General features: G+C 44.7%; 51 protein-coding genes. 13 read left to right on the plus strand and 38 right to left on the minus strand.

Features of this window, described 5'->3' with window-relative positions; genetic code table 11:
- The coding region (locus tag ACI882_RS13695) for a hypothetical protein (RefSeq protein ID WP_411746120.1) at positions 1-257 on the plus strand (257 nt) is incomplete at its 5' end.
- 26 nt (positions 258-283) lie between these two features.
- Here the strand turns inward: ACI882_RS13695 and ACI882_RS13700 are convergent.
- The 4 genes from ACI882_RS13700 to ilvY are packed head-to-tail and all read right to left on the minus strand — an operon-like array spanning position 284 to position 3598.
- Entirely contained in the window at positions 284-892 is a 609-nt protein-coding gene (locus tag ACI882_RS13700) for a sulfite oxidase heme-binding subunit YedZ (RefSeq protein WP_411746514.1), read from the minus strand.
- Positions 892-1854: a protein-methionine-sulfoxide reductase catalytic subunit MsrP gene (gene msrP, locus ACI882_RS13705; RefSeq protein WP_411746122.1), complete on the minus strand. Its 963-nt coding sequence runs from the start codon at positions 1852-1854 to the stop codon at positions 892-894. The genes ACI882_RS13700 and msrP overlap by 1 nt, the downstream gene beginning before the upstream one ends.
- A 43-nt stretch (positions 1855-1897) precedes the next feature.
- The gene (locus ACI882_RS13710) at positions 1898-2698 is read right to left on the minus strand and encodes a CDP-alcohol phosphatidyltransferase family protein (protein ID WP_411746123.1); all 801 of its coding nucleotides are present in this window, start codon (positions 2696-2698) and stop codon (positions 1898-1900) included.
- Positions 2699-3598: an HTH-type transcriptional activator IlvY gene (gene ilvY / locus ACI882_RS13715; RefSeq protein WP_411746124.1), complete on the minus strand. Its 900-nt coding sequence runs from the start codon at positions 3596-3598 to the stop codon at positions 2699-2701. It abuts the gene before it with no gap.
- A gap of 334 nt (positions 3599-3932) precedes the next feature.
- Between ilvY and ACI882_RS13720 the strand changes: the two genes are divergently transcribed.
- Together ACI882_RS13720 and ilvC are read left to right on the plus strand one after the other, a co-directional pair.
- A complete protein-coding gene (locus tag ACI882_RS13720; RefSeq protein ID WP_411743090.1) occupies positions 3933-5477 on the plus strand; it encodes an ATP-binding protein in 1545 nt (514 codons plus the stop codon).
- 160 nt (positions 5478-5637) lie between these two features.
- Positions 5638-7119, plus strand: coding sequence for a ketol-acid reductoisomerase (gene ilvC, locus ACI882_RS13725; protein WP_411743091.1), 1482 nt, complete (start codon positions 5638-5640; stop codon positions 7117-7119).
- 82 nt (positions 7120-7201) lie between these two features.
- Here the strand turns inward: ilvC and ACI882_RS13730 are convergent, their stop codons facing one another.
- From ACI882_RS13730 to rluD, 7 genes are all read right to left on the minus strand, one after another.
- On the minus strand, positions 7202-7942 hold the full coding sequence (locus tag ACI882_RS13730) for a Crp/Fnr family transcriptional regulator (RefSeq protein ID WP_411743092.1): 741 nt from the start codon (positions 7940-7942) through the stop codon (positions 7202-7204).
- 4 nt (positions 7943-7946) lie between these two features.
- Entirely contained in the window at positions 7947-9167 is a 1221-nt protein-coding gene (locus tag ACI882_RS13735; protein WP_411743093.1) for an EAL and HDOD domain-containing protein, read from the minus strand.
- A gap of 297 nt (positions 9168-9464) precedes the next feature.
- Positions 9465-9956, minus strand: a complete 492-nt coding sequence (gene ilvN, locus ACI882_RS13740) for an acetolactate synthase small subunit (protein ID WP_411743094.1) — start codon at positions 9954-9956, stop codon at positions 9465-9467.
- On the minus strand, positions 9956-11698 hold the full coding sequence (locus tag ACI882_RS13745; RefSeq protein WP_411743095.1) for an acetolactate synthase 3 large subunit: 1743 nt from the start codon (positions 11696-11698) through the stop codon (positions 9956-9958). Before ACI882_RS13745 ends, ilvN begins: the two co-directional genes overlap by 1 nt.
- A 323-nt stretch (positions 11699-12021) precedes the next feature.
- Positions 12022-14592 carry an ATP-dependent chaperone ClpB gene (gene clpB / locus ACI882_RS13750; protein WP_411743096.1) on the minus strand — a complete coding sequence of 857 codons (2571 nt, stop codon included), beginning with the start codon at positions 14590-14592 and terminating at the stop codon, positions 12022-12024.
- A gap of 132 nt (positions 14593-14724) precedes the next feature.
- Positions 14725-15453 (minus strand): peptidoglycan editing factor PgeF, encoded by a 729-nt coding sequence (gene pgeF, locus ACI882_RS13755; RefSeq protein ID WP_411743097.1) that lies wholly within the window; start codon positions 15451-15453, stop codon positions 14725-14727.
- Positions 15454-15455: 2 nt separating this feature from the next.
- Entirely contained in the window at positions 15456-16448 is a 993-nt protein-coding gene (rluD, locus tag ACI882_RS13760; RefSeq protein WP_411743098.1) for a 23S rRNA pseudouridine(1911/1915/1917) synthase RluD, read from the minus strand.
- A 62-nt stretch (positions 16449-16510) separates the two neighbouring features.
- On the opposite strand from rluD, the gene ACI882_RS13765 reads away from it, so the two are divergent.
- Entirely contained in the window at positions 16511-17350 is an 840-nt protein-coding gene (locus ACI882_RS13765) for an outer membrane protein assembly factor BamD (protein ID WP_411743099.1), read from the plus strand.
- A 184-nt stretch (positions 17351-17534) separates the two neighbouring features.
- Here the strand turns inward: ACI882_RS13765 and ACI882_RS13770 are convergent, their stop codons facing one another.
- Both ACI882_RS13770 and ACI882_RS13775 read right to left on the minus strand, forming a co-directional pair.
- Positions 17535-18194 carry an HAD family hydrolase gene (locus ACI882_RS13770; RefSeq protein WP_411743100.1) on the minus strand — a complete coding sequence of 220 codons (660 nt, stop codon included), beginning with the start codon at positions 18192-18194 and terminating at the stop codon, positions 17535-17537.
- Between the two features lie 47 nt (positions 18195-18241).
- Positions 18242-19864, minus strand: coding sequence for an NAD+ synthase (locus ACI882_RS13775; protein ID WP_411743101.1), 1623 nt, complete (start codon positions 19862-19864; stop codon positions 18242-18244).
- A 136-nt stretch (positions 19865-20000) separates the two neighbouring features.
- On the opposite strand from ACI882_RS13775, the gene ACI882_RS13780 reads away from it, so the two are divergent.
- From ACI882_RS13780 to ACI882_RS13790, 3 genes are all read left to right on the plus strand, one after another.
- Positions 20001-21587, plus strand: coding sequence for a sensor histidine kinase (locus tag ACI882_RS13780; RefSeq protein ID WP_411743102.1), 1587 nt, complete (start codon positions 20001-20003; stop codon positions 21585-21587).
- Positions 21588-21598: 11 nt separating this feature from the next.
- Positions 21599-22966, plus strand: coding sequence for a sigma-54-dependent transcriptional regulator (locus ACI882_RS13785; RefSeq protein ID WP_411743103.1), 1368 nt, complete (start codon positions 21599-21601; stop codon positions 22964-22966).
- 101 nt (positions 22967-23067) lie between these two features.
- Complete coding sequence (locus ACI882_RS13790) at positions 23068-23628, plus strand: GspH/FimT family pseudopilin (RefSeq protein WP_411743104.1); 561 nt, start codon at positions 23068-23070, stop codon at positions 23626-23628.
- 19 nt (positions 23629-23647) lie between these two features.
- Here ACI882_RS13790 and ACI882_RS13795 read toward each other — a convergent pair whose 3' ends face one another.
- The 13 genes from ACI882_RS13795 to murJ form a co-directional block, all read right to left on the minus strand.
- On the minus strand, positions 23648-24142 hold the full coding sequence (locus tag ACI882_RS13795) for a type IV pilin protein (RefSeq protein ID WP_411743105.1): 495 nt from the start codon (positions 24140-24142) through the stop codon (positions 23648-23650).
- A 55-nt stretch (positions 24143-24197) separates the two neighbouring features.
- Positions 24198-24509, minus strand: a complete 312-nt coding sequence (locus ACI882_RS13800; protein WP_411743106.1) for a hypothetical protein — start codon at positions 24507-24509, stop codon at positions 24198-24200.
- Positions 24510-24537: 28 nt separating this feature from the next.
- Positions 24538-28167 carry a pilus assembly protein gene (locus ACI882_RS13805; protein WP_411743107.1) on the minus strand — a complete coding sequence of 1210 codons (3630 nt, stop codon included), beginning with the start codon at positions 28165-28167 and terminating at the stop codon, positions 24538-24540.
- Positions 28167-28754, minus strand: a complete 588-nt coding sequence (locus ACI882_RS13810; protein ID WP_411743108.1) for a PilX N-terminal domain-containing pilus assembly protein — start codon at positions 28752-28754, stop codon at positions 28167-28169. Before ACI882_RS13810 ends, ACI882_RS13805 begins: the two co-directional genes overlap by 1 nt.
- A gap of 1 nt (position 28755) precedes the next feature.
- Positions 28756-29724: a PilW family protein gene (locus ACI882_RS13815; protein WP_411743109.1), complete on the minus strand. Its 969-nt coding sequence runs from the start codon at positions 29722-29724 to the stop codon at positions 28756-28758.
- Complete coding sequence (gene pilV, locus ACI882_RS13820) at positions 29721-30236, minus strand: type IV pilus modification protein PilV (RefSeq protein WP_411743120.1); 516 nt, start codon at positions 30234-30236, stop codon at positions 29721-29723. Before pilV ends, ACI882_RS13815 begins: the two co-directional genes overlap by 4 nt.
- Complete coding sequence (locus ACI882_RS13825; RefSeq protein WP_411743110.1) at positions 30229-30792, minus strand: GspH/FimT family pseudopilin; 564 nt, start codon at positions 30790-30792, stop codon at positions 30229-30231. Before ACI882_RS13825 ends, pilV begins: the two co-directional genes overlap by 8 nt.
- A 147-nt stretch (positions 30793-30939) precedes the next feature.
- Positions 30940-31896: a 4-hydroxy-3-methylbut-2-enyl diphosphate reductase gene (ispH, locus tag ACI882_RS13830; protein ID WP_411743111.1), complete on the minus strand. Its 957-nt coding sequence runs from the start codon at positions 31894-31896 to the stop codon at positions 30940-30942.
- Entirely contained in the window at positions 31877-32320 is a 444-nt protein-coding gene (gene fkpB / locus ACI882_RS13835) for an FKBP-type peptidyl-prolyl cis-trans isomerase (RefSeq protein ID WP_411743112.1), read from the minus strand. The genes ispH and fkpB overlap by 20 nt, the downstream gene beginning before the upstream one ends.
- A 68-nt stretch (positions 32321-32388) precedes the next feature.
- Positions 32389-35208 (minus strand): isoleucine--tRNA ligase, encoded by a 2820-nt coding sequence (gene ileS, locus ACI882_RS13840; RefSeq protein ID WP_411743113.1) that lies wholly within the window; start codon positions 35206-35208, stop codon positions 32389-32391.
- Complete coding sequence (ribF, locus tag ACI882_RS13845; RefSeq protein ID WP_411743114.1) at positions 35201-36133, minus strand: bifunctional riboflavin kinase/FAD synthetase; 933 nt, start codon at positions 36131-36133, stop codon at positions 35201-35203. Before ribF ends, ileS begins: the two co-directional genes overlap by 8 nt.
- Positions 36134-36217: 84 nt before the next feature.
- Entirely contained in the window at positions 36218-36574 is a 357-nt protein-coding gene (locus tag ACI882_RS13850; RefSeq protein WP_411743115.1) for a hypothetical protein, read from the minus strand.
- Between the two features lie 22 nt (positions 36575-36596).
- Positions 36597-38144: a murein biosynthesis integral membrane protein MurJ gene (gene murJ, locus ACI882_RS13855; protein WP_411743116.1), complete on the minus strand. Its 1548-nt coding sequence runs from the start codon at positions 38142-38144 to the stop codon at positions 36597-36599.
- Between the two features lie 225 nt (positions 38145-38369).
- Between murJ and rpsT the strand changes: the two genes are divergently transcribed.
- Positions 38370-38639 carry a 30S ribosomal protein S20 gene (gene rpsT, locus ACI882_RS13860; protein WP_411743117.1) on the plus strand — a complete coding sequence of 90 codons (270 nt, stop codon included), beginning with the start codon at positions 38370-38372 and terminating at the stop codon, positions 38637-38639.
- 272 nt (positions 38640-38911) lie between these two features.
- Here the strand turns inward: rpsT and ACI882_RS13865 are convergent, their stop codons facing one another.
- Entirely contained in the window at positions 38912-39697 is a 786-nt protein-coding gene (locus ACI882_RS13865) for a hypothetical protein (RefSeq protein ID WP_411743118.1), read from the minus strand.
- 259 nt (positions 39698-39956) lie between these two features.
- On the opposite strand from ACI882_RS13865, the gene ACI882_RS13870 reads away from it, so the two are divergent.
- Positions 39957-41099, plus strand: a complete 1143-nt coding sequence (locus ACI882_RS13870) for an L-lactate dehydrogenase (RefSeq protein WP_411743119.1) — start codon at positions 39957-39959, stop codon at positions 41097-41099.
- Positions 41100-41497: 398 nt separating this feature from the next.
- Here the strand turns inward: ACI882_RS13870 and nusB are convergent, their stop codons facing one another.
- From nusB to nrdR, 5 genes are all read right to left on the minus strand, one after another.
- On the minus strand, positions 41498-41941 hold the full coding sequence (gene nusB, locus ACI882_RS13875) for a transcription antitermination factor NusB (RefSeq protein ID WP_411745029.1): 444 nt from the start codon (positions 41939-41941) through the stop codon (positions 41498-41500).
- The gene (gene ribE, locus ACI882_RS13880; RefSeq protein ID WP_411745030.1) at positions 41942-42430 is read right to left on the minus strand and encodes a 6,7-dimethyl-8-ribityllumazine synthase; all 489 of its coding nucleotides are present in this window, start codon (positions 42428-42430) and stop codon (positions 41942-41944) included.
- A gap of 47 nt (positions 42431-42477) precedes the next feature.
- Positions 42478-43593, minus strand: a complete 1116-nt coding sequence (ribBA, locus tag ACI882_RS13885; RefSeq protein WP_411745031.1) for a bifunctional 3,4-dihydroxy-2-butanone-4-phosphate synthase/GTP cyclohydrolase II — start codon at positions 43591-43593, stop codon at positions 42478-42480.
- 92 nt (positions 43594-43685) lie between these two features.
- On the minus strand, positions 43686-44780 hold the full coding sequence (ribD, locus tag ACI882_RS13890; protein ID WP_411745032.1) for a bifunctional diaminohydroxyphosphoribosylaminopyrimidine deaminase/5-amino-6-(5-phosphoribosylamino)uracil reductase RibD: 1095 nt from the start codon (positions 44778-44780) through the stop codon (positions 43686-43688).
- A complete protein-coding gene (gene nrdR / locus ACI882_RS13895; RefSeq protein WP_411745033.1) occupies positions 44781-45236 on the minus strand; it encodes a transcriptional regulator NrdR in 456 nt (151 codons plus the stop codon).
- Positions 45237-45804: 568 nt separating this feature from the next.
- On the opposite strand from nrdR, the gene ACI882_RS13900 reads away from it, so the two are divergent.
- The gene (locus tag ACI882_RS13900) at positions 45805-46689 is read left to right on the plus strand and encodes a hypothetical protein (protein ID WP_411745034.1); all 885 of its coding nucleotides are present in this window, start codon (positions 45805-45807) and stop codon (positions 46687-46689) included.
- 26 nt (positions 46690-46715) lie between these two features.
- Here the strand turns inward: ACI882_RS13900 and ACI882_RS13905 are convergent, their stop codons facing one another.
- Both ACI882_RS13905 and ACI882_RS13910 read right to left on the minus strand, forming a co-directional pair.
- A complete protein-coding gene (locus ACI882_RS13905; RefSeq protein ID WP_411745035.1) occupies positions 46716-49274 on the minus strand; it encodes an EAL domain-containing protein in 2559 nt (852 codons plus the stop codon).
- A gap of 149 nt (positions 49275-49423) precedes the next feature.
- Positions 49424-50806, minus strand: coding sequence for an L-serine ammonia-lyase (locus ACI882_RS13910; RefSeq protein ID WP_411745036.1), 1383 nt, complete (start codon positions 50804-50806; stop codon positions 49424-49426).
- 223 nt (positions 50807-51029) lie between these two features.
- On the opposite strand from ACI882_RS13910, the gene ACI882_RS13915 reads away from it, so the two are divergent.
- Positions 51030-52196 (plus strand): MFS transporter, encoded by a 1167-nt coding sequence (locus ACI882_RS13915; RefSeq protein ID WP_411745037.1) that lies wholly within the window; start codon positions 51030-51032, stop codon positions 52194-52196.
- Positions 52197-52205: 9 nt separating this feature from the next.
- Positions 52206-52424, plus strand: a complete 219-nt coding sequence (locus tag ACI882_RS13920; protein WP_411745038.1) for a VF530 family DNA-binding protein — start codon at positions 52206-52208, stop codon at positions 52422-52424.
- 180 nt (positions 52425-52604) lie between these two features.
- Here ACI882_RS13920 and ACI882_RS13925 read toward each other — a convergent pair whose 3' ends face one another.
- Complete coding sequence (locus tag ACI882_RS13925) at positions 52605-53363, minus strand: hypothetical protein (protein WP_411746898.1); 759 nt, start codon at positions 53361-53363, stop codon at positions 52605-52607.
- 847 nt (positions 53364-54210) lie between these two features.
- The gene (locus ACI882_RS13930) at positions 54211-55122 is read right to left on the minus strand and encodes a DMT family transporter (protein ID WP_411745958.1); all 912 of its coding nucleotides are present in this window, start codon (positions 55120-55122) and stop codon (positions 54211-54213) included.
- Between the two features lie 161 nt (positions 55123-55283).
- On the opposite strand from ACI882_RS13930, the gene ACI882_RS13935 reads away from it, so the two are divergent.
- Complete coding sequence (locus ACI882_RS13935; protein ID WP_411745957.1) at positions 55284-55985, plus strand: flagellar brake protein; 702 nt, start codon at positions 55284-55286, stop codon at positions 55983-55985.
- A gap of 33 nt (positions 55986-56018) precedes the next feature.
- Here ACI882_RS13935 and ACI882_RS13940 read toward each other — a convergent pair whose 3' ends face one another.
- Complete coding sequence (locus tag ACI882_RS13940) at positions 56019-56852, minus strand: Cof-type HAD-IIB family hydrolase (RefSeq protein ID WP_411745956.1); 834 nt, start codon at positions 56850-56852, stop codon at positions 56019-56021.
- 83 nt (positions 56853-56935) lie between these two features.
- Positions 56936-57610 (minus strand): ribulose-phosphate 3-epimerase, encoded by a 675-nt coding sequence (gene rpe / locus ACI882_RS13945; RefSeq protein WP_411745955.1) that lies wholly within the window; start codon positions 57608-57610, stop codon positions 56936-56938.
- Positions 57611-57671 lie beyond the last annotated feature (61 nt).

Raw genomic sequence — 57671 nt, forward strand, 5'->3', positions numbered from 1 at the left:
ACCAACACGCGTTGAATCCCTACCGCCTCAGCAGCAGGGAGGCGTATATTACGGTTTTCCGTAGGAAGGTCAAGGGGTTTTTGTTAAAAAACCCAGAACGGTGCCCGAAGGGCATCCGCGAGCTGTCAGCTGCAAGCTGCAAGCTGCAAGCTGCAAGTAAGGTCAAAGGAAGGGTCAAAAGACTTGAACGTGGCTGCCGGCTATTGTTTTTGAACTTACTGAACGCTGGGAGCTTGCAGCTGACAGCTCTCTTTTAGCTTTTGACCTTACTTGCAGCTTGTAGCTATAAACTTGAAGCTTTCTTTACCTTACCCAAAACCGCCCTCCTATATATCCGTTCACCTAACAACAGCGCTATACAAGCCCCATACAAGATGGCATCGAAAGCAGAGGCTCTGGATTGTAGCCAGAGGTGAATCCAAACCAGAAGGATGACGGCATAAGTACTCATGTGAACTTTAACCCAGTTTTTCTTGAGCTTTTTGACCATAAACTTTGGTGAGGTTACAGCCAGTACTAATAATAGTAGCCATGACAACATACCTAAATAGATGAAAGGTCTTTTTAATAGGTCATCTATAAAAGTGGTTAAATCTAATGATATCCAGCCAAGTAGATAAATGCATAAATGAAGCGATGCATAAAAGAACGAATATAAACCTAGCATTCTTCGATATGGATTTAGAATTCGTATACCTAGTCGCCTAAGTGGTGAGCACGCCAAGGTAATAAGCAGGAACCTAAGCGCCCACTCCCCTGCACTTTCGAGCAGTACTTCAACTGGGTCGATACCCAGTTTTCTTGGATTAAAGCTATATAAGTATGCGCTCACCAAAAAAGGAAGGGCGGAAAGCGTAAAAACAACCCACCACTTTAGTTTCTTTATTGTCATCAATAGAACAACTTTAAATCCATATCACTGTATAAAGACGCTACTTCGCCATAACCATTAAACATCGAGGTAGGAATTCTCTCAATATTGCCATTCCCGGCAATACGGCGCTCTGTCGCTTGACTCCAGCGAGGGTGAGATTTGTTCGGATTCACATTACTGTAAAAACCATACTCTTTCGGGTTGGAGATATTCCACGTGGTTTTTGGTTCCTTTTCTACAAATCGAATTTTTACGATAGATTTCGCAGACTTAAACCCATACTTCCATGGTACTAAGAGGCGTATAGGTGCCCCATTTTGTGGGGGTAAAGCTTCGCCATACATGCCAACCGCAAGAAAAGACAGTGGATGCATTGCTTCGTCTATTCTTAACCCTTCAACATAGGGCCAATCAATAAAAGAAAACCGATCTTTTTGGCCTCTCAGCTCTTCTTTTCGAACAACGGACTCAAAAACCACATACTTGGCTCGGCTATTTGGTTTAAAGCGTTTTAGTAACGTTCCAAGCTCTAAACCCGTCCAAGGAATCACCATCGACCAGGCTTCAACACAACGCAAACGTAAAATCCGCTCTTCTAACGCCTTTGAAGTCACTAAATCTTCAAGTGAAATAACGCCAGGCGCATCGCATTCACCTTCAACGGCTATTTCCCAAGGGTAAGGATTGAATTCTGAAGCATACTTGGCAGGGTCATCTTTACCCGTACCAAACTCATAAAAGTTATTATAACGGGTCGCGTCATATTGCTCAGTCAAGGTCTCGTCAGTAGACATACTGCGATAAACCGTATTTTGAACTTTTTTATTCAGCCAAGAAGGCGCCGCTGAGTTAGCAAACAATGCAGGCGCTGCGCTACTCAACATAGCGGCACCCGCTGTTTTAATGATCGTACGCCGATTCAAGAACAATGCCTTCGGCGTTACATCGTTTTCAGTATCTGGTAATAGTAGTTTAGCCATGAACATTTCCAATAAATTAGATAATCATCATAGCTTGGACTACTTACTTTTGTATAAGTTCCGCAGCTTTTCTCTTTTTAAGCCAACGAACTGCTTCCATCACTGGGCCGTGAAGTGCATAAACTACAGCAAAGCCAAGAAACACTCTTGGTGGATCTAGAGCAACTAATGCAAAAACAAGCACAATTGCCATTAACACAAAAAACGGGACTCGGCGTTGCCCACCTATATCTTTAAATGAATAGTAGCGTATGGGCGAAAGCATCATTGCACCGATTAGCGGCACTAATATGACCATTAACCATGCCACGTCTTGGCCACTTACACCGTAATCAGCTAAAGACCAAACGGTTGCCCAAATCACACCAGCGCCTGCAGGGCTCGCTAAACCCACAAAATATTTTTTATCGACCTTACTTATTTGCACATTGAACCGAGCCAAACGCAATGCCGCCCCAGCAACAAAGATAAATGCGGCTACCCAGCCAGGCTGGCCTAAATCACTTAAAGACCACTGGAAGACAAGCAAGGCTGGCGCCAAACCAAATGCCATCAGATCAGACATACTGTCATATTGGGCTCCGAATTCACTTTGGGTATGGGTCATTCGGGCGACTCTACCATCGGCACCATCAAGTAATTGTGCAATGAATATAGCGATACTTGCTTTAATAAAATCGCCATTGATCGAAGCGATAATAGAATAAAAACCCGCAAACAACGCACTGGTTGTTAGTAAGTTAGGGATTAAATAGACACCACGACGATGATTTGGTTCTGAAACAGCGCTCGTTTCGCCTAGGTTTGAATCTTCGGTGTTCGTTTCGTTATCTTGTACTGGCATTTAAGTGCTCTCTTTAAGCTGAATAGTACTGGCTGTTTTCCAGAAGGCGTTGACTAGCGGGTCTTGTAAACGTCGATTTAAGACACATACTCCAACATCAAACGGCTGGAGTGGTTTTTCAACGTCCAATACTCGTATTTTATTTTGTAACGGTGAGTTTTCTAACACCAATCGAGGTACGACACCCACACCTAAACCCAACCCAACCATCGCTACAATGGCCTCATGACCTGCAACTTGGGCATAAATATTAGGCTTTAAGCTCTGTGAGCGGAACCAATGATCTAGGCGTTTGCGGGTTAAACCAAATTCGGACATTACGAACGGAACCTGCCCCCAAGGTATTGGAGTCTCTTCCAGCACAGCCTGAACTGGGCCTTCACTAACGGGCGCGATAAACTCAAGCGAGGTTTTGACTAAAGATTTAAATAGCAACGGGTTAGGTAATTGGTCTGGCAATGGAGCCACAGCAATATCTGCCTCATCGTCCATGACCTTTTGTACTGCCTGAGCTGCATCACCTGTTTCTAATAACACTTCAATGTTCGGATAGGTTTTTCTAAATTCCGTCAACAATAAAGACATAAAAGAATAAGTAGCGGTCACCGAGCAATACAAGCGAATCTGACCAGTTAATTCAATTGGGTTATTTTTAAGGCGGTGTTTTAGGTCTTGCCAATGCGCTAGTGTCGCTTCTGCAAACTCTCGAAACTGGCGACCAGCTTGAGTCAACACGACAGTACGGTTGTCACGTTCAAACAACGTAGAACCTAGCTCATCTTCTAATCGAGCGATTGACCTGCTCAATGTTGATGGGCTGACATGCATCGCTTCGGATGTTTTTCCGTAATGTAATGTCTGTGACAAATGAATAAATTGGCGTAGTGCGCGAAGATCCATAGCTACCTCCTAATGGTTTTTACATTATGCCATGCTCTATTCTGTGTTGCAGCAATTGCAATAATAAATTCGCCGAATAGTGGCTATTTATAGAGTACTCGTATTAAGCATTATTGAATGTCAAGGTTAATGGCGTAATTGAATTTCTTATCCTAGACTCAATAAGGATTATCAATAATGGCATGGCAAATGGCAGGTTACCTTATCTCGATGGCTCTTTTGAAAGAGAACATAGCAGAACCCAGCCCAATTAAAGGGGTACGTGCGAGAACCTTAAACTGGTATTTAATAATATTAAACTTGTCTATAAACTGAAATAGCTCTGGGCTCCTAAATGACTCAAACACCTCTAGCGCTTAATAACCGATTACGCTGGTATCTTTCAACGGTTATAGTTATGTCGATCGTGTTACCGGCCATTTTTGTAAGTGCGATCGAAATTTACAGCCGATTTAGAACAGAAACAACAGTGCGTTCGCATGAACAAGCGGAAGCTTTATTAAAAGTATTGCAAGAAGGCTTAACACCTCCTCTTTGGTCATTTATACCCGAAAACGCCCAAGATCTAATTAACGGTGTGGCCTTGAACAACGCCGTTCTTAAAATCCAAGTGCTCGACAATCAAGCAAAACCTTTCGTTGAATACAAAAAGACTAACTATGACAGCATAGCCCGAAGTAAGAATTTTATTTCAAAGTCAGGCGATGTTGTTCGCAACGGGAAGCTAATCGGCATAATTAGCTTGGAGTACAGTTTAGTCCCTGCCCGAGATGCCGCTTTTAGTGACTCAATACGCATACTTATAATTATTGCTACTCAAATAGTGGTATCTCTAACCGTTATCTTGTTTTTTATTAACCGCCGAGTTACTGAGCCTCTTGGGCATATCCAAAAAGCAGCTAGAGAAATATCCCAGCACAATTTCGACATAGACATCCCCGCTATGCATAACGATGAATTCGCTGATGTCGCGCTTGAGCTCAACAACATGAAAACAGCGCTTAGCACTTCTATTTTTCAGTTAGAAGACAGAGTTGAGCAACGTACCGGTGATTTACTCCAACTTAATAAAGAGCTCACTTTAATGATTGAGAAGCTAGAGGGTGCAAAAGACAACCTAGTTGAAACAGAGAAGCTCGCTGCCCTCGGGGCTTTAGTTGCAGGTGTATCCCATGAGCTAAACACACCAATTGGCAATGGCCGCGTTATGGCATCATCGCTTCATGAAAGCGCTAATAAGCTCGCAAGTGATTTTAATGCAGGCACAATGACACGCAGTCAATTTGAAAACAGCCTTAAAGAGATATTAGAAGGCTCTAATTTAATCGAACGCAACTTACTTAAAGCCATCAATTTGGTGCAAAGTTTCAAACAAATTGCAGTAGACCGGACCAGCGATAAACGCCGTACGTTTATGGTCAATGAATTTCTTATTGAAATTCAAGCAACCATGCTTCACATATTTAAAGCAACCCCACATACTTTAGAAGTCGAGCTCACCGACGATGTTGAGCTAAATAGCTATCCTGGCGTGCTCAGCCAAGTTATCTCAAACCTTATAAACAATGCGTTGATGCATGGCCTTGAATACAGCGAAGGTGGCCGAGTAACGATAAAAGTGATTCCTCATGTAACGTCACTCGACATTCTGATCTGTGATAATGGAATTGGCATGGAGGCTGATATTAAGAAACGTATTTTTGAACCGTTTTTTACTACAAAACTTGGCAAGGGGGGCAGTGGCTTGGGCTTGCATATCGTACATAACCTAACCACCGCGACATTGGGGGGTCGTCTACAGGTTCAATCTTCACCTAATAACGGCACGATGATTTCTTTAGCGATACCGGTGGAAGCTCCTGAGCAGGCGGTAGCCTAATTGTAGGCACCAAAATGACCTAAGAGTCATGTTTTATGGTATGAATCGTTTCCTGCAACACTTGATTGCCAACAATTCATTTTAAGCAACACGCCGCTTTCGCTAGACTACTTAGCAACGGTGGCAAAAGCCACATAAAACATTACGGGTATCAATATTTATGTCTAATTATTTTAACACTTTGAATCTACGTGAGCAGCTAGCTCAACTAGGCGTTTGCCGCTTTATGGGTCGCGATGAATTTGCAAACGAATGCGATGCACTCAAAGGTAAAAAAGTTGTTATTGTCGGTTGTGGAGCTCAAGGTTTAAACCAAGGTTTAAATATGCGTGACTCTGGTCTAGACGTATCTTATGCACTACGCCAAGCGGCGATTACTGAAAAACGTCAATCGTGGAAGAATGCAAGTGAGAATGGTTTTACAGTAGGTTCTTATGAAGACCTCATCCCTAGCGCCGACCTAGTTGTTAACTTAACCCCTGATAAACAGCACTCTTCAGTAGTAGAGGCAGTTATGCCTTTAATGAAGCAAGGTTCTGCATTAGGTTATTCACATGGTTTCAACATTGTTGAAGTGGGCCAAAAAATTCGTGAAGACATCACTGTAATCATGGTTGCGCCAAAGTGCCCTGGTACTGAAGTTCGTGAAGAATATAAGCGCGGTTTCGGTGTACCTACATTAATGGCTGTTCACCCAGAAAATGATCCTAAAGGTGAAGGTCATGAAATGGCTAAAGCTTGGGCTGCTGCAACCGGTGGTCACCGTGCAGGTGTCTTAGAAAGCTCTTTCGTCGCTGAAGTTAAGTCTGACCTAATGGGTGAGCAAACTATTTTATGCGGCATGTTACAAGCTGGCTCTTTGCTTTGTTTCGACAAAATGGTTGCTGACGGTGTAGATTCCACTTACGCCGCTAAATTAGTTCAGTACGGCTGGGAAACGATTACAGAAGCATTAAAGCTGGGTGGCATCACGAACATGATGGATCGCTTAGATAACCCATCTAAAGTACGCGCGTTTGAGCTTTCTGAAGAATTAAAGACAATTATGCGTCCATTATTCCGCAAGCACCAAGATGACATTATCAGTGGACACTTTTCAGCAACGATGATGGCTGACTGGGCTGCGGACGATAAAGATCTTCTTGGCTGGCGTGAAGAAACTGGCCAAACCGCCTTTGAACAGACTGCGGAATTGCCAAACGATTTAGATGAGCAAGAATACTTCGATAAAGGTATTTTGATGATTGCAATGGTTAAATCTGGGGTTGAGCTTGCGTTCGAAACCATGGTTGAAAGCGGCATCGTTGAAGAAAGTGCCTATTATGAATCATTACATGAGCTTCCACTTATCGCCAATACGATTGCGCGTAAAAAACTGTACGAAATGAACGTTGTAATTAGTGATACCGCTGAATACGGCAACTATTTATTCGCTAATGCAGCCGTACCTTTACTTGCAAAAACGATAATGACTCAAGTTGATACCACTGTTATCGGTAAAGGCTTAAACAGTGAATCGAACTCGGTTGATAACTTCGAACTTGTGCAAATTAATGACGCTATTCGTAACCACCCGATCGAATATGTTGGTGAAGAGCTTCGCGGCTATATGACTGACATGAAGAAAATTGTAGAAGCGTAAGCTGCTACTCACGTCTCAGTGAGGTCCCCAAAAGGGAATGAGCATTAGCCCGCATATATTGCGGGCTTTTTTTAGTCTTAATTTATTCCGGCTTAGTTATTCTTTGATTTGCACGTGATATTTGCAGAGCCATCGACTCTAAAGTTGAGATAACAAGCTCTGGACGCGTTTGTATTAACAAGCGGAACTTATCATATTGAACTCGGACCGCAGAGCATGGCCCAACCGCAATAACAGTTGCGGTACGATTCGTTTTTAACAGCATCGCTTGTAAACCGATAATCTCATTTTCTTTGACTTCACCGACTTGGCGACCATCGATCATAACCTTCGCGCGACCTTGAATTAAAGTGTAAACTGCATCGGCAGGCTCACCTTCTCGAATAATGACATCTCCAGATCTAAAAAAATCAAAACCAGGCATCGGATCAGGCGGTACGACTGTATTGTGATTATTCAATTCAAGCATCAGATCATTGAAACCATGAATAATTTCGGGTGTCACTTTTTGCGTTACGCCTAGCCAAGGCCAGAGCTCAAGCTCTAAAGCGCCTTCTTGGTACCAATCTAAGAAACCACCCGGATAGGCTAACCAACAATCCCCCGCCTCTAGAGCAAACAACCGATTGCCTTCCACCATGAGACCCATCACGCCCTTAACGACTCTAACAAGAGCCCACTCCTCTATGCCCTGGTCAGCAAGATCATTTCGATTAATAGAAAGCTGCTCTGGCTGAGCCTGCTTAAATTGCTCAAGTGCAAATTCTTGTTGCTTTATGACACCTTTGATCCAGTTTTCGGGGTGCTTCACTAACGTAAACATAGGGTTAGTTTTCCCTCATTAACAAAGTCATCTCATCCGTCTTAATGATGCTTTCTTCGTAGGCCTTGGTAATTTCAGTTAGACCCAAGCCCAAACTTTGAATGCCATTTTCAGGCAACAGATCCCAGTGAGTATGAATGTAATTTAAACAGGTTGACAATATGACGCCTAAAGCACCTTCACGGTTTATCAAGGCATTGTTCAATTCGGCAGACAAGGGTAATCTCGATAACAGCTCAACTAAAGGTTGGTCAAACCATGCATCTAAACTACTGAGCATTCCCACTGAAAAACATTTTTGTGCCATTTCAGGACTGATGTTAGCACCAAGCGCTTCGCACATGGTGGCACGCATAAAGCTCTCTGTTTGCAATTCCTGAGGTTTATCATTGAGCTCCCCTAAACAAACTAAAGTAGCCCAACTTCTAATTCGTTGTAAACCCAGTAGCATGACCGCATGCTCAATAGATTCCACCGTCGTTGCGCGCCGATAAAAAGATGAGTTGACTAGTTTCAAAAGCTTGTACGACAAGACTGCATCGCGCTTTATTACTTGAGAAATAGCGGCAATATCATCATCTGGCTTATAAAGAAGCAGCAGTAGATCAAACAAAGATTTCCGATTAGCATTTAACACATGACCCGTCACCAACTCAGGGCGACAAAAGTAATAGCCTTGGAAATAGTCAAAACCCAAGCTCTCACAAAAGTGAAAAACCTCGTAAGTCTCTACTTTTTCAGCTAGCAATAAAACATTGTGCTTACTTAATTGGTCAACAGCAAAGCAGAGTTCCTCTCGCGTCATGGCTAAAACATCTAATTTGACGATATCGACGGCATTGATAAGTTCAGGACGATAATTCTTCATTTCAAAATCATCTAACGCTACTCGAAAGCCACGTCGAGTAAGCATTTCTATTTCGTGATCCAGAATGGCTAAATTATGCTCTGTTTCAAGAATTTCGACGTATAAAAACTCAACCGCAAAATCTGGTAGGTTTGATGCCATGTTTAGACGTATATTTAATAGTCCTGGCTTGCCATTTAACAGCTGCGGTGCACTATTATCTGCAAAGGCGCTTAACAATACTGAACGCGTGGCCAAGTCTCCATCGACAAACTCGGCGTGGTCATCTGTGCCGTTTCTAAATAAGAGTTCGTAGGCAAACACCTCTTGCGACCGATCTAAGATAGGCTGCCTAGCGAATAGTACGTTCGATTGCACACACCTCTCCAGCAAACAATTTGTTAATCTTGACTATAGCATCGTAATTCAAGCCGTGCTGATTAAGTAATCAACATATTAGTATAGTATCTTACTCATAGTGTTTGATGTGGGGCAAGGAGAATGAATATTCAAATAGGTTTACCCTGTGAACCACAATGGCTATGCGATCTTATCGCTGCTGGTTTAGGGATTATATTACTCGTCGCTACTATTGCTCTCATAAAAGTGGTTATTAGGGAGCATAAAAAAAGGAAGTAATTTATTACTTCCTTTTAAATATTGCTTAAATTGCACTTATAAACTCAAGGTTTTCTCACCCCGAGCAACACCGGATACACCTGTTCGCGCTACTTCCATGATTGTCGTGCCAGATAATGCTTCAAGAAATGCATTTAGCTTATCTTCGTTACCCGTCACTTGAATGGTGTAGGTAGTTGCCGTGACATCAATAATAGATGCTCGGAAAATATCAACACTACGCTTTACTTCTTCGCGTGCGGCGCCTGCGGCTCGAACTTTAACCAGCATTAGACCACGTTCAATATGAGCCCCTTCGGTCAAATCAACGACTTTTATGACTTCGACCAATTTATTGAGCTGCTTAGTGATTTGCTCAACAACCTGATTATCGCCAAGCGTCACTAACGTTAAGCGTGATAACGACGAGTCTTCAGTTGGTGCTACGTTTAAAGACTCAATGTTAAAGCCGCGCTGTGCAAATAAGCCCACTAAACGCGCCAACGCACCTGATTCGTTTTCCATTAATACTGAAAGAATATGTCTCATTAGGTGCGCTCCGTCTTACTTAAGAACATGTCACACATAGCTCCATTAGGAACTTGCATTGGGTAAACATGCTCTTCAGGCTCAATTCGAACATCGATGAATACCGAACGATCGCGTATGGCCATAGCTTCTTGTAATACAGCTTCTAAATCTTCTGCTTTTTCAACAACAAAACCCACATGACCATAGCTTTCAGCTAGTTTCACGAAATCTGGTAGTGAGTCGAGGTAAGAATGCGAATAGCGAGACTCGTAGTTCATGTCTTGCCACTGGCGAACCATGCCAAGATAACCATTGTTTAGGCACAATATTTTTACCGGCAAGCCATATTGTTTGCAGGTCGATAGCTCTTGAATATTCATTTGAATAGAGCCTTCACCTGTGACACAGAAAACATCGGCGTCTGGATAGCTCAATTGCACACCCATAGCAGCAGGAAGCCCGAAGCCCATGGTGCCTAAGCCACCCGAGTTGATCCATCGGTTTGGTTTATTGAACTTATAATACTGCGCGGCAAACATTTGATGCTGACCTACGTCAGAGCAAACATAAGCATCGCCTTTGGTTACTTTGCTGAGTGTTTCAATAACAAATTGAGGCTTCATTTTTTCAGAATCATCGGTTCGGTAACGACCGCCGTGCCGCTCACGCCACTGATTAATTTGCACCCACCAGCGATCAAGTGCAGCATCATCAATCGTTTGTGTAGATTGCTCTAGCTGTGAAAGCATTTCTAATAGAACAGACTTAACCGGACCTACAATAGGTATATCAACCGCGATATTCTTAGAAATTGATGTTGGGTCAATATCTATTTGAATGATTTTTGCATTTGGGCAAAACTTGGTCACATTGTTAGTTACGCGATCATCTAAGCGCGCACCAACAGCCAGAATAACGTCAGCATTATGCATGGCCATGTTAGCCTCATAAGTACCGTGCATGCCTAACATGCCAACATTCTGCTCATCTGTACCAGGAAAACCACCTAAGCCCATTAATGTATTCGTCACAGGGAAGTTGATTAATTTAGCAAACTGAGTCAGTTCTTTAGACGCTTTGCCCAAAATTACACCACCACCGGCATAAATAACCGGCTTCTTAGCTTGCAACAGCAAGTTCATAGCCTTGCGAATTTGCCCACTGTGCCCTTTTTTTACCGGGTTATAAGATCGGATTTTTACTCGCTCAGGATAATGGTATGGAAATTTTGCATTCGGCGCTGTCATGTCTTTTGGCACATCAACAACAACGGGGCCTGGTCGACCACTTTGCGATATATAGAAAGCTTTCTTAATCGCCATGGGAATTTCTTCAGGCGACTTAACCATAATGTTGTGCTTAACCACGGGGCGGGAGATACCCAGCATGTCAGTTTCTTGGAACGCATCACAACCAATAAGGTGACTCATAACCTGGCCGGTAATCACAACCATTGGAATTGAATCCATATAAGCTGTCGCAATACCGGTAATTGCATTTGTCGCACCTGGACCAGAGGTCACTAAGACAACACCTGCTTTACCGCTGGCTCGTGCATAGGCATCTGCCATGTGCGTTGCAGCTTGTTCATGGCGAACAAGAATATGTTTAATTTTATCTTGGCGGTGAAGTGCGTCATAAATATGCAAAACAGAACCGCCTGGGTAACCATATACATACTCAACGCCTTCGTCCTGTAACGCACGACAAAGCATTTCACCACCCGAAAGCATTTCAGGCTGAGATTCAGATTTTGACATTTCATTAACTCTCGCTACGACTCAAGAACGCGTTAGCCAAGTTTGGCCTTATCTTCAGCGTGTATTCAAACATAGTCACCGGTAAGCGACTGCATCAATACGGTTAATCGGCTGAGGGCGATACCTTCAACTCCGACATTAACGTTGCTGCTTGACTCTTTTTGTGCAAATAACCCAATAGAAGAAAATGGGCGCTTGAGGATATTCTAAACAGTGATTAATAAATGTCCAGAAAAAGCTCAGGGTTATTTGCCTTCTGTCGCTGCTATTTCGGTTTTAACAACGCAGAAGGCAAGTTCGATAGGTTTATTTCAGAGCGTTGGTTATTGGAATTTAATTTCTCCATCAACAACATCACCATGAATTGCGCCGCCACTGACAAACTCACCTTTAAGTAAAGCTGAGGCGAGTGGATTCTCTAACTCGCGCTGAATTGCCCGTTTAAGCGGCCGAGCGCCGTATACTGGGTCAAACCCTGCAGCACAGAGCTTATCAAGAACCGCCGGCGTTAACTCCAGTGTCATTTCCTGTTCTGACAACCTAGCACGTAAGTAATCCAACTGAATGTCGGCAATTCCGTGAATTTGGTCACTGCCCAACGGATGGAAAACCACCACTTCATCGAGCCGGTTAATAAATTCGGGCCGGAAGTGACTACTGACTACATCCATCACAGCTGATTTCATTTCATTGTAATTCGCCTCACCGGAAAGCAACTGAATTTGCTCACTGCCTAGGTTCGATGTCATCACAATGACAGTATTACGGAAATCAACTGTGCGCCCCTGCCCATCGGTTAAGCGACCATCATCGAGCACTTGCAGTAAAATATTAAATACATCGCTGTGCGCTTTCTCAACTTCGTCCAGCAAAATGACTGAATATGGCTTACGACGGACCGCTTCTGTTAAATAACCGCCCTCCTCATAGCCAACATAGCCTGGCGGAGCACCAATTAACCGAGCAACCGAATGCTTCTCCATAAATTCAGACATATCAATACGAACCATTGATTCTGTTGTATCGAATAAGAAATTGGCTAACGCTTTACACAGCTCTGTCTTGCCAACACCGGTTGGTCCTAAAAACAAAAACGAGCCATTGGGACGATTCGGGTCTGATAACCCCGAGCGAGATCGACGAATCGCATGAGACACCGCCGCGACTGCTTCCTCTTGGCCCACTAAAGTTTCATGTATTTTCGCTTCCATGCTTAAAAGCTTTTCACGCTCACCTTCAAGCATTTTGTCAACAGGAATGCCTGTCCAGCGCGAAATAACATTCGCAATAGACTCTTCAGTGACATTGCTTTGCAGCAGCTGCATATCCATCATTTCTGCTTGGCTAGCCATATCGAGCTGTTTTTCCAGCTCCGGTATGGTGCCGTACTGTAATTCAGACATCCGCGCTAAATCACCTGAGCGCCGAGCAGCTTCTAACTCAACTCTGGCCTGCTCTAAGCGTTCTTTTACATGTTGAGAACCCTGAACCGCGGCTTTTTCAGCAATCCAAATTTCTTCAAGATCTGCAAACTCTCGCTCGACTTCATCTATTGTCTCTTTAAGTTTAACGAGCCGTTGCTTTGCCTGCGGATCTTTTTCTTTTTTCAGTGCTTCCGCTTCAATTTTTAATTGAATTAATCGGCGCTCCAGCCGATCCATCGATTCTGGCTTCGAGTCAATTTCCATGCGAATTCGACTGGCGGCTTCATCGATTAGATCAATGGCTTTGTCTGGCAATTTACGATCAGAAATATAACGCTGTGACAGCTTAACGGCAGAAATAAGTGCGCCATCGGTTATGGTTACACCATGGTGTACTTCATAACGTTCTTTTAAGCCACGCAAAATCGCAATACTGTCTTCTTCGTTAGGCTCAGAGACGACTATTTTTTGGAAGCGACGCTCTAGCGCGCCGTCTTTCTCAATATACTGACGATACTCATCTAAGGTGGTTGCACCTACACAATGCAATTCACCACGCGCTAACGCAGGCTTTAGCATATTACCGGCATCCATTGCACCGTCACTTTTGCCGGCGCCAACCATGGTGTGTAATTCGTCAATGAATAAAATGATTTGGCCTTCTTGTTTAGCCAACTCATTCAAAACCGCTTTAAGGCGCTCTTCAAATTCACCGCGATATTTGGCACCCGCTAACAGCGCGCCCATATCTAAAGACAACACACGCTTGCTCTTTAAGCTTTCAGGCACCTCACCGTTTAAGATTCGCTGCGCTAAACCTTCAACAATGGCGGTCTTACCCACTCCGGGCTCACCGATTAGTACAGGGTTATTTTTACGACGTCGCTGCAACACCTGAATTGTTCGTCGAATTTCATCATCGCGACCAATGACTGGATCCAGCCTGCCTTCTTCAGCCAACGCTGATAGATCGACGGTATATTTGTCGAGTGCTTGGCGGTTTTCTTCTGCATCTTGGCTATTCACCGACTGGCCATCGCGCACATCATCAATAGCTTGCTGGAGTGTTTCTTCAGTAACACCGGATTCATTGAGCACTTTGGCAATACGCGAGCGATCTTGCAGCATTGAAAGCAGAACGAGTTCGCTAGAAATAAATTGGTCTTTCTTTTGTTGTGAAAGCTTATCTGCACGATTAAGTACACGACCTAAATCGTTACTCATGTGAACATCGGCATCGGCACCCGATACTTTCGGCAACGCATCGAGCGCTTCTTCTGTATTGCGTCGAAGTTGTGTGATGCTTGCACCGGCTTTTTGCAGCACGCCTGCAACCGACGCACTTTTTTGATTTAACAACGCCAACAATAGATGCGCGGGCTCAATGAAGCTATGGTCATGCCCTAACGCAACCGATTGAGCATCTGATAATGCCAACTGTAAACTACTGGTCAAACGATCAATACGCATGACAATCCTCACTAACTCATTAAATACTATTCGAATGATGACCGCAGCTACTCTGCTAAGATTGTTTACTGCGGAGAATCTCTAACATAACCTTTAGATGAGGGTTTCCTACGCAACAATCAAGGCCAAATTTTAATCAATTTTCCAGATCAGATTTGCCATACGCCCCGTTTCGCCGTCTCGACGAAAAGAAAAGTAGTCAGTTGGATAAGATACCGTACAAATATCACTTCGATAAACGTGTGCAACACCCAACAATCGGAGCTGCTGTTCGGCTAACCGTGGTAAATCTGCAAGAAATTTCTCAGGCTTTTCTGTCGCCGTAAAGCAGTTCTGGCTATTTGGCCAATCAGCAAAGGTTCGCTTAACATCGCTACCCACCTCAAAAGCAGTGGGGCCGATGCAAGGACCTAGCCCGCATACGACATCAGCGGCATTTGGAAACTGTTGCAAGGTGTTTAGTAAAATACCATTGGCTAGGCCGCGCCAACCCGCATGAGCAACAGCAACTTGATCGCCCTTTTTAGTCCAAAAGAAGACCGGAAGACAATCAGCGGTCATCACGCAACAAGCGATGCCTTTTTGCATTGTTACGCTGGCGTCGCTAGGTTCCTTCGTACTGGCATGTGAAGCCTGCACTACGTGAGTACTGTGGGTTTGATTTAGCCAAGCTATTTGTGGGGTTTGTTGTAATTGCTGCCAAAGCAGCGCTCTATTTATATCTACCGAGGAAGGCGCATCACCCACGTGATAGGCTACATTAAAACCATTGAACGGTGCCGAGCTGACACCGCTGCGTCGAGTCGTCCAGCCGGCTTGTACCGATGCCGGCAATGGCCAGGGAGCATACTCAAAAGCCACGACTATAAATCATCGTCGTTTTCACCATGCTCTAGTACATCTTGATGCAATATTTCAATCAGTTGTTCCATGTCTTCTGGGATATCAACATCCCAGCTCGCCATTAACCCTGTGTCAGGGTGCTCTAATTCAAGATGACCGGCATGTAAGGCTTGGCGCTTGAAGGTTTTTAGTTCGGCTAGTACTTCAGCACTGACACCTTTCGGCAATCGAGAACGCCCAGCATAAAGCGGATCACCTACTAACGGGTAGCCAATATGTGATAAGTGCACACGAATTTGGTGTGTACGGCCAGACTCTAACTTACAACGTATCAACGTATGGTTAACGTAGCGCTCTTCTACTCGGTAATGAGTGATTGCATCTTTACCTAAGCCTTCTGGTGCGACTGCCATTTTGGTGCGGTGCGTTGGGTGTCGGCCGATGGGCTCATCAACCGTCCCGCCGCCGGTCATTACGCCCATACAAACAGCATAATATTCTCGACCCATGGTGCGCTTTTGCAATTGCGCGGCCAACGATGTTTGTGCCGCCAATGTTCTAGCCACAACCATCAAACCGGACGTATCTTTATCTAAACGATGCACAATCCCGGCTCTTGGAATCGTGGCCGACTCTGGAAAGTGGAATAGCAATGCATTTAACAATGTACCTGAAGGGGTGCCTGCTCCAGGATGCACCACCAAACCGACGGGTTTGTTAATAACAATGATATGAGCATCCTGATAGACAATATTTAACTCGATATCTTCAGCTTCCCAGCGCTCTTGGGCTTCCAAAAACGCATTTATTTGTAAAACTTCTCCGCCAATCAATTTGTCTCTTGGTCTGAATACGGCGCCATCTACGGTTAGCTCGCCATCCTTTATCCACTGCTGTAAACGTGAGCGGGAGTAGTCTGGGAACAGCTTTGCGGCGACTTGATCTAGCCGTTTATGCCCCATTTCAAGTGGAACCTGTTCGGAGATATTAATTGAATCATGTGAATCGGTCATTGGAGGCAAAGGGTTCCTGTGGTTACAATAGCTGCCATTCTACTGATTTAATGAGATTTAGCATGTATAGAGCGGTATTTTCACAGTCTTTTTTGCAAAAAGTCTGCCTTTTAGGTCTGATTGTTAGCTTAGCGGGTTGTGCTGGCTGGTCAAAACAAACCTCAGATACAGAAGCGGCTTACTATGACGCCGCCCAAACGTACCTTGAAAAAAGAAACTACTCAATGGCTATTGAGAAACTTGATGCCTTACAAAGCCGGTTTCCTTTTGGTCGTTATAGTCAGGCTAGCTCTATAGATTTGATGTATGCAAAATATCAATCGAAACGATTTGCCGACTCTTTAATTACCGCTGACCGCTTCACAAGACTCAATGCGGATTCACCAAACATAGATTATGCCTGGTTTATACAAGCGATGAGCTATTACCAAATGTATATGGAAAACAGTGGGATATTTGGTAAAGCCGACCCGGCGATGCGCTCGCCAGAGCAAGGGGAAAAAGCATTTTCTACCATGCAAAGCTACTTACAGATGTTTCCAGAGAGTGAATATAGACCGGAAGTGGTTAAAGCAATGGTAATCCTAAAAGATTCATTGGCGAAACATGAGCTCTATGTCGCTGATTTTTATTTACGCAAGCAAGCCTGGGTGTCTGCTGCAGATCGTGCAGCGGCCATCATTAATCACTACCCTGGCGTAGCCGCGCAAGCGGATGCTTATTTGATCTTAATTGCAAGTTATGATGCGCTTGGCTTAGAAGAAGAGAAAAACATCGCAATAGCACGCTTAACAATGGATTTCCCAACGCACGACACCCTGACCAGTGGCGACTATATTGCCCCTAAACACCAGCGTGAACGTTGGTGGGTAAAAGCACTAACCTTAGGGATAGCGCAATAGTTTATCACTCAATATCTCACAGCTTACGCAGGCTTCAGCGGTCCAAAGCTTGGAATTTCGGTCGCCGTTAACCCTTCCATGGGGGCTTGATTGAAACATCCATGTTTCAAACACCCGAATTCCAAGCAATGGGCCGCTTCTAAACTATAGGACAGCAGTGGTTATCACTTAAACAATTAAGCACTTAACAAAAAGTATTAAGTGCTTTTTTAACCACCTCAAATAACTCCGCTGGTGTTTTCACAATATCGTGAGCGCCAGCTGCTTTTAATGAAGTCTCATCGCTGTAACCCCACAAAACGCCCGTTGTGGCGATATCTATATAGCGCCCAGCTTCCATATCAAACTTAGTATCACCTATCATAACGGTATCGGCTTTACGTAAGTTTTCTTGTTCAAATAACCTAGTCAGCAGTTCACGCTTATCCGCATACTTACCGTCGATAGTAGAGCCATAGATACCTGAAAAATACTGTTTTAAATCATTCGCCTCTATTATCCAACGAGCATACTGCTCGTATTTAGCTGTTGCGACAAACTGTTGCGCGCCAATACTTTTAAATTGTTCCAATGCCTCAACGACGCCTTGAAAAGGCTCGCTGGTTCTTAAAATTTGTTCATAGTATGTTCGATAAATTGCTTTTGCTGCGGCTATTTCTTCGGCCTCTTCAATGTTCAGCAACTCTGCAATGATATTATCAAGCCCAGGGCCGATATAAGGTCTTAATTCATCATGGCTACGCGTCGGTAGACCGTATTCTTTGAGAACGTGATTAAATGAACTGGCAACTGCAGGTATAGAATCTACCAAGGTTCCGTCTAAATCCCATAAAATATTAATCAACGACTAGTTTCCTCTTAAACAGTAAATAAATAAGCTAAAACTTAAGCTTATTTGCCGGGTTTCCACCCGTGGGTAATTGGATAACGGCGATCACGGCCGAAACCACGCTGCGTAACACGAACACCCTCAGGCGCTTGTCTTCGTTTATACTCATTGATATCTATGAGTCGTAAAATACGATACGCCACGTCGCGGTCGAATCCGGCGGCAACAATTGTGTCTAAACTTTCATCTCGCTCGACGTAACGCTCAATTATTTCATCTAAAATATCGTATGGTGGTAAGCTGTCTTCATCTAGCTGATCGGGTGCTAATTCTGCAGACGGAGGCCGGGTAATCACTCGCTCAGGAATCGCAATGCCTTGTTTATTGCGCCATTGTGATAACTTGTAAACCCAGGTTTTCGGAACATCTTTGAGCGCGTTATAACCACCACACATATCGCCATACAAGGTCGCATAGCCCACAGCCATTTCGCTTTTATTACCTGTCGTCAGTACCATGTACCCTAACTTATTCGACAGCGACATTAAAAATAACCCGCGCATTCTTGATTGCATATTTTGTTCAGTGACATCGACAGGCTTATCGCCAAAAACAGGTTTCAAGGTATTAAGCGCTGCTTCAAAGCCGCCTGCTATGGGCAGAACCTCATAACGGATTCCGAGCAGACTGGCCTGCCCTTGGGCATCGTCCAAGCTCATTTGAGCGGTGTATTGGTAGGGCATCATAACGCCCATCACTCGATCTGCACCTAAGGCATCGACCGCAATTGCAGCACTTAACGCTGAATCTATACCGCCCGACATTCCTAAAATGACACCCGGAAATCCATTTCGATTAACATAATCGGCAAGGCCCATCACAAGTGCCTTATAAAGCTCTGCTTCAACACTTAATTCAGGGGCCAACTTCTCTTCTTTAACGACCCAACCTTTATTGCTTTTTTCTAACTCGGCTATTTCAAACGCTTCTTCAAAACTAGGCAAGCTAAACCGGATATGACTATCACTGTCGACAACAAAAGAGCCGCCATCAAAGACCAATTCATCTTGCCCTGTTATATGGTTGACATAAACTGTCGCCATAGGCCATTGCTTAACAACTTTGAGCACTTGCTTATGACGCTGGCGCGTTCGATCTAAATTATAGGGGCTACCGTTTATATTAAGGTTTATTTCTGCACCTGCCTCATAGGCTCTGCGTACCGGTCCCTCATACCAAATATCTTCACAAATAGTTAACGCAAAGGTAGCCCCTTTAAATTCAAAAGTGCAGGTCTCGGTACCCTTTTGGAAATAGCGTTTTTCATCAAACACTTGATAGTTAGGCAGATGCTGCTTTGAATAATCAGCTAAGATAGCTCCAGAAAATATTACCATCGATTTATTAAATAGCTTGCCGTTGATGCGCTCGGGGTAACCAAACACGATGGCAATCTGCAGATTCGCCAGACGAATGCGTTCCAAGGCTTCGTTAACACGTATTTCTAAACTCGGCCTTAGCAGCAAGTCTTCTGGTGGGTAGCCGGTTATCGTTAGCTCTGGGAAAACGACCATGTCAGCGCCTTGAGCATGCGCTTGCGTTGCTATTTGGATGATTTTTTCACAATTCCCGTCAATATCACCTACAGGGAAACGATTTTGCGCCAACGCGATCCGGATACTCATAACCAGCCTTAAACTAAATAATTCCCCTATTGTGAAGCTTAGTAGGCACTGAAACAAGTTTTTGGTGTCGCTAAAGGATGACCAAGTGACCTCTGTCCGTTTATACTGATTCTACCCGTCAAATAGTGAGGTTCCAGTGCCGGTAAATCAGCCACAGACATATCATAGAGCTCAGCAACTCCTTTTTGCTTTTGGTATTTACCGACTTATCTTAGCCACTGCTTTGACGGTCGCGGCATTTATACCTAAAGCTATTTCTGAGGTGCTCCCTAACGCTAGTATTGAATCTTTCCAGCTCGCTGCGCTCGCTTATCTTGTCTTAGCGGTTTTAGGCATGCTCACCACGGTTAATGAGCAAATAGGCAAGACTCCAATTATCGTCCTACTCATCACCGATATCTTAATTGTTATGTTGATTACTCGTTATGGCGGTGGAGTCAATAGCGGTTTTGGTAACCTATTGCTCATATCCGTTGGTCTAGGTGGAATATTACTACCCTTACAGCAAAGCTTATTGATTGCAGCCGTCGCCACCTCAAGTCTGATATACACAGAGCTTTTACACTTTAATCACAGCTCTGACCAAGAGTTACTGCAAGCTGCATTACTGGGTGTTGGTTACTTCGCAGAGAGTCTTTTTTTACAGTACGCCACTCGCCGCATGCAAACGACAGAACAATTAGCGCGCGCGCAAGCCGACACGATTTTAGATTTACGCCATTTAAATGAATTGATAGTGCAACGAATGCGCACCGGCATTATAGTCATTACATCGGAAGGCGCTATCCGACTCGTCAATGACTCTGCTCGTGATTTTCTGGGAATCTCTGAAAAGCGTCCTTTCTGGTTGATCAAACCCTTGCATCAACGGCTTGCAGCTTGGAAAAACGACCCTACACTGGAAGTTGATAACTATCAGCATGACAGCGACCACCCGCTAGTTCAAATTAACTTTGCCAAACTGCAACCTTCAGAAGACTCTGATTTGATTTTGTTTATTGAAGATACTGGCCGTGTTCAGCAGCAAGCGCAGCACATGAAGCTTGCTTCCCTCGGTAGACTAACTGCATCTATTGCACATGAAATACGCAACCCGTTAGGCGCTATTAGCCATGCAGCACAGCTGTTAGAAGAAATGACTAACTTAGACCCCGCGGACAAGCGTCTACTCGATATTATTCATACTCACACGCAAAGAGTGAACAACATTATCGAAACCATTTTGGAGTTATCTCGTAAACGCGCGAAGAAAATAGAAAATATTCAATTGGCGCACCTCATACAAGGCTGCCTAAAAGAGCGCGAGTTACAGCTAAATCAAAGCGAAGATCAAATTCAATTAAACATAGATCCAGCCATTACTGTCTCTTTAGATGTGAACCAGATCAAGCAAGTTTTACACAATATCATCGACAATGGTTTACGCTATAGTGAACAAAAGACAGGGACACCTAGCCTAAACATTCTTTCTGGCCGTCTCCCGGACACAGACCAAATTTATTTAGACATTCAAGATATGGGCCCGGGTGTGCCCGAAGAGCAAATAAAGCTGCTGTTCGAGCCATTCTATACAACCGAAAATACCGGTACCGGCTTGGGTTTATACATTGCCAAAGAGTTGTGCGAAGCGAACCGGCTTATGCTTACTTACTTTAATTTATCAAATGGCGGTTGTTTTAGGATTATTTTCTCCCACACAATCAGCCAAAAAAACAATAGTTAGGATTTAATACTATGTCACTGCCACAACGTGTACTCGTCATTGATGACGAGCCAGACATTCGTGAACTGCTAGAAATAACTTTAATGCGAATGGGTATTGAAAGCTTTAGCGCAGTCGATGTTCACTCCGCATACAATGCAATAAATGAGCATGACGTAGACCTTATTTTGACCGACATGCGTTTACCGGATGGCAACGGCTTAGATATTGTTCGTTATGTTGCTGAGTCTAAGCCCACTACACCTATCGCCGTGATCACTGCTCATGGCAATATGGACCTCGCAATTGAATCAATGAAATCTGGCGCATTCGATTTCGTTTCGAAACCGATCGACATTCATAAGTTGCGTAAATTAATTAGCCAAGCACTTAAGGTTAGAGAACAAGCAGAAACTAAAAAAGTTGAGGCTAATTTAGCGCAGGCGATAAACTTGGGTAATTCTGCTCCAATGAAGCAACTCAGTGCCAAAATCAAAAAGCTTTCTGTCAGCCAAGCGCCTGTATTTATTTCTGGTGAGTCTGGTACGGGAAAAGAGCTGGCCGCACGACAAATACATCAGTTAGGTCCACGTGCTGAAGGCGAGTTTGTGCCAGTTAACTGTGGTGCAATTCCTTCGGAACTCATGGAAAGTGAATTTTTTGGTCATAAGAAAGGCTCTTTTACAGGGGCAACTGAAGATAAACAAGGGTTTTTCCAAGCAGCCGATGGCGGCACTTTGTTCTTAGATGAGGTCGCAGACTTACCACTTACCATGCAAGTGAAATTATTACGCGCCATCCAAGAAAAAAAGATTCGCCCCATTGGCTCGCAGAGTGAAACAGATGTTGATGTGCGTATTCTAAGTGCAAGTCATAAAAACTTAGAACAAATGGTTGATACTGGTGAATTTCGCCAAGATTTATTTTATCGCATTAATGTTATTTCATTGCACATTCCGCCACTTCGAGAGCGCTACGAAGATATACCGGTGCTCACTCAAAACATGCTCGAACGTATTGCCCGCAATTATGAACTGCCGGTAGCAAGCCTAGACAGCGCTGCAAAAAAATCGCTGCAATATTATGCATTCCCCGGTAACGTACGCGAACTCGAAAATATACTTGAGCGTGCGTTTGCAATGTGTGAAGACGATATAATTACTGAAGATGATTTAAACTTAACCAATAGCGCCAGTAGTATCATAAGCCAAACAAATGGCAATAATTTAGCAGATCGACCTGAAGGTGTTTCACTGGAGGACTACCTCATGGACATTGAGCGCACCGTTGTAGAAAAAGCATTAGATGAAACTCGCTGGAATCGCACAGCTGCCGCTAAAAAACTCGGCATAACATTTCGCGCATTACGTTATCGCCTTAAAAAGCTAGGTATCGATTAATGCTACCCTAGGTAGCATTATAGTAGACGATAGTTTTTTAACTTTAATAAATGAATCTAAATAGATAACCTAACGCTGTCTCAATACATGCAAGGATGCATATGAAACAGTTAGGTTTTACCCTCGTTGAATTACTTTCTACTGTGATCCTCATTGCGCTCGTCAGCGCAATGGCGGCATCTAGTTTCGCTGGCCTTATTGCTGTAGCCAAATCTGATCGCCTAAAAAATGATTGGGTAACTTTTTTAAATTACGGCCGCAGTACAGCAATCATGTCTCAAAAAATAATTACCGCCTGCCCCCTGGTTGATAACAAGTGTTCGAAAGACCTTAGTCAACCGTGGTCATTATTTGTTGATACAAACGAAAATAAGATATTAGACAGTGATGAAGAAATTCTTCGTGTACTCGATAACACAGAGCAAAGTACGTTTAGAATCTACCCCTCCAATCAACCATACTTTCGCTTCAACTACAATAACAGCAGTCTACTGACCGGGTTCGCAAGAGGGTTTACCGTTTGCCCCTCTGGCGATGCCAGTGCAGGTGCGTTTCATCTTAAGGTTAATATTACCGGGCGGGTGAGATTTGAATACAAAGAAAATGAAAAAGGCTTGCTGGTCCATAAACGTAATGGACGCTGGCAAGCCTTTGAGTGTTGATGTGTTAGAGGGGGCTGCTTTACCAGCATTCCTCAAATGTTGCTGTGGCGCCCACCATCGCTTTTTGTCCCGTGTTCGTGTAAGTGTAGTTACCACACTCATCACCAACCATACGATTAGCTCTAGTCGCCGTAACGGTAAAATTACTGCGTGTTACGGCTGATATGGTTAATACATAATTAGGGTTCACGGTATTGCCACTCGGAATGTTTACGTCATAAATTCTCGGGGGACCTGTATCTGCACCAACAGCGACATCTGCTGATCCGCAACCAGCTTCAACTGTGCCTCCATTAGCAACTGCTACTGCATTATCACAATAGGTATTATTCTCAGTAAAACGGCGCTCTAATGCCCCCGCTAAACCAATCACCGCAGCTCGCGCATCTGAGCGAGCTGCTCTATCGACATAGCGTTCGTATTGCGGGAATGAGAATGCCGCTAAGATCCCAATAATGGCTACAACGATCACCAACTCCATTAACGTAAAGCCACTTTCTTTTTTTAGTTTCATCTATTCGCCCTAAAAGCTAATTAAACACTGAGACTTGTCACTAGACACTGTCGCATTAATCTCCCGACAATATCACTAACTTTTCAATTTTATCAAGTCGATTATATTCATAATCATAGGTAATCTTGACTTCTTGACCCTGCTTTAACAAGCTTTGCGGGCGCCTCATAGTCTCAACATCGCCGCTTAATTGCACAACGGTATAGTTCGTTAAGACAAAAACCTCATCTGAGACCATGATATAGCCTTCAGCTAAGTTCAATTCATCTATAGTGCCAACCGACTCAGTCATCTCTGCTTGAGCAAAACCAATAGCAAGACCAGCGATCACGAATAGTTGCAGTGCTTTAGTTAAAAAAACTTTCATATCCTCACTCCTAAGTTCAAATCCATCATTACAGTTCTTGCCATGTCCAGCGACCAAGGGTTGATTTAGGGTCACGCACTTGGCAAGACATACCTACCGCATCACATTCATCTACCGAATTTACATTGGCGGTTCCTGATGTATTTGATATACAAACTTCGGTGTTGTCATCTAGCGTGATACAAGTAGGTCGTGTAAGAAGGTTCGCTGTACTAGATCCACTTGCGTATTCTGATACTGTAACTGTTTTGCCATTTTCATCAATATAGCTGTAAGTAACCACGTCATCGCCATCTACAACGTCATCGCCATCTACATCGATTGCTACTTGTAATGGTTTAGCACCACTGAGCGCATCTATTTCCATATACCAACCACTACCGCCAGAAGAACATGGGTCTTTATCTGGGATTGCAGTGGTAAAAATAATATTATTATCACGTAGTTGCGGATTACTCACAATTCGTTCACCATTCCCATCGGAATTGCCGCTCTGTGTGTTCACTAGGTCCATATACCAACCAACATGAGTATCCACCAAACTATCTGCATCACTACCATCCGTTGGTAAGCCGGTACCCTTAAACCACTTAATACTATCAGTCGTCGTTACTCGGAATGAATTCTCAGACCCTACAGGTTTTACTTCGGCCAATATTTTCTGCTCCAGCAAATGAAAACGATTCAGACTTGGCTGCACATTATCTTGCATGCGATCCCAAATTCCGTACATGCTCTGAATGCCTTTATCATTGTTGTCATCATTTAGGAAGTAGGTTCCTGTTCCAAAGAAGATCACATAGCCATTCGCACCACGATTCAGTGCAATCTGAGGCTTCACTGTTATTGACTGGCGCTTATCTGTAGGGCAGCTGTTAGATGCATCTTTGCAGGCAATAAATAACGGTGCTGGCTTGCCACCCACATCCTTAGCAACACTCCACTTACTCGGATCTGAGTCAGAAACATCAAAACGCCACAAGTTACCTTCAAGGTCGCCGCCGTACACATAGTCAACTACATAGTCCCCATTGGTATCTAGAGTATTGACTGTAGACAGTCCATTAGGTGCGCTTAAATCATTTGTGCCGGTATCAAGCTCAGCAATTTTTGCCCCCGTCACAACGTCTATGACGAATAATTTGGCGGTTCCGGAGCCAACATGACCATCAGCTTCGGTGTTATTATAGCCATTACCAACAAATGCCGCCCACTTGCCATTATCATGTGATTTACCAATGGTCGGCTGGGCAAAGGTATAACCTAGATCAGGATGATCGACATCGGAAAGCTCCCATAGTACATTCTTGGCCGCATCGAGCTCATTGCTAAAGCCGGTTTCGGGGTTAGTAATATCTAAGGCAAACAGCCCTTGGCCACCAGCACCTAAACCGGACACTAATACAGTTCTCCATTTACTACCGTCGAACACATCAGCAACGGTTGGGCTGCCATCAACGGTATACTTATGGCTATAAGTCATGTCCCCTAAACGTTCAAGCCTGGAGTACACGCTTGCAGGGACATATGCAAACTCCTCTATACCAAAGTCTGCTGAATGTACATCTGCATTAAAAGCATGCAACATACCATCGTTAGCTCCCACGTAGATCATTGGCTTTCTATGTAGGACACGCTCTCCTGTTTCTTCACGATAGTTTTGGTTATCGCCATTTGGGTCATTTTTAAACGCATTGTAAGATGCCCCCTCTAAATTATCTGGGTAGTAATATTGAGGGTTACCAACAAAGCTAGGAGACGAATTTACGATATCGCCTAATGGTGATTTTGCTCTTAAGTCCTTGCTTTCGAGCGTCCCACGATCTCGGTGTGTGCCGGCTTTACTTAAAGTATTATCGCCCCTTAAGTAGTTCAATATCGGCTCGGCGCCTCCCAATGTTGCTTGCTGAGCTGAAGATATTTTATCCCATTGAAACTCGACGCCTGTTTTCTTTGAATCGTTATATGTGAAGATCGTTCGACTGTCGTGTTCCGGAACGATAGAAGCAAGCCGTGTATTTCCGATCGATCCGTCCAATTCAATTTCAATGCCATAAACTTTTCCATCCCAAGTCTGACTATTAAACTCAGCCTGAAAAACCATCGTATCACTGGATATTGAGCCGGTGTTCACACTCACAGCCGATGCAGATGCATCACGGCTATCGATATCTTTGACCGCATCTTTGAGGGCCTGAATCAATGTATTTGGTTTGTCTGCTGATAAAAATAATCCTCTACCGTTTATCGCAGCATGCCAAACGTCATCAACTGTCGTCGCTTTATCGGATTCAGGTGTTGGCCAGCCAACGAATTGACCACCTCCAGGCCCAGTATCTTTTGTGAGCGTGCCTGTAAGGCCAAAGGCTACAGTATAGGTGACCATATGCTGAGCATTATTCTCGTCAACTCCAGCAAAGGTCGGAACGTTATTGTCTAAGGCACTTAAATCAGTTTCATAATAATGCATAGCCACATCAGCTAAGGTGTTATTGACGTTACTTTCGATGTCGGCGTATAGGCTTTTGTCCCCTGCCTTGCCGTCAAATTTGCTATTGTCGTCTGAATCCGCATTGGCATAAACGCCTAGGTTGGGGCGGGTACTATTCCAAGTTCCGTCAGTCATCATAATAGTAAAGTTCTGTTGACAAGAGCCACCTTCATCGTCAGGCAGTATTGGGCTCGTGGCAAAACCACTTCCTTGATAATATTTGCCTGCATTATTTAAGGCCTCGATTAACGGCGTACCGCTATTAGGGCTGATGTTGAAAACATTCTTGAGAAGCGCTGTTTTATTTGCTTTTGCACTTGCGTTAAGCGGTTGGCTCAAATCATCAATATCTTTTACTTCAGTGCGTATACTGTTTCGGTTCCATAAGCTGGCCAAACCAATACGAGCCGTCGAGTCTGCTATAACGGCTGAGATCGCTTTTTTTGCAACATAGTCACGATTACGGTAATAGGTATACCAGTTTGCAAAATTGGTTTTTTGCGCTGCGTCCATTTCATTAACGTCGATAAACCAATCAGCAATATACTTGTTCCTGTCAGTTTTATTTAGCTTATCGTCGATGACCGTGTAATCTGGACATTCTAGTTCATCAATGCCGTTCGTTAACGGCAAGCCGCTGGCGTTTGAAAAGCGCTCTAAGTATTCGTTGGTATTGTGATCACGCCAAGGAAAGTAGCCTGCAGGTTCGTCGTCATCATTAGCTTCAGTTAGGTTTTTTGTGCCGCTATTGTCATAAGGGTTTGATAACGCCGACGTAACCGTTTGGCTCTTATAAGCATCACCATTTTTATTGACACCCGCCCAAGGCGTATATGTTTCATTTGGGTCATAAGCCAACACATTAAAACCAGAGCATGAGTTTAACATTTCAGTTCGACTAGTCAGTGAAGGTCGAAGCTTGGTTGTATTACCTACGCCACTAAAATTTTTACCTCCGCCTTGGCTTCTCAAGTAATCCCACGCCATAGAGCCCGAATCATCAACCACAAAAAATATGTTTGGCTGTACTCCACTTTTCAGAAATAAGGGCTCATCGGTAAGCCCCAATTCAGCTGCAATTGACTGCCCTAGAAAAGTGGTCAAAAATAAAAAAACTGCTGTTTTTCGGACTAGAGAATATTGCTTATGTTTAACTATATTCATCATTAAAACCTCTTAGCGTAGAGTGACTGAAGCATCACGGTTGATGAAGGCGATTGCCCCCAGCCACGAGCGGTTATTCGGTATATTACTTTGCAGGTCGTTGCAGATGGATCGTTGATCGCGCCATCGCAAACTATGTCGTATTCTTCAATTGCAAAACGAGGTGGTTGAAACAACTCATCAAGCATTGCGGGTGTATTCGGTGTAAATGTATTTACTTTTGGAGTGGCATGAGTCCACCAAGCATTGGTTTTACCCCCGTCCTGCCACCACGCTGCGCCATCAGCCGCTATAGAATTAAGTCCTAATACAACCCCTGGCGTAGGAACATTCGTCGTCGCAGGTCGTTGTGTTCGTTGAGATATCCAGTCTTCTCCGGCGCGCAGCGCAGACTCGGCAGATTGAAATGCCAAGTTATAGTCTAAGTTATTGCCCGCCATTCGCTCTTCTATGACAGAAGACTCCATTACTGAAATACCTAAAATCGTTAAAATTACTAACAGACTTAAGGCTACAATGAGTACGGCACCCGCTTGTTGGCGAAGCGACTGGCCTTGGTAAAATGGCACGCGAGATTGTCTTGAGTTCATATTATTTCACTCTATTTCGAATGGTCACAAGTGTCTGGAATGCTCTATATAAACGACGATCTGGGGCGACAAAAACACCACCGGCAAAGTTTATTGTTTGTGGCTCGGAAACTACGTTTTCAACGGAATCCAGCGAACCAACTAATACATTCACTTCTACGGCGATGATATTAGGCCAATCAGCTGCGGGGATATCGCCATAATCAGCTATATAATCAGGGACAAAGTTATCGTCTAAGTCAACTCCATATCGGAATTGAATGTTTTCAACGCCGCCAATTAACGGAACCGTACTGCCATTGATTCCAGCATCTCCATCATTAGTGACTAAGGCTAAATTGTTATCTCCGTCTATTTCAAAACGAATTCGTTCCACTCTAGTGACTGTGTTTTGCTGATCTAGTCGATCATATAGTCCGGTTCTAAGCGACTTGGTATCATCTTCGATTATTTGACCCGCAGTAGTAGCACCGGCTTTTATATAGTCGCCAACCAAGCAATTGCTAACCAGCACTAAGTCATTTTCTGCAACATCTGCTGCCCAATCGGTCGTTATTTGATTAGCAGCGTAATCAATAGAGCTAATCGATACAGGGTCACCTACCACTCTTAACAGCTCTAACTGGTCGGGACCTGGCACGCCATTGACAACCCCTGCGCCTTCAATCGTTGCCGGTGTAACCGCGTCAAAGCCATTGATTTCAGTATTTGTCACCTGCCGTTGTATATTGCCAATGTCAGGGCTATACCAAGGTATACAGCCGTAGTTTCCAGAGCTACGAATAGATTCTGAGATAACATTTACGGCAAAACGACCGTTTTCCTGCACTCGCGCCATCGATTCAGATAAGTTAAACGCCTCGCGGTTAGATAAAAATACTTGAACAATACCAATAATAATGACTGCACTCAGCGCAACAGCAATTAGCAACTCAACTAGGGTTAAACCCGCTTGCTTTAGGTTTTTCATAACTGAAAACTCGTTGTAAAAGTAATGAATTCTTGCTCACCTGCTGCAACTTCTGCAGCTGTTAAACCCGCTGCGACCTCATTTTGTCGAGCTTGATTTGTCCGTAAATCTTTCCATTCAATTTCAACAACGTAGAGACCAGCCGTTAAATTAACGTCTGCTCGCCCATCGGGCAGGTTGCCTTCTATCCTACGTTCCCAGTTCGCTAGGAACTCAACCACCATCTCAGCGCCTGAGCAACCTGCATTAGAAGCGGAGCAATCGGCATTTAGGGCAACATCGGCCGCTGGGTCTGTTTCAAAGCCATCAAAAGCGGCTAAATTATTTGGGCTTAAGCGCATCGCATCGGCTAATTCGTACGATAGTTGAGCGGCATAACTCCGGTGTAATGCACTTTGAGAGTTTGCTAAGCCTAGGGTTTGTGTGCCTGCAATGCCTAGCAATCCGATGGAGATAATCAATACCGAGACTAGTATTTCGATCATGGTAGAACCCGATTGATTTTTAAGCATCACAACCTACTCCTGTATCCGTTCCGACTCGACCGACTCGATTCACATCGATGGTACGCTCTTGACCTGGGCCACAATTCTCAATGCGCATTTGGAAGGAAATTAGATTCGCAGTGGGTCTCACCAGCTGACCTCGAGGGGAATAAGTTAAGACATAATCACCATTGGTTTCAGTCAAGGTGCTACCCCCTTCTAAAGGGCCGTAAACTCGTAAAACACAGTCATCGACGCCATCGGCACAAGCCACAGGATCTCCATCAACAATACCGTCACCGTCAAGATCAAGCCAAACCATCCAGCCACCTGCCCAATTAGCAGCTCCAGCTGTAACACAAGAAGCATTGTCAGCAGTCATACAGACACTCACTGGTGTAGATTTCGTCACCGCCTCTGATCGTGCATAGATTAGCGATGACCTTACTAAATTAAGATTTGAGTCAATCTGAGTGCCGATCATTACATTACGGAATGAAGGTGCGCCCATCATCGCAACGATTGCGATAACTATTAGGGTGACCAACAATTCGACTAACGTAAAGCCCTGATGTTGCTTCATAAATGCCTCTCATATTTCTCTAATAAGCTATTGTAGGTGTCAATTTGATCAAGAACTGACCGTTAGGATAAACGGTCTAATCCTTGTGACAAGTGGTACGCGGCTAGGCTGTTTTGCTGACCGGTTCATGGAATTGGTTTTTATTCGTCAGTCGATTGAGGTTAAACGCAGCTCTTTCGGGATAGAAAAGGTTATATTCTCTTCCACGCCATCCAGTTCGATCGGTGTATTAGCCCCCAGCTTTACTAGCCCTTCTATCACCTGCTTGACTAAGATGTCAGGTGCCGATGCCCCGGCAGTTACGCCGATATTCGTTGCAGCATCAAACCAAGAGGCTTCTAGCTGCTCAACGGTGTCGACCAAGTAGGCTTGGCAACCCATGCGCTGTGCTAACTCACGTAAGCGGTTGCTGTTTGAAGAGTTAGGCGAGCCGACTACGATAACGACATCGCATTCACTGGCGAGAACTTTAACGGCATCTTGTCGGTTTTGTGTGGCGTAGCAAATGTCGTCTTTTCTTGGGCCTTCGATCAACGGAAATTTAGCTCTTAATAAATCGATAATTTTTGCGGTATCGTCCATTGAAAGGGTTGTCTGCGTAACAAAAGCAAGCTTATCAGGGTTTGTGACCACTAACTGTTCGACATCTTTTTCGTCTTGTACTAGATAAATATGCCCTCCATTTTTAGCGTCATATTGACCCATGGTGCCTTCAACTTCAGGGTGACCTCGGTGGCCAATCAGAATGCATTCCATTCCATCACGGGAAAAACGCGTCACCTCTAGATGAACTTTGGTCACCAATGGGCAAGTTGCATCATAAACGCGCAAACCTCGTGCATCGGCTTCTTGTCGAACGGCTTGTGAAACACCGTGCGCAGAAAATACCACCCAGTTGTCATCGGGCACTTCATCGAGTTCATCGACAAAAATAGCGCCTCGGCTTTTTAAATCTTCGACGACAAACTTATTATGTACCACTTCATGTCGAACATAGAGCGGCGCTCCGTGTACTTCAAGTGCACGATTAACGATATCAATGGCACGATCAACCCCAGCGCAAAACCCGCGCGGGTTGGCTAATTTAATGTCCACCAGCTGCATCCTCTACTGCAATCACTTCTACTTTAAAGGTCAAGGTTTTACCGGCTAACGGGTGGTTAAAATCGACCATGACCACCTCACCTTCAATGCTGCTGACCATACCAGGAAGCTCATTATTACCGGCATCTTTGAACGACATCATCATGCCAATTTCTAGCTCTCCCGTTTGGGCAAACTGTTCTTTCTTAAAGCGCTGAATATTCGACGGGTTTTGCTGGCCGAAGGCTTCTTCTGGCGGCACAGATACGGTGCGCTTATCGCCTGCTGCCAAGCCTAGCAAATGCTTTTCAAAGCCTTCCGGTAAATTACCATCGCCAATGTTTAGCGTAGCCGGTTGGGCATCAAAGGTACTGTCGACCATTTGACCGTCTTCCAAGCTCAATGAAAAATGCAGAGTAACTTTCGAATGTTCGTGAATTTGCATCTAATGTCTTCCATTTTCAAACTAAAAAGCGATGACCATTGCTGAGCATCACTTTTGGTTGTTATTGATTAAGCAAAGTGTCGCACTTCGCCTTCACCGGCGATGTTGTCAACACAACGCCCGCAAAGTTCAGGATGCTCTGCATGGCTGCCGACATCTTCACGCTGGTGCCAGCATCGACCACACTTTTCATGGCCAGACTTCACCACCTGAACTTTAAGCCCAGAAAGTTCGGTATCTAAAGCTGTTGCAGGCGCTGAATCTAACGTAGCTAATTGTGCGCCACTGGTTAAGGTGACAAAACGTAGCTCGTCGCCCAGCTGGTCTAACGCTGCAAGCAATGCCGGGTCACAATAAAGCGTTACTTCAGCCGTTAAAGAACCACCAATCACGCCTTCTTTACGGGCCTCTTCTAAAACTCTATTCACACCAATTTTGGCTTTTTGCACTTGCTGCCAATAGCTTGCATCAAGGTCTTCATTAGCACCGAATGCCGTTAAACCGGTATAAAGCGTTTCAGTAAAGACCGTTGCTTTATCTTGCCCTGGGATAAACGGCCATAATTCTTCAGCGGTAAAGCTTAAGATTGGCGCTATCCAGCGGACCATCGCTTGCAATACATGGTACATCGCTGTTTGTGCTGAACGACGTGCCAACGAATCTTCTTGCGTGGTGTACTGACGATCTTTGATGATGTCTAAATAGAAACCGCCCATGTCGATTGCACAGAAATGGTGAATCTTTTGTACTGCTTGGACAAAATGATAATTGTCGAGCAAGTCTGCAAGTTCAGTTTGAATGGTCAAAGTACGGTCTAGCGCCCACTTATCAATTGCCAGCATATCATCGAACGCAACGTTGTTTTTAGCGGGGTCAAAACCATTCAAGTTCGACACCATAAAACGCGCTGTGTTACGGATACGACGATAAGAGTCGGCGGTGCGCTTTAAGATGTCTTTTGAAAACGCCATATCACCCGAATAGTCGGTAGAAGCTACCCATAAACGCAGAATGTCAGCACCAAATTGGTTAAAGACTTCTTGTGGGTCCATGCCATTGCCCAATGACTTGGACATTTTATAGCCCTTCTCATCGACCACGAAACCGTGCGTCAACACCTGCTTGTAGGGTGCCGTACCATTAATCGCCACCGCTGTTTTAAGCGAAGATTGGAACCAACCACGATGTTGATCTGAGCCTTCCAAATACATATCGGCTGGGTACTGACCTAATTCTTTACGCTTTTCTAAAACAGTAGAGTGGGTCACACCAGAATCAAACCATACATCTAAGGTATCGGTGGTTTTTTCATATTGATCGGCGTCGCTGATGACCGTTGATAAATCAAAGTCATACCATGCGTCCATGCCTACTTTTTCAACTTCTACGGCAACCGCTTCGATTATTTTCGGTAATTCAGGGTGTAACTCACCCGTTTCTTTGTGGATTACAAAGGTAATTGGCGTGCCCCATGTGCGCTGACGTGAAATACACCAATCGGGTGATTGCCCAACCATCGCTTCAATTCGGTTTTGACCCCAACTCGGTACCCAACGAACGCCTTTGATGGCTTCCATCGCTTGGTCTTTTAAGCCATTGCCTTCCATGCTGATAAACCACTGCGGTGTTGCACGATAGATCAAGGGTGTTTTGGTGCGCCAGCAATGGGCATAACTGTGACGCAACTTGGCTTCACTGAGTAACTGACCGTGCTCTTTCAATGTTTCGATGATGACTGGGTCAACCTTGTAAACATGCTGCCCTGCAAATAGCTCTACGTTCGCGCGATAGACGCCTTTGTCATCTAACGGGTTGATCGTTTCAATGCCGTATTTGTTACACACCACGAAATCTTCCATACCGTGATCTGGCGCGGTATGTACACAACCGGTACCGGCATCGGTAGTTACATGCTCGCCCAATAGGGCTGGAATATCACGATCATAGAATGGGTGTGTAAATAACTGATTTTCTAAGGCGCTGCCTTGGAAGTAGGCCAATACCTCGGTATTTTCAAGCGAAGTACGCTCTAAGAAAGACTCAAGTAATTCTTGCGCAACAATTAGGCGGGTTGGTTTTTCATTTACCGTCGCTTGTAACAATACATAGTCGAGCTCTTCACCGACTGATATAGCCAAAGAAGCAGGCAATGTCCATGGCGTCGTGGTCCAGATTACCGCTTGAACAGAACCTTCGCCTTTGTCAGCGCCGATTGCTTTTAGCACAGCTTGATCATCTTTGGCTGGGTAAGCTACATCGATACTAAACGATGTTTTATCTTGATATTCAACTTCAGCCTCTGCTAAAGCGGAGCCACCCACAACGCTCCAATAGACAGGCTTATAACCGCGCACCAAGTGACCGCTCTGGGCTATTTTACCCAAGGCACGAATAATATTGGCTTCGGTTTCGAAGTTCATTGTTAAATAAGGGTTAGCCCAATCGCCAAACACGCCCATGCGCTTGAATTCTTCCCGCTGGCCATCGACCTGAGTATGCGCATAGCGGCGGCATTCGGCTCGGAATTCTTTAAAATCGACTTTATCGCCCGCACGGCCTATTTTACCTTCAACTTTGTGTTCAATAGGCAAGCCGTGGCAATCCCAGCCCGGCACATAGGGCGCATCATAACCAATTAAGCTTTTTGACTTAATGATCATGTCTTTTAAAATTTTATTAAAGGCGTGACCAAGGTGAAGTGAACCGTTCGCATACGGAGGGCCATCGTGCAAAATAAACTTTTTACGACCTTCGCTCGCCGCGCGAATCTGCTGATAAATTCCATTGGTTTCCCAATTTTCGAGCATTTTCGGTTCACGTTTTGCAAGGTCACCGCGCATCGGGAAATCGGTATGCGGTAAGTTTAGTGTGGCTTTATAATCAGTCATTAGAGAGTTTCACTTCCGTTGGTTGCGAAAAATAAGCCTTCGCGGCGTCAATATCGTTCTGAATTTGTTGTTTCAGTGCGTCAAGATTATCAAATGTTTGTACACCGCGCAGCCGTTTAACAAGCGCAACGGTTAAACGAGCGCCATAAAGCTCGCCGTCGAAATCAAAAAGATGGCTTTCTAACCAATTCCGAGTGTCTCCAACCGTAGGTTTTGTCCCTAAATTGGCAACCCCGTGAACTATGCGTCCATCAATTTTAGTCTTCACTGCAAAAACACCTACTGTGGCAAGTTTGCTATGCGGTAATAATATATTGGCAGTGGGCACACCTATGGTACGGCCGATTTGGCGACCGTAAATCACTCGACCCGTCAGTGAGTAGGGCTCACCAAGCATATTCTCAGCGAGTTCAAAATCATGCTGATGAATTGCATTGCGAATACGTGTGCTGCTGATGCGCTGCCCATCGTTAGCGCAATGCGAGGTCATTTCAACAACCTCAAATGGGTATTGGGTTAAAAACTGACTGTCACCTTTACGATCGGCACCAAAGCGAAAGTCATCCCCTACCTGTAACCATTGGGTATTAAGCCGATTTATCAATATCTGTTCAACAAATTCATGGGCACTTAGGTTACGAAGTTGCGCATTAAAAGGCAAAACCACCAGATGATCGACACCGAGCGTCGATAACCGACGGGCCTTATCAACCAACGAAGACAGCCGAGCTGGGGCGTTTTCCGGATTTATATACTCTCTAGGCTGCGGTTCAAAGGTAACCACAACGGACTTAACTCCCTGTTGTTGAGCGTATTGCGTTAGACGGGAGATAATTTGCTGGTGCCCAAGGTGCACGCCATCAAAGCTACCGATCGTAACTGCGGCAGCAGAAAGTGACTTTAGCGGTAAACGAGAGACGTGCATGGGGTATCTGGTCTGTTTAAATCGGTCGCGCAGTATACCGAAAAGTTCAGGCGCTGTCTTTTACTGCAACCATCTGAAACGCTTTTAAACTGATAAATAATTGGCAATTTCAAATAAATCAGGTCGACCTTCTTCAAAACCAAAATAACACACATCTCTGTAGTCTTGATCTTCAATCAAACCAACAACAAATTCACACTTGTGCTCTTGGGCAAGCTTGTACAGAAAATTGAGTGGCTCTTTTAGCTTTTCGGGTTTAGAAAGACTTATATCTAAGCCCAGTTCAATCTCACGGTCTGTCATGGCTGGGGTATCGGTGCCTTCACCACGATAAACTGCGCTTGAATTGGTTTTCGGCTCTGCCCACTGCTGTATTTGAACAAACAACTGCGAAGCGTAGTCTTCCAGCTCATCACTGTCAGCGTAGATATAAAGATTCATTTAACTTCCTTTCACAAATAATTTAAGGGTGTCGCAAGTGCTTTGGCCGCACACCCACGGCCAGTAACGATACAAAATAGATTGCCGCACCAATGAACACCAGCATTGCGACGACGGCTATTTGGCCAAACAACCCTACTGGCATAGTAAATATAGATTGCGTTAACGCCAGTAACAGCGCTGCTGCCATCACCACTGACGCCATAACAACCTTTAAGATGGGCCCTAATAAAATCTCTTTGCTGGGCAGCTGGTTCAATTTTCGAAGTGCCAAGGCCAATAGTCCAGCATTCAACCAAGCAGATAACGAAGTCGCCAATGCTAGACCAACATGTCCCAGCGGGTATATCAGCATAAGATTAAAAACCATATTCCATACCATGGCTTGAATACCGACCTTTACTGGGGTTTTGGTGTCTTGACGGGCAAAAAATGCCGGCGCGAGTACCTTTATCAGCATAAAGGCAGGCAAACCTAACGAATAGGCCATCAAGCTTTGCGCACTCTTACTGACATGCTCTGGTAAAAATTCACCACGTTGAAACAGCAAAGTCAGTAGCTCGTGAGGCAAAATAATCAGCGCAACAGCGGCAGGCAAGCCCAGCATCAACACCATTTGAATTGCCCAGGCCAAAGTTGTGGTGAACTTCCCACCATCTTTTTCGCTGTGCAATGAAGACAAGCGTGGCAATAACACGGTTGCGATTGCGATACCAAAGATGCCCAATGGCAGCTCAACCAAACGATCTGAGAAATACAGCCAACTCACTGAGCCATTTTCTAAGAAGGTGGCTAACAAAGTATCGAGCAATAAGTTTATTTGACTAACCGACACACCAAACATGGCAGGCAGCATCAATAAAAGTATTTTCTTAACCCCAGGGTGCTGGGTATGCCAAGAAAACAGGGACCAAACGCCGGTCTTATATAGTGACGGCATAATAAACAGCCATTGCGCTAATCCTGCAATCAGAACGCCGATGGCAAGACCCGTTTGACCCACTTCAAAATAAGGTGATAAAAAGATGGCACTGCCAATTAAACATAAGTTGAGCAATACCGGTGCTAAGGCCGGTGCGGAAAAGCGACCATAACTATTAAGAACTGACGAACCCAGAGCCGTTAGCGATATAAACCACAAATAAGGGAATGTTAACCTCAAGAAGTCAGCGACCATGGCTAATTGTTCAGGGCTATCGTGATAGCCAGCCGCAAATGCCCAAGCGACAACGGGAGAGCCTATGACCGCCACAAGGGTCACTAAGCCAACAACTGCACCAAGGTAGATTTGCACCGCACTCACCAGTTTGCGGACGCTGTCATCACCCTCTGCATGTTTATATTCGGAAAGGACGGGGATAAAGGCTTGGTTAAAAGCACCCTCTGCAAAGAGCCGTCGAAGAAAGTTAGGTACCTTGAAGGCGACAAAAAACGCATCTTGAGCACCGCCCGCGCCAAAGTAGCCTGCAAAAACAATATCGCGCGCCAATCCAAGGACACGGGACAGCATAGTTGCCATAGCCACCACAAACGAGCTTTTAAGCAGAGATTTTTTTACAGGTTGATTCAATTATCAAATGTCATAGAATAGGACTTGTGGCGCAGTGTACAAGTGAACGTGATAACCTCGCAAGCAGACTAAACAAAGCAAACAGTCTAACAATCGATGGAAAACACCCCTTTATTACACAAAGCAACATATAACTGGTGGATTCCGTTGACATTGGCATGGCGAATCAATAGAATCGCGCCCTCGAAATTTACCATCAAATACTAAATACTTAAGGAGCATCCTGTGGCAAATTCTGCTGGTTCTCGTAAGCGCGCTCGTCAGGCTGTGGTCCGTCGCGCTCGTAATGCAAGCATGCGTTCAATGGTTCGCACATACGTTAAAAAAGTAGTCGCTCAGATCGAAACAGGCAACTATGAAGAAGCGAACAAAGCCCTTCTTACTGCACAGCCAGTTCTAGACGGCATGGCACGTAAAGGCATCATCAGCAAAGGCAAAGCGGGTCGTACTATGAGCCGTTTGAATGCTAAAGTTAAAGCGCTTCAAGCGGCTTAATCTTAGCTTTATAGCTTTTAAAAAACCGGTCTAGGCCGGTTTTTTTGTGCCTGTTATTAATTAGCAACCCTTGTAGTTAGAGGTTAGGTTAGCTAATAGAGCCGGCGGTTTGGCCCTTGCGCTGAGGTAGGGTAAAAATAGGGACGCCGTGAACCCCTCCCTGGGGGCTTGGCATTGGCATCCATGCCAATGAACACCCTATTTTTACCCTACCTCAGCTCCGTTGCTGTTTGCTTTCTGCTGCAACATTTTGCTAGATCTGGTTATCTTAATTATCTCACCAAGCCTGGCGATAGGTAATCTTGGATAATAAACGCTACAACTTGTGGTGTTAAAAAACCGATTTCTTTAAATCGCTTGGATTTTTGGTAGCGCACCAAGATATCGTGCGTTGTCATTGGGTCATCATTGGGCAAATTAGCGGTTTCCATAAAGCCAATTTCTTTGAAAGCCTCTTGAAGCATCAACGCCACTTCGCGCTTTTCATCGGGTTGCCAGCGAAAATTGATCGATGAGCCCCATTCGCTGATGCGGCTGTTCAGTTCCGCCATACGAACCAAAAACTTCTTTTCTAACTTCACTAGCTTAGCCATCGCTTCTTGACGCGCTTTCATTTCATTATTGAGTAATTTAATTTGGTCTGCGCGTAGGTTAACTTCTGCGCTGAGCTGCGCTTGCTCTACCTTTAAACGAGTAACTTCTAGATTTTTATCATCAAGTTCTGATTGTGTTTGCTCTAGCGATTGCTCGATGCCATCGTAAAGCCTCAACCGTGCCTCGATAGAAGCCGCCGTTTCACCAGGAAATCGTTGGTTTAGTGCACTTGCCAAAGACAATAATGGCTGGCTAGGAGAGACCACTTCTTGCGCTTCTGCCGCGTAAAAATCAGTTCCAGCAAACAAGTAAATAACCGCTCCTGAAAGCTCGAGAATTAATGCAAAGAACAGTTTATTTAAATACTGTTTTTCAATATGTACCTTATTGATCAAGCCCAACAAGGTAATGACACCCGTGGCTAAAAACAGCGCCAATACCACAACAAACAGAGCGGTTTTCATAAAATAACCTTAACGTAGAGTCGTTTTAGACTATTGCAAACTGAGCATAATTTCTACAACGCTGTTCAGGCATCAACAACATGCATTTCTAAAGCAATTGGTCAGACCAATATGCATAGATACAACCACGCTCTGCGACTGGGTTTTAGCCCTTTTTGCCAATTGCGAACTTTTGGACAGCAAAATATTATTGCCAAACTCTTACCGATCGGACACCTTAACACCACTAAAAATAGCAATTAACAATAGAGAGTACACCATGACAATCTGCACAATTGAAGACCTACGCAAACTAGCCGAAAAGCGCGTTCCTAGAATGTTTTATGATTATGCAGACTCCGGCTCTTGGACAGAATCGACCTACCGCGCTAATGAATTAGACTACCAAAGCATTAAATTACGCCAACGTGTCGCCGTCGATATGACCAACCGCTCAACCGCCCTCCCTATGGTCGGCACTGATACCTTTATGCCCGTTGCATTAGCACCTACCGGTTTAACGGGCATGCAACACGCCGACGGTGAAATACACGCCGCCAAAGCCGCTGAGAAATTTGGTGTACCTTTCTCGCTCTCTACCATGAGCATTTGCTCGATAGAAGACATCGCCGAACACACCAGCGCCCCGTTTTGGTTCCAACTTTATGTTATGAAAGACAAGCGCTTTCTCGAAAATTTAATAGAACGCGCAAAAGTAGCCAACTGTTCAGCCCTCATCTTAACCTTAGATTTACAAATACTTGGCCAACGCCATAAAGACGTTCGCAACGGCTTATCAACCGCGCCGTACAAATCAATCAAAGGTTTAACGCAAATCGCCATGAAGCCAATGTGGGCGATGAAAATGCTCGCCACCAAACGTCGAGGCTTCCGAAATATTCTCGGCCACGCAGAAGGCGTCAGTAACCTAGATTCTCTGTTCAGCTGGACTGCAGAACAATTTGACCCTCAACTCAGCTGGCAGGATGTTGAATGGATCAAAAAGAAATGGGGCGGCAAGCTCATATTAAAAGGCATACTCGACGTTGAAGACGCTAAGCTCGCCGTCGCCTCAGGCGCAGACGCCATTATCGTCTCTAATCACGGCGGCCGACAGCTCGACGGCGCACCCTCATCCATTTCACAGCTAAAAGCCATCGTAGACGCCGTAGGCGACCTAATTGAAGTACACGTTGATGGTGGCATTAGAAGTGGCCAAGACGTGCTTAAAGCCATAGCACTCGGCGCCAAAGGCACCTACATAGGCCGCCCATTCCTATACGGATTAGGAGCCATGGGTGAAAAAGGCGTCACCAAAGCACTAGAGATCATCCACAAAGAACTCGATATCAGTATGGCGCTGTGCGGGGAACGTGAACTTAAGAACATAAACCGGAAGAATTTGTTGCCGGGGAGTTTTTAGGGCGGTTTTAGGCTGCGAGCTTCAGGCTTCGGGTTCAAACCAAAAAACGGCTCCCCAGCGGCATCAGATGATAGCGTGGGTGAGGGGGTAAATTTACACCGGAAGCTGAAGTGCGGTTTTGGGCTGCGGGCTACTAGCTGCAGGTTTAAACCAAAAAACGGCTCTCTAGAGGTATCAGATGATAGCGTGGGCGAGGGGGTGAATTTAATAGTGAATGACTGTTTGAGCGCAGCGAGTTGTTATGAACGGCTTAAATTTACACCGGAACCCAAAAGCTAGCATTGTGCCACTGCTAGTTAAAGGGGCAAGTTAGTAGTTTAGAGCTGCAAGCCTAGGCGATTAAACCCGCAGCTCGAAGCCCGTAGTAAGCGGATGCCCAACGGGCACCGCTCCTAACTCTATTTCGCCTTAACTTCTGCAATGCGCAGCTCTTGAGCGAGCTTATCTAAAATACCGTTAACAAAGCGGTGGGCTTCGTTGGCGCCGAAGGCTTTTGATAACTCTACGCCTTCATTAATGATGACTTTATAAGGTACATCAATACGAGAGACCAGTTCAAACGTGCCCATTCTTAGAATGGCTAACTCTACTGGCGTTAAGTCTTTTAAGCCTCGGTCAATGTACTTTTCAATGTGCTCATCGAGCTCTGTTTTGCGTGATGGAACACCACGTAATACATCGCAAAAGTATTCTTTATCGACTTTGGTCATATCATTGTCAGTTAGAAACTCAGCTTCAATTTGATGCACCGGAGTTTCTGCAACATGCCACTGGTACAAAGCTTGTAATGCGAGCTTACGCGCTTTACGACGCTGGGCTGGATTTAGTTTTTGATTGGTCATTTATTGCTCCACAACCGGACGGCCAATGTTATCGAATAAGTTAACCATTTCAATAGCCACCTCTGCTGCTTCAGCGCCTTTGTTACCGGCTTTAGTACCGCTGCGCTCAATAGCTTGCTCGATCGAGTCAACCGTTAATACACCGAAAACAACTGGGATATCCATTGTTAAGGCAACGCTGTTTAAACCACCCGCGGCTTCGCCTGCGACATAGTCAAAGTGTGGCGTACCGCCACGAATCACCGCACCTAAAGCAATGATTGCATCATAATCGCCTTTATCGGCTAAACGCTGGCAAACCAACGGTAACTCATACGCACCGGGAGCCTTCACGATGGTAATTTGATCTTCTTTAATGCCGTGACGCTTTAACGCATCAATTGCACCTGACTGTAAATGATCAACAACAAAGCTGTTCCAGCGAGTGACGACAATGGCGTACTGGCCTTGGTTGGCAGAAAAATCACCTTCAATTACTTTAATAGACATCTTATATTCCTATTCGAGTCATGCGGCTATATGCACCGCATGCTAATTTATTTGGGTTCTAGGTACTCGACCACTTCAAGGTCAAAACCTGAAATACCGCCAAAACGAATTGGCGAACTCATGAGACGCATTTTGCCAATGCCTAAGTCTCTTAATATTTGCGAGCCCGTTCCTACTGTATTGTAGGTGCCATATTTGTCGACATTCGGATTCTTTTGCTTAGTCACTTTGCCAGAGACTAATTGCATTTCTGTTTCAATATCAACAGATTCCTGAACATCCAACAGCACGACAACACCCGCACCTTCACTGGTTACTTGTTCCAGAGCTGCCTCTAATGACCAGCTTTTGTGTTCATCGGTTTTCACGCCTAACAAATCTTTCAACGTTGACGTTACATGTACCCGCACCAATGTTGGCTCTTCAGCTTTAAACGGTGTGCCTTTGGTTAGAGCCAAATGCGTACCACCGGTTAGGTGATCTTGATAAGCCTTAACTTCAAACGTGCCTGCTTTGGTTTCTAAGGTTTGCGACTTCACTTCTTCAATCGTACGCTCATTTGAGATCCGGTAATGAATAAGGTCAGCAATGGTGCCAATTTTCAGGCCATGCTCTTTTGCAAACGGGATCAAATCTGGCAAGCGAGCCATGGTACCGTCTTCATTCATGATTTCTACGATAGCCGCTGCTGGTAGCAACCCTGCCATTCTTGCAAGATCACACCCAGCTTCGGTATGCCCTGCTCGACTCAATACGCCACCCGGCTGCGCTCTTAACGGGAAAATATGGCCAGGCTGAACAATGTCAGATGGTTTACCATTAGGATTGACTGCATCTTTAATTGTCTTAGCACGATCAGCGGCTGAAATTCCGGTAGTAACCCCTTCAGAGGCCTCAATGGAAACCGTAAACGGCGTGCTGTGTGCAGCCTGATTACTCTTTACCATGGGAGGTAAGCCTAAAAAGTCACAACGCTCACCGGTCAACGTTAGACAAATCAAACCGCGTGCCTTAGATGCCATGAAGTTAATTACTTCTGGAGTCACTTTTTCAGCGGCAACAATGAGATCGCCTTCGTTTTCTCGATCTTCATCATCAAGTAAGACCACCATTTTACCGTGGCGAATGTCTTCAATAATTTCTTCAATACTATTTAACGCCACAAAAAGCCTCTTAACCGAATGTGTTAGATGTTGATAAGTTTAGATGAGTTGGCCTAAAAGTGCGGTCAACTATTGAGAATTCAAGCTATAAACTAAGTGCTTGGCTGTAACACCCAACGTACATCAACGCCAACAAAGCGCTGGTCTAATACTGTAAATTGAATTTTGTTTGCCAGCTCAGTAATGTCTCGCTCAATCACGGGCTTAGCCGTTGCACCTAAAAAAACAGGTGCCTGGTATAATACCACTTCATCGGCGTAATGTTCAGTGATAAAACAGCCTGCCAGCTTAGCACCTGCCTCTATCCACAAACGATTATAACGCTGCCCCGCCCAGTCAATAAAAGCCGCCAAACTGATACGTTCACTACTAGGGTCCATAGGTAAGTTAACTAGACTAACGCCTGAGGGTTCAAACGACTGAATTCGGTCATTGTCTGCGCAGCTATGCACAATGACTGTTTCTCCCGGTAGCGCCAATAACTTTGCCGTAGTTGGCGTGCGTAAATGAGTGTCTAAGATAATACGAACCGGCTGACGAACGACTTGCGATGAACGAACATTCATACTTGGGTCATCTGCCAAGATGGTACCCACGCCGGTGACAATGGCACAGGCTTGGGCGCGATAATTTTGGACATCGGCTCGGGCGTCCGGCCCAGTAATCCACTGGCTTTCGCCGCTAGCCATAGCCGTTCCACCGTCTAAACTGGCGGCCATCTTCACTTGGATAAATGGCGTTTGTGTTCGCATTCGTTTCAAAAAACCTTGATTTAACGCTTCGGCCTGGTGCTCTAGCACACCGACCACAACGTCAATACCGCTAGCGCGCAAAGCGTCTAAACCTTGCCCTGCCACTAAAGGATTGGGGTCTGTCATTGCACAGACCACTCTGGCGACTTTTGCGTTGATTAGCGCTTGAGCGCAAGGCGGGGTTTTGCCCGTATGACTGCAGGGCTCTAGGGTGACGTAAGCTGTTGCACCTTCTGCTTTTGCACCGGCCTCAGCCAAAGCATGAACTTCTGCATGCGAGCCACCCGATTGAATGTGATAACCCTGTCCCACTAGCTGTTCATCTTTGACGATTACACAACCAACATTTGGGTTTGGCGTCGTGGTAAAACGGCCCTTCTTCGCTAACTGGATAGCTTTTGCCATCCAATAGGCATCTTTAGCCGTACTATCCATTTATTCTTGACTCTCTAGGCGGTCAATTTCGCTGCGAAACTCGCTCAAATCTTGAAAGCTGCGATAGACCGATGCAAAACGAACATAGGCGACTTGGTCTAAATCTTTTAATTCATCCATTACGAAGTCGCCCAATTTCAACGACGCCAGCTCTCGCTCACCCGTTGCCCGCAACGACTGCTTTATACGCGTAAGCGCTGCTTCTACAGCTTCGACCGACACTGGACGTTTTTCCAATGCTCTTTGCAAGCCAGCTCTGAGTTTGTCTTCATCAAAAGATTCACGGTTGCCGTTATGCTTAATAATTTTTGGCATCACAAGCTCGGCGGTCTCATAGGTCGTGTATCGCTCACCACAGGATGTGCACTCACGCCGACGGCGAACTTGATCACCTTCAGCGACAAGCCTTGAGTCAATGACCTTGGTGTCTTGTGCGTTGCAAAAAGGGCAATGCATAGGAAAACTTCTCTTATATCTCGAACAGCGAATGAGTGTAATGTGAATTGCATCAAGAAGCGAAAAAAAACAAACATAAATTGCTTGACTTTCATTTGCGCTGTTAAAAAAAGGTGTTCCACGACAGCTGGTTATACACATACCCTTAAAAGCAACAAATCAACACTTGTCAACTGCTAACTTTCTAAAAAAACACTTGCCTTTTTCATCAACCCCCTGAATTTAGGGGGCTGTATCGCAACGGAGTGAAAAACAGCCAAAACCCGTGAGTCGTCTATTTCTGGGCTTTATAATGAAGTGTCAAAAGGTTACCCCCAAAGTTATCCACAGCTTCTGTGAATGATTTTAGTGTAAGGAACGAGCTATTCAAAGTTAAAATTATTTGCCCCTTTCCAAGCCTTATAACTAAATCGCTATAAACGGTGATACCGGTTACCGTTTATAGCAGTGACCTTTTTGGTCACATCATTTGCTAATGGATGCTTGAAAACCTAGAACAGGTTCGATTTTTAAACATCAAAACCATCTAGAATGCTGCATACATCTAATTGATCATATTATGGCCAACATGAAAAATTTAATCTTTACGACCAGTTTAGCGATATCCGCTAGCTTACTTCTCGCCGCATGTGGACCAGAGGCAAACAGCCGGTACGGCGATAAACACTGGGACCCTATGGATACCTGGGAGAAAGCAAGTGTTGTAGCGCAGCCTGACTTAACGGTTGAGTATCGTGATACGGATGCTGATGAAAATGATGATGTCGAGGTTTGGGAAGCTTATGTCAGTATTGATTTTACTGACATGGCCGAAATTGCCACCAGCAGCCCCGTTCTTAGTTACTTTCAAGGCACTTCAAGTGATAAAGGCGTTGACTCTCTATTACAAAATGGCGCTACGTTTAACAGTACTGAATTTTATTATGATACCGAGCTTGGCGTGGATTATCGCCTAAAGCTTGATATACCTGGAGAGTACAACTTTAAGCTTGAGTTACAAGTTGTACAGCCTAATGGAACTACGCGTGATTACGACTTTATATACAACAACATCATCGTGCCTGGTCCTGTAACAAGCTTTAACTATTATACGAACAATGTAAATGCCACCCTCGGCAAGTATTGCATTGGTTGTCACGGCGGAGGCAACCCTGAAGCTAGCACCGAATTTGCTCTAAGCTCAAACAACGTAACTACGCGTCGAAATAACCTATTAAATAAAATAGATTCTCCAACTGCAGATAAAGAACCACTGACCTACCCCTTTACAGATGGCCATACTGGTTCTGGTGATGCAAACTCCATGACTGCTGGAGAAAAAGCGTACTTTCAAGAGTTTATAACTCTGTTGTTAGCAGAAAAAACTGATAACAGTGCAATCATTACCAATGATCTCGAAATAAAGGTAATCCCAAAGCCAAGCATTATGGCCAATGACCCTTGGCAGCCCTAGCGCTAAGTAAGTAGGTTAAACGCCTCCTAGTATTGAAGCCCTTTACGAACAATCTCAGCAATGGCTTTTGGTTTACTAAACCAAAAGCCTTGCAAATAATCACAGCCTAAAGACATTAATAAATCGACTTGTGACTGAGTTTCCACACCTTCTGCTGTCACGGTAAAACCCATGGTATGGGCCATTTCAATAATGGCTTTAACCAAAGTTTGATCATCTTTGTTTTTATCGCAGTTTGAAATGAATGATCGATCTATTTTTACATTGTTAACATGAAATTCTTTAAGGCTAATAAATGAAGAATAGCCTGTTCCAAAATCATCCAATGCAACCTGAATATTCTTACCCGTTAATTCACTTACAATACCTACGGAATGCTCGGCATCTTGATGCAAAGTAGATTCAGTTATCTCTAAGGTAATTTTTTGTGTTGCAGGAAAGTCATCCTCGATACTTTGAACCAGAAAAGGAACAAAACTATCATCAACAAATTGTATTCTAGAGATATTTACGGCAACCCGTGCATTTTGCAGCGGTGTATTCAGCAATGCATGGCAATCTTTCGCTACCTGATTAACGATCCATCGACCTAAGGGCAAAATTAGCCCTGTTGTTTCTGCGACGGGTATAAAGTCTACTGGCGAAACCAAGCCTTTTTTAGGATGGTGCCAGCGAATTAACGCTTCCAATGAAACAACTTTTTTAGTTTGTGTATCAACGATGGGTTGATAGACCATTGAAAGCTCATTGTTTTGTATTGCGATCTGAAGTTCAACTTCTAATATGGCTAGCTGTTGCGACATCTGCAGCATCTCTCGCCGATAGACCCCAATTTGGCCTCTGTCTTTTGATTTCACCTCATGCAAGGCTATTTCAGCAAGTTGAATGAGCTCTTGACTGTCTTTACCATCTTGCGGCCAGCATGCCACACCTATGCTCGCCGTCATAAAGCGAGTTCCTTCATGAATTTGAAACGGCTTTTGCATTTCAAGCATGATCAGATCAGCAACAAGTTGGGCTGAGTTTTTGCCTTCTGTATCTGGTGTCACAATAACAAACTCATCGCCGCTGTAGCGTGCGACGCAACCATCATTAATTAGGCACCTATTTAGGCGCATTGCCATTTGCTTGAGCACTTCATCTCCGGCATGCGAGCCTAGGCTGTCATTAACTCGCTTAAAGTTATCGATATCTACAACGAATACGGTAAAAGTTTGAGGCGTGCCTTCGGACAAAGCGATGAATTCTTGTATTTTTTTGCTTAACAAGTTGGCATTAGCAAGCATGGTCAACGGATCAATATTTGCTTGCTGCCAAATAACCTCTTGGTCTCTAATCTCTCTGCTTATATCTTGAATCGTACCAATCAGCATATTCTGTTTCACATCAAACTCGGCGACCTCTCGCAGCCAAACCTCTCCCGTTGTCAATTGCACTTGATAGTCGACTGTCAATCGATCTGTTCCTCGATGATTCAACAGATTTTTGAACTTACTTCGGTACTTACTTATGACTTTTCGTTGATAAGCATTATTTTCTAAAGTCTCCTTATCTAATTGCAACAACGTCTGAGCTTGTTCAGAAAAGCGCCTTTCTTTTAACCCGATGGTAAACTCCCAGCTGCCCATTTGTGCGACCGTTTGTGCTTGGCGTAAACTGTGTTCACTGGCTGAAAGTTTTTCAATTTGCTCTTCCACTAATAACTGTAAATTAGAGCGATGGTGATAGAGCAGGAAGCTACTGACGACAAATTCGACAAACACCAACGAAAGTATCGCGGCGACCAATCCATATAAAGCTAAGTTTATCCAAGCTTGATGTGACCCATTGCGCTTTATCGCGAACTGCCAAGTTTGTCCTGGCACTTGAATATCGACGACCTGACCAGTTGTCAGAATTGTGCGATCGAGTTGTGTTAAAATACTCGTTGCTTCGCCACTCGCATCAATCCGCCAAAGGTCATACTTAAACCCCTGTTGTTCTAACAGTGAAAGTCCCGCCTCCTCGAGCATCTCAGGATATTTCAATACGGCTGTGGCAAAACCCCAAAATAATGAATCGACATAAATGGGTAGCCTAGCAATGATTCCTTGCCCGCCTTGAAGTATGGGCTTTGGACCATCGAGTAAGACTTTGCCGGTTTCTATCGACTCTGCAATTAACTCTCCGATGCTGCTATCCTCTCGCAGCCTATGACCCAAGGCGTTTCGGTTTTCTTTGATCGGATAAACGTAGGTAACGACTGCATTGGGCGCTAATTGAAGCGATAACAAACTGTCGGTCTGGCTTGAGATTGAATGAGCGAGGGAATAAAAGCGGGCTTCGGTTAAACCTGGGTCATTCGCGAGCGAGCTCAGAGTGGTAATACTCGAGAAGGTTCTATCAAGCTCAGCTTGAAGATGTGATGAATAGAGTTGTAATAAATTTTCGGCTTGGAGGCGCTCTACGGTTTGCTGATTGACAAAAAGCTGCCAGCACACCATTCCCGAAATAACAAATGATATAATCAACATGAGCACACGTATCAACCAAGCTTTAGATTGAACGTTTGCACTCTCCTTGTAATGCCCCAACCACCGCTTCATAGTCTTACATTTCGTTGTGATTTAACTAAATAGTAGCCTAACCTTGCAACAACACCTCTTATTATCACCAAAATGCTCAATTAAATTATTCGGCGTTATTGTCATTTTTTATTTTATTTAAGCAAAAACGCATTATGTTTAGGTAACCTCTAACAAACCACAACATTTACCGCGAGGCCGCCCTGTGCCGTTTCTTTATATTTAGACACCATGTCTTCGCCCGTTTGGCGCATGGTTTCTATGCACTCATCAAGTGATACACAATGATCTCCCGGCTCTGATAACGACATTCTTGCGGCCTGAATAGCTTTAATTGCTCCAAAGGCGTTTCGCTCAATACAAGGCACCTGAACTAATCCGGCAACAGGGTCGCAGGTCATACCGAGATGGTGCTCCATTGCAATTTCAGCGGCATGCTCTACTTGATCTGCCGTTCCGCCTAAAATCGCGGCCATGCCGGCCGCCGCCATTGAACTAGCAACACCAATTTCACCTTGGCAGCCCATTTCAGCGGCCGAGATTGATGCATTTCTTTTGTATAACCAACCAATGGCCGCACAGGTAATTAAAAAGGTACTTTGCCAATGATCCGGTAAGTTATTGCGGTGGTTTTTTAAATAAAGCAACACAGCCGGAATCACGCCTGCTGAACCGTTAGTCGGCGCAGTCACAACTCGCCCACCGGCGGCGTTTTCTTCATTAACGGCGAGCGCATAGACCGATACCCAATCCATCACGCTAAACTCATCTTTTTCTTTACTATTGAGTTGCTCCGCCATACGTTTCGCACGTCGCTGAACGTTTATGCCACCCGGCAAAGAACCGTCCATAGTTAATCCTCTATTCATGCAAGCGATCATGGTGGATACAATCGAATCAACCCAATCATTTACCGCGTCTTCACCACCTTGTAGGGTTGCTTCGTTAAGCTGAACGATTTCGGCAATAGACAAACTATTGTTCGCACAATGCTCCATCAACTCTGTAGCATTTAAAAATGGGTAAGGTCGGTTGTCTGGAAACTCTTGTAGTAGGTCTCTGTTTTGGGCGTCTTTTGCAAGTTCATTGGCAATAGCCCCACCGCCGACCGAAAACCAAGTCTGTTGCTCTAATTCTATGCCGTGCTCATCAAGGGCGCAAAAGCGCAAGCCATTGGGGTGCTCAGGTAGAAAAATATCACCAAAGAAGCGAATAGATTCGTCAGGGTCGAAACGTATCGGGATTGCACCATTGAGCATCAATTTCTGAGTTGTTTTAACAGTCTGAAAGGTAAGCTCTGCTTCGTTTGGATCAACAATACTGGCGTCTAAACCGGTCAGACCCAAAATAACGGCTTTATCTGTACTGTGGCCAACGCCTGTAAGCGCCAAAGAGCCGTATAGGCTAACCCGCACCTGTTCAACCTGGCTCAATAAGCCTAACTCACCCAGTTTATGCGCAAAGCGTTCTGCCGCTCGCATTGGCCCTAGGGTATGGGAAGATGAAGGTCCGATTCCGACTTTAAATAAATCCAATACTGAAAAAGGTTGCACGGCAGACTCTCTATTATAATTATGTCCAATTCAATTTCGCTTAACACGACTTAGGTTGCAATCTCTGGGTATCAAATCTTTTTGATAATCTTGGCCAAAGATCTTTACACCTAGGCTTTTTAGGCGCTCGCTGCGGGGTGTTCGCTGGGCATTTTTAATTAGGCAGCCATGGTCGGATCGGGTAAGCTGGCGGCTTTGCTCAAATAAACTGGAGTCCGGTTATATGCCGCCTATTTTCGCACTTGTTGCTGCCTATGCGTTTGCTATGTGTTCAACGCCTTTGATCATTTTAGTGGGTGGTTTAATTGGCCACGATCTAGCCCCCGACCAACGCCTTGCAACATTACCCATCTCTATGATCGTAATTGCAACGGCCATTAGTACGGCTCCAGCGGCTATGTTTATGCAGCGCTTTGGTCGCAAAACGGGGTTTTTAGTGGGTTTTGCGCTAGGTGGCACGGCAACCATTCTGTGTTTATTTGGTTTACTCTATTCATCATTTACCCTTTTTGTTGCTGGCTGCTTTCTTACAGGCAGCAACATGGCATTTGTTCACCAATTCCGTTTTGCGGCGATGGAACTCGTGCCTTTAGAAAAGAAATCTCAAGCCGCGTCTTGGGTGTTAATCGGTGGTATTTTTGCGGCGGTTGCTGGGCCTGAAGCTGGTGCTTTTGGTCGGGATCTTCTGTCTGTCCCTTATACCGGCTCTTTTGTTTTACTTATGGGGTTTTTATTGATTGCGGCTTTCATCATTGCTTTTTCATACCAAGGTACGCCGCTTAATCACAATGATAAAAACCTTGAGGCTAAGATCCCTGATATCAAATGGCAGAACCCGACGCTTCTGTTAGCCTTTGCGACTGCGGCTATATCTTACAGTGTGATGAGTTTAGTGATGACGGCGGCACCGCTATCTATGTCTCATCATGGCTATGATTTACAAACAACCAAGTGGGTCATTCAAAGCCACATTTTGGCGATGTTTGTACCGTCTTTATTTACAGGCAAACTTTTAGCGCGCATGGGCTCAACTAAATTTATCATAATTGGCGTGGCCATTTATGTGGCAATGGCGATCATGGGCTTGGCTGGTTTCCAAGTTGTTCACTATTGGGGTTCTCTGGTTTTATTAGGCTTGGGTTGGAATCTTTTATTTATTAGTGGTACCACTTTACTGGGCGGTATCACGGACGGTCCAGAGCGTTTTCGCATTCAAGCGGTTAACGAGTTCCTAGTTTTTGGCACACAAGCCCTTGCTTCATTAGGTGCGGGTTGGTTGTTGTTCCAACTCGGTTGGCGCCCACTATTATTGGCGACCCTACCGCTGGCTTTATTACCGTTGGTGTTCTTGTTGATAAAACACCGCTCTGTTGCATCATTACAACATTAGGAGGTCTATATGAGTGAAGGCGCTAAGCATGATCCACTGCATGGTAAAACACTTAAAGCCATAGTGACTGAACTACATGAAGAACTAGGCTGGGAAGGTCTTGGCCGTGCAATTAACATTAAGTGCTTTCAAGAAAACCCGAGCATTAATTCTAGTTTGAAGTTTTTGCGTAAAACAGACTGGGCTCGAGTGAAGGTTGAGCAGTTGTGGGTGGATACGTTTGCTTAGTTGTTTTTGTTTGTCTTAGTTTAGTTTGGTGGCTTGCCTTTGGTATGCGGTTGGGTTCGCGAAGGCGGTCTGGCGCTTGTTGTCGGTCGCTGCGAGCGCGTCCATGCGCGCTAAACTTCGCCATCCATGGCTCAGATTTCCGACCACAAGCGCCAGACCGCCTTCGCTTTATTTGATGGTTTAAGAGCAGGTGAAGGATTGGTTTACTCGGTATGCTAATTCCATGACTCGGAAGTGGGTTGCTGAATCAGGATTCCACTTTCTCCCATCACTATGGCTGTATTCGCCACCATTACCAAAGGGTGTTCTGTCTAAGTTGGCTGGGGTGTGTGCAAACCTATAATAGTCATTACTTTTCGGCGGAGCAATTTTCGTCACGGTAGATATAGTTGCATAACTTGAGCCATCGATTGTAAAGCTAGCAGTGCCATTACCATGACAGTTGATACAGCCAGCAAATGTCGTGGGTCCTATTGCAGATTCGTTGTCATAAAACTCAGTATTTTCCACACAAGTATTGCCAACAGCCACGGTAGCCGTGTCTGTTTCTATTTCATTATTGAAAGTCTCAGTCAACGTCACCGTATGTCGTCCGGGCTCACTAATAATAAAATACACCAATCGTTCATTGTTACCATCACTGATACCCGAGAAAGGCCCTTGAGGTTTTGGATCGACCGGCATGTTACCCGCTTCAACAATTTTATTGCCAAGCTTGATCTCATATTGAGAACCAGCAGAAGCGATAACTTTCGCTTTTACGGCAATTGGGTAATCACTGTTATCCAAATCTGCGCTAGTGATCACTAAAGATGCAGCACCCCCTAAGGTTCCACCGCCTTCGTTGGCGTCTTTATCTTTATCAAGATCATTCACCGCATCAGGGAAGCAACCCACCAAGCTCAAAGCCAGTAATAGGAGAATCAATCGAGACGTCATTATTCTTACTCTAAATTAGATAATTATCCAAGAGACTGTATCGTTAGTTGGCAAGGGTTGTCCGAGACTCAGTTCAAAGAACGTGGAATTGAAAGTTTGAATATGTTTTGGGCTTCGGGCTGCGAGCTTCGGGTAAAAATAACTGACTAAACCCTTAAGCTAAAGCCTGCCAGCGCACTTTTTCTTGATTTTACTGACAGCTGAAAGCTATAAACTGACAGCTTCACCACCCCTAGTTTTTGACCCTACCCGCAGCCCAAAACCATCCCGATCAGATGCTGGCGTGGGTGAGGGGGTGAATTTAAAAGTGAATGACTGTTTGAGCGAAGCGAGTTGTTATGAACGGCCTAAATTTACACCGGAACCCAAAAGCCAGCTTCGTGCCACCGTAGTTAAATATGGTGGTTTTTAAGGATATAAAACCATCGCGCCTACGCAAGCTTCGGTCGCTCCTACAGGTGTATTATGTGGAGTTGAATCTCAAAGCCGCATCAGATGCTGGCGCGGGTGAGGGGTGAATTTAAAAGTGAATGACTGTTTGAGCGAAGCGAGTTGTTATGAACGACTTAAATTTACACCGGAACCCAAAAGCCAGCTTCGTGCCACCGTAGTTAAATATGGTGGTTTTTAAGGATATAAAACCATCGCGCCTACGCAAGCTTCGGTCGCTCCTACAGGTGTATTATGTGGAGTTGAATCTCAAAGCCGCATCAGATGCTGGCGTGGGTGAGGGGGTGAATTTAAAAGTGAATGACTGTTTGAGCGAAGCGAGTTGTTATGAACGGCTTAAATTTACACCGGAACCCAAAAGCCAGCATCGTGCCACAGTAGGGAAAGCTGCCAACTTTTACCCCGTCACTGCTGGCGGTGCTTTTTTCGGTATTCTCTGTTTTCGCTCTTGGCTTAAGGCGACTCCGACGAAAATAATAGCGATGGCAATCCATTGGCTTGTGGTTAGCCGTTCGCTTAGCAGTAACATTGAAAACAGTAGTGAGAACACCGGTAATAGGTTCGCATAGCCGGCTGCGGTGGTCGCCTTAACATGAGTCATGGAATAATTATAGAGACCATAGGCACCAATGGTGACCACTAAACCTAGGTACAACAAGACACCTAGCGTTGAAAAGGAAATGGTTTCTGGCCAAGTTGACGCCATTGCCAACGGGAAGAAGAAGATGGTGCCCGCAAAGCTTTGCAAAGCGGTTAATACAAAGGCTGAATATCGCGATATAAGGTGCTTTATCAGCAAAGTATAGCCAACGGCCATACACATCGCTAAAAATTCCAAAAAGTTGCCTAAGGCGGCATTGGGTGCTTGCTCGCTGTCGTCACCGGTAACAGTCATCCAAACGACGCCCGATACCGCAATACCAAAACCAATCCATTGACGGATACTGGTTCGCTCCTTCAAAAAGAAAAATGCGGCAACGGCGACCATTAATGGCAACATAGCGGTCACCATCCCAGCCTGCCCGGCACTGGTATACTGCATGGCCTGTGCTTCAAACATAAAATACAGGCAAGGTTCGAACAGCGTCATACCTAATAAAAACTTCCAATCACCCGCCTGATAATTAAACCCATGACGCAACCAAGGCCACATCACTAGAAAAGCAGTTGCGCCTATCGCCATACGAACAAACACCACAATCATGGGTGATACAGCCGTTACAGCTACCTTCAAGGCAATAAATGAACTGCCCCACAACAACATCGCGATTAACAGCGCAATATGTGAGCGCAAAACTAACTTATCCAATGTCTACCTCGGCAATTTCTATGGGAATCAAAAAGACCATTATGACCGCCCGATTCTAAACTTAGCAAGCGCAAAAACACGACTGACGCATATTTGTAATAAGGCGTCTTAACATCGATTTAGACACTTTGCATGTATCGACTAGATACAAAGCAAAAAGCATGCTATTAATTAATATGACTACATACAAAACACTGAATATGACCGAACGAAGCAGTACTACATTTGAAAGTCTAAAGTTACTTCCTGGGCAAGCATTATCACTTGAATTTGATGGCTATGATGGGCAACGAGACAGAAGCCAGCTAGTTGGCTATCGCGCTGGTCGTTCGATTATTATAACGACACCCACTAAAAACGGTGTAGCGATCTCACTTAAACCAAAAACCAAGCTAAAAGTCCGTTTGTTTGTCAATCAACTCAACGGCGCTTGCGGTTTTGAAAGCGAAATCCAGCATGTTAGTGTCATACCATTTCCTCATTTACACTTAACGGTACCTAAAGAGCTCCATATTGGTGAAGTGCGTAAAGCAATGCGAGCAAAAGTACACATAATCTGTTCGGTATTATTGCGAAATGCGAATTCAAAAAAGGCCGTATCTGCTGTAATTGATGATCTATCCGATCATGGAGCACGCATCCATTCTAAAAACCTTCAATTAGCAAGCGAAGATGAAATAGATCTAGTGTTTAAAGTAAATATTGGCCGTATTGAGAAGATGGTTTCAGTATCAGCCTTGGTTCGCTCTGTAAGCGCCGACCCAGATAAGGGACACTACTTTGGCCTACAGTTTTTAGATGTCTCAGAGCAGGACATTATCGCGATGCATGCTTATGTACTCTCTCAAATCCATGAAACTTAACGGGAGCCCCAGCTAAGTTTCATAGGTTCAAGTCTAGCCAATAGAGAAGCCATAACGTTGCGCTAAGAAGTGCGCAACGCCATCTTCCGAGTTTGAACCTATGACCGATGTCGACATCGCCTTCAGTTCATCAAGCCCTTGCCCCATGGCATAGCTTTCATCGGCTATTTCAAACATGGAGAAATCATTATCGGAATCCCCAAAACAGATAATTTTTTCAGCGCCTAATTGCTGTTGAACCAGTTTGACAGCATCGCCTTTCGTCCCCGAACTATGGTGAATGTCTAGCCAGTAAGACCCTGGTTTGTACATATCGTGACCCGCAAAAACAGACACTTCATCTAAATCTGCGCAGGCTTCGGCCATACCTAAAACGTTGGCGTTATCAGTAGCAGCAAAAATATTAAGAACATGATCTTGGATGTCTGAAAAATCAGAGTTTTCCTGCACCACAACCCCTTGGTTTTTCAAAAAGCCTGACCACTCCTTTTCACGCGGCGTTGTAATGGCTGAAATAATGGCGCCGATGTTATTTTCATGATCGATAGTATTGAGCCAAGGATTAATATTCTGGCTGCGTAAACGACTACAAACCTCTCGGACTTCGCGCGAATCCATCGGTATCTTACTGATAATTTTGTCTTCGTTTAAATCCCACATTAAAACACCATTTTTATAAACCTGAGGGTGTTTAAAAACAAGATTAGGCAACGACTCTAAGGCACCGTGCGGCATTCTGCCTGTGGCAATGGTCCAGTTAATCTCCAACCGATCTAGCTCTTGGAGCGCTCGACGAGTTTTACTGGTCAAGCGTTCATCGCCATTAAGTAAGGTTCCGTCAAGATCGAACACTAACAATTCTTTCAACTTAAATTCCTTTCGTAAAATGCTCTGAAGGGTAACGATTAACCATAGGCGAGGTTGGTTACCCGCCTAACTGCGAAACGAAGCTAAACGTTAGCTTTTGCTAACTCTGCGCGCATAGCATCAATGGTTTTTTGATAATCATTGGTATTAAAAATAGCAGAACCTGCAACAAAGCTGTCGGCACCTGCTTCGGCAATGTCACGAATGTTATCTATTTTCACACCACCATCAATTTCCAAGCGAATATCGCGACCTGAGTCTGTGATACGCTGACGCGCTTGGCGTAGTTTATCCAATGCGCTGGGTAAAAAAGACTGCCCACCAAAACCAGGGTTCACCGACATAATCAAGATCATATCAATTTTGTCCATGACATAATCTAAGAAATGCAGGGGTGTTGCTGGATTAAAGACCAAGCCAGCTTTGCAGCCGCCATCTTTTATAAGCTGCAACGACCGATCTATGTGTTCACTGCCTTCTGGGTGGAAGGTAATTAAACTGGCACCCGCCTCAATAAAATCGCCAATCAGCCGATCTACTGGTGAGACCATTAAATGTACGTCAATCGGAGCCGTCACTCCATGATTGCGTAAAGCCTTGCACACCATCGGCCCGATGGTTAAATTGGGTACGTAATGATTGTCCATCACATCGAAGTGAACCCAGTCAGCGCCGGACGCAATGACGTTATCGACCTCCTCACCTAAGCGAGCAAAATCTGCAGAAAGGATGGAGGGTGCTATTACAAAATCGGTCATAATGATGGTGGCCTCAGTTCGATGGAAGCGACTATTCTATTGGTTAGAATCTTAAGGTCAA

Source organism: Reinekea sp. (assembly GCF_046710285.1).
Lineage (GTDB): Bacteria > Pseudomonadota > Gammaproteobacteria > Pseudomonadales > Natronospirillaceae > Reinekea.

Excerpts from the sequence above, each read along its gene's own strand:
- ACI882_RS13700 (WP_411746514.1), bottom strand. The coding sequence starts at position 892 with ATGACAATAAAGAAACTAAAGTGGTGGGTTGTTTTTACGCTTTCCGCC.
- msrP (WP_411746122.1), bottom strand. The coding sequence starts at position 1,854 with ATGGCTAAACTACTATTACCAGATACTGAAAACGATGTAACGCCGAAG.
- ACI882_RS13710 (WP_411746123.1), bottom strand. The coding sequence starts at position 2,698 with ATGCCAGTACAAGATAACGAAACGAACACCGAAGATTCAAACCTAGGC.
- ilvY (WP_411746124.1), bottom strand. The coding sequence starts at position 3,598 with ATGGATCTTCGCGCACTACGCCAATTTATTCATTTGTCACAGACATTA.
- ACI882_RS13720 (WP_411743090.1), top strand. The coding sequence starts at position 3,933 with ATGACTCAAACACCTCTAGCGCTTAATAACCGATTACGCTGGTATCTT.
- ilvC (WP_411743091.1), top strand. The coding sequence starts at position 5,638 with ATGTCTAATTATTTTAACACTTTGAATCTACGTGAGCAGCTAGCTCAA.
- ACI882_RS13730 (WP_411743092.1), bottom strand. The coding sequence starts at position 7,942 with ATGTTTACGTTAGTGAAGCACCCCGAAAACTGGATCAAAGGTGTCATA.
- ilvN (WP_411743094.1), bottom strand. The coding sequence starts at position 9,956 with ATGAGACATATTCTTTCAGTATTAATGGAAAACGAATCAGGTGCGTTG.
- ACI882_RS13745 (WP_411743095.1), bottom strand. The coding sequence starts at position 11,698 with ATGTCAAAATCTGAATCTCAGCCTGAAATGCTTTCGGGTGGTGAAATG.
- clpB (WP_411743096.1), bottom strand. The coding sequence starts at position 14,592 with ATGCGTATTGATCGTTTGACCAGTAGTTTACAGTTGGCATTATCAGAT.
- rluD (WP_411743098.1), bottom strand. The coding sequence starts at position 16,448 with ATGACCGATTCACATGATTCAATTAATATCTCCGAACAGGTTCCACTT.
- ACI882_RS13765 (WP_411743099.1), top strand. The coding sequence starts at position 16,511 with ATGTATAGAGCGGTATTTTCACAGTCTTTTTTGCAAAAAGTCTGCCTT.
- ACI882_RS13775 (WP_411743101.1), bottom strand. The coding sequence starts at position 19,864 with ATGAGTATCCGGATCGCGTTGGCGCAAAATCGTTTCCCTGTAGGTGAT.
- ACI882_RS13785 (WP_411743103.1), top strand. The coding sequence starts at position 21,599 with ATGTCACTGCCACAACGTGTACTCGTCATTGATGACGAGCCAGACATT.
- ACI882_RS13790 (WP_411743104.1), top strand. The coding sequence starts at position 23,068 with ATGAAACAGTTAGGTTTTACCCTCGTTGAATTACTTTCTACTGTGATC.
- ACI882_RS13795 (WP_411743105.1), bottom strand. The coding sequence starts at position 24,142 with ATGAAACTAAAAAAAGAAAGTGGCTTTACGTTAATGGAGTTGGTGATC.
- ACI882_RS13800 (WP_411743106.1), bottom strand. The coding sequence starts at position 24,509 with ATGAAAGTTTTTTTAACTAAAGCACTGCAACTATTCGTGATCGCTGGT.
- ACI882_RS13805 (WP_411743107.1), bottom strand. The coding sequence starts at position 28,167 with ATGATGAATATAGTTAAACATAAGCAATATTCTCTAGTCCGAAAAACA.
- ACI882_RS13810 (WP_411743108.1), bottom strand. The coding sequence starts at position 28,754 with ATGAACTCAAGACAATCTCGCGTGCCATTTTACCAAGGCCAGTCGCTT.
- ACI882_RS13815 (WP_411743109.1), bottom strand. The coding sequence starts at position 29,724 with ATGAAAAACCTAAAGCAAGCGGGTTTAACCCTAGTTGAGTTGCTAATT.
- pilV (WP_411743120.1), bottom strand. The coding sequence starts at position 30,236 with ATGCTTAAAAATCAATCGGGTTCTACCATGATCGAAATACTAGTCTCG.
- ACI882_RS13825 (WP_411743110.1), bottom strand. The coding sequence starts at position 30,792 with ATGAAGCAACATCAGGGCTTTACGTTAGTCGAATTGTTGGTCACCCTA.
- ispH (WP_411743111.1), bottom strand. The coding sequence starts at position 31,896 with ATGCAGCTGGTGGACATTAAATTAGCCAACCCGCGCGGGTTTTGCGCT.
- fkpB (WP_411743112.1), bottom strand. The coding sequence starts at position 32,320 with ATGCAAATTCACGAACATTCGAAAGTTACTCTGCATTTTTCATTGAGC.
- ileS (WP_411743113.1), bottom strand. The coding sequence starts at position 35,208 with ATGACTGATTATAAAGCCACACTAAACTTACCGCATACCGATTTCCCG.
- ribF (WP_411743114.1), bottom strand. The coding sequence starts at position 36,133 with ATGCACGTCTCTCGTTTACCGCTAAAGTCACTTTCTGCTGCCGCAGTT.
- ACI882_RS13850 (WP_411743115.1), bottom strand. The coding sequence starts at position 36,574 with ATGAATCTTTATATCTACGCTGACAGTGATGAGCTGGAAGACTACGCT.
- ACI882_RS13865 (WP_411743118.1), bottom strand. The coding sequence starts at position 39,697 with ATGAAAACCGCTCTGTTTGTTGTGGTATTGGCGCTGTTTTTAGCCACG.
- ACI882_RS13870 (WP_411743119.1), top strand. The coding sequence starts at position 39,957 with ATGACAATCTGCACAATTGAAGACCTACGCAAACTAGCCGAAAAGCGC.
- nusB (WP_411745029.1), bottom strand. The coding sequence starts at position 41,941 with ATGACCAATCAAAAACTAAATCCAGCCCAGCGTCGTAAAGCGCGTAAG.
- ribE (WP_411745030.1), bottom strand. The coding sequence starts at position 42,430 with ATGTCTATTAAAGTAATTGAAGGTGATTTTTCTGCCAACCAAGGCCAG.
- ribD (WP_411745032.1), bottom strand. The coding sequence starts at position 44,780 with ATGGATAGTACGGCTAAAGATGCCTATTGGATGGCAAAAGCTATCCAG.
- nrdR (WP_411745033.1), bottom strand. The coding sequence starts at position 45,236 with ATGCATTGCCCTTTTTGCAACGCACAAGACACCAAGGTCATTGACTCA.
- ACI882_RS13900 (WP_411745034.1), top strand. The coding sequence starts at position 45,805 with ATGAAAAATTTAATCTTTACGACCAGTTTAGCGATATCCGCTAGCTTA.
- ACI882_RS13905 (WP_411745035.1), bottom strand. The coding sequence starts at position 49,274 with ATGAAGCGGTGGTTGGGGCATTACAAGGAGAGTGCAAACGTTCAATCT.
- ACI882_RS13915 (WP_411745037.1), top strand. The coding sequence starts at position 51,030 with ATGCCGCCTATTTTCGCACTTGTTGCTGCCTATGCGTTTGCTATGTGT.
- ACI882_RS13920 (WP_411745038.1), top strand. The coding sequence starts at position 52,206 with ATGAGTGAAGGCGCTAAGCATGATCCACTGCATGGTAAAACACTTAAA.
- ACI882_RS13925 (WP_411746898.1), bottom strand. The coding sequence starts at position 53,363 with ATGACGTCTCGATTGATTCTCCTATTACTGGCTTTGAGCTTGGTGGGT.
- ACI882_RS13935 (WP_411745957.1), top strand. The coding sequence starts at position 55,284 with ATGCTATTAATTAATATGACTACATACAAAACACTGAATATGACCGAA.
- rpe (WP_411745955.1), bottom strand. The coding sequence starts at position 57,610 with ATGACCGATTTTGTAATAGCACCCTCCATCCTTTCTGCAGATTTTGCT.